Origin of the sequence: Microbacterium karelineae, from assembly GCF_009745985.1 — a bacterium.
Taxonomy (GTDB): domain Bacteria; phylum Actinomycetota; class Actinomycetes; order Actinomycetales; family Microbacteriaceae; genus Microbacterium; species Microbacterium karelineae.
This window is the reverse complement of sequence record NZ_WFIX01000179.1, coordinates 54,521-111,271: the sequence shown is the minus strand read 5'-3', so window position 1 is coordinate 111,271 and position 56,751 is coordinate 54,521. Positions and strand designations below refer to the sequence as shown.

Annotated in this window: 52 protein-coding genes, 1 tRNA gene and 1 riboswitch (2 of these 54 only partly in view); of the genes, 12 read left to right on the top strand and 41 right to left on the bottom strand. The window is 70.6% G+C overall.

Features of this window, described 5'->3' with window-relative positions; translation table 11 throughout:
* A protein-coding gene (locus tag GB932_RS08525; protein WP_156760266.1) for a LuxR C-terminal-related transcriptional regulator crosses the window boundary here: on the bottom strand, positions 1-1,687 show its 5' portion. 920 nt of this gene lie to the left of the window's left edge; 1,687 of the gene's 2,607 nt are visible here — the first part of the coding sequence; it begins with the start codon at positions 1,685-1,687; its stop codon lies beyond the left edge, outside the window.
* Positions 1,688-1,836: 149 nt separating this feature from the next.
* Between GB932_RS08525 and GB932_RS08520 the strand changes: the two genes are divergently transcribed.
* Entirely contained in the window at positions 1,837-3,105 is a 1,269-nt protein-coding gene (locus tag GB932_RS08520) for an MFS transporter (protein WP_156760265.1), read from the top strand.
* A gap of 45 nt (positions 3,106-3,150) precedes the next feature.
* On the opposite strand, the gene GB932_RS08515 is transcribed toward GB932_RS08520, so the two are convergent.
* The 3 genes from GB932_RS08515 to GB932_RS08505 form a co-directional block, all read right to left on the bottom strand.
* A complete protein-coding gene (locus tag GB932_RS08515) occupies positions 3,151-4,032 on the bottom strand; it encodes a bifunctional methylenetetrahydrofolate dehydrogenase/methenyltetrahydrofolate cyclohydrolase (protein WP_156760264.1) in 882 nt (293 codons plus the stop codon).
* 91 nt (positions 4,033-4,123) lie between these two features.
* Positions 4,124-5,422, bottom strand: a complete 1,299-nt coding sequence (glyA, locus tag GB932_RS08510) for a serine hydroxymethyltransferase (RefSeq protein WP_156760263.1) — start codon at positions 5,420-5,422, stop codon at positions 4,124-4,126.
* Between the two features lie 36 nt (positions 5,423-5,458).
* A riboswitch (ZMP/ZTP riboswitch) is annotated at positions 5,459-5,545 on the bottom strand.
* A gap of 95 nt (positions 5,546-5,640) precedes the next feature.
* Positions 5,641-7,710 carry a S1 family peptidase gene (locus GB932_RS08505; protein WP_156760262.1) on the bottom strand — a complete coding sequence of 690 codons (2,070 nt, stop codon included), beginning with the start codon at positions 7,708-7,710 and terminating at the stop codon, positions 5,641-5,643.
* Positions 7,711-7,897: 187 nt separating this feature from the next.
* On the opposite strand from GB932_RS08505, the gene GB932_RS08500 reads away from it, so the two are divergent.
* Positions 7,898-8,287: an META domain-containing protein gene (locus GB932_RS08500; RefSeq protein WP_156760261.1), complete on the top strand. Its 390-nt coding sequence runs from the start codon at positions 7,898-7,900 to the stop codon at positions 8,285-8,287.
* Between the two features lie 310 nt (positions 8,288-8,597).
* Entirely contained in the window at positions 8,598-12,251 is a 3,654-nt protein-coding gene (locus GB932_RS08495) for a sigma-70 family RNA polymerase sigma factor (protein ID WP_197517398.1), read from the top strand.
* Positions 12,252-12,292: 41 nt separating this feature from the next.
* On the opposite strand, the gene GB932_RS08490 is transcribed toward GB932_RS08495, so the two are convergent.
* The 8 genes from GB932_RS08490 to GB932_RS08455 all read right to left on the bottom strand — a co-directional run bounded on the left by GB932_RS08490 (position 12,293) and on the right by GB932_RS08455 (position 19,450).
* Complete coding sequence (locus GB932_RS08490; RefSeq protein ID WP_156760259.1) at positions 12,293-12,940, bottom strand: DUF305 domain-containing protein; 648 nt, start codon at positions 12,938-12,940, stop codon at positions 12,293-12,295.
* Positions 12,937-13,629: a thioredoxin-like domain-containing protein gene (locus GB932_RS08485; RefSeq protein WP_156760258.1), complete on the bottom strand. Its 693-nt coding sequence runs from the start codon at positions 13,627-13,629 to the stop codon at positions 12,937-12,939. The genes GB932_RS08490 and GB932_RS08485 overlap by 4 nt, the downstream gene beginning before the upstream one ends.
* Before the next feature lie 142 nt (positions 13,630-13,771).
* Complete coding sequence (locus tag GB932_RS08480; RefSeq protein WP_156760257.1) at positions 13,772-14,698, bottom strand: carbohydrate ABC transporter permease; 927 nt, start codon at positions 14,696-14,698, stop codon at positions 13,772-13,774.
* Positions 14,698-15,831, bottom strand: coding sequence for a carbohydrate ABC transporter permease (locus GB932_RS08475; protein ID WP_156760256.1), 1,134 nt, complete (start codon positions 15,829-15,831; stop codon positions 14,698-14,700). Before GB932_RS08475 ends, GB932_RS08480 begins: the two co-directional genes overlap by 1 nt.
* Before the next feature lie 3 nt (positions 15,832-15,834).
* Positions 15,835-17,166, bottom strand: coding sequence for an ABC transporter substrate-binding protein (locus GB932_RS08470; RefSeq protein ID WP_156760255.1), 1,332 nt, complete (start codon positions 17,164-17,166; stop codon positions 15,835-15,837).
* A gap of 273 nt (positions 17,167-17,439) precedes the next feature.
* Positions 17,440-17,823 carry a 50S ribosomal protein L7/L12 gene (rplL, locus tag GB932_RS08465; RefSeq protein ID WP_156760254.1) on the bottom strand — a complete coding sequence of 128 codons (384 nt, stop codon included), beginning with the start codon at positions 17,821-17,823 and terminating at the stop codon, positions 17,440-17,442.
* Between the two features lie 55 nt (positions 17,824-17,878).
* A complete protein-coding gene (rplJ, locus tag GB932_RS08460) occupies positions 17,879-18,394 on the bottom strand; it encodes a 50S ribosomal protein L10 (protein ID WP_156760253.1) in 516 nt (171 codons plus the stop codon).
* A gap of 378 nt (positions 18,395-18,772) precedes the next feature.
* Positions 18,773-19,450 carry a YqaJ viral recombinase family protein gene (locus GB932_RS08455; protein WP_156760284.1) on the bottom strand — a complete coding sequence of 226 codons (678 nt, stop codon included), beginning with the start codon at positions 19,448-19,450 and terminating at the stop codon, positions 18,773-18,775.
* Between the two features lie 199 nt (positions 19,451-19,649).
* Here GB932_RS08455 and GB932_RS08450 point away from each other — a divergent pair, with 199 nt between their 5' ends.
* Entirely contained in the window at positions 19,650-21,326 is a 1,677-nt protein-coding gene (locus tag GB932_RS08450) for a DHA2 family efflux MFS transporter permease subunit (RefSeq protein WP_156760283.1), read from the top strand.
* Positions 21,319-21,786, top strand: a complete 468-nt coding sequence (locus GB932_RS08445; protein ID WP_156760252.1) for a MarR family winged helix-turn-helix transcriptional regulator — start codon at positions 21,319-21,321, stop codon at positions 21,784-21,786. Before GB932_RS08450 ends, GB932_RS08445 begins: the two co-directional genes overlap by 8 nt.
* A gap of 136 nt (positions 21,787-21,922) precedes the next feature.
* On the opposite strand, the gene GB932_RS08440 is transcribed toward GB932_RS08445, so the two are convergent.
* From GB932_RS08440 to GB932_RS08415, 6 genes are read right to left on the bottom strand one after another with little or no spacing between them, the layout of a single operon-like run.
* Entirely contained in the window at positions 21,923-24,352 is a 2,430-nt protein-coding gene (locus GB932_RS08440; RefSeq protein ID WP_197517396.1) for a DUF4127 family protein, read from the bottom strand.
* A gap of 37 nt (positions 24,353-24,389) precedes the next feature.
* Positions 24,390-25,316: a carbohydrate ABC transporter permease gene (locus GB932_RS08435; RefSeq protein WP_197517395.1), complete on the bottom strand. Its 927-nt coding sequence runs from the start codon at positions 25,314-25,316 to the stop codon at positions 24,390-24,392.
* Positions 25,306-26,232 (bottom strand): carbohydrate ABC transporter permease, encoded by a 927-nt coding sequence (locus GB932_RS08430; RefSeq protein WP_231916082.1) that lies wholly within the window; start codon positions 26,230-26,232, stop codon positions 25,306-25,308. The genes GB932_RS08435 and GB932_RS08430 overlap by 11 nt, the downstream gene beginning before the upstream one ends.
* Before the next feature lie 2 nt (positions 26,233-26,234).
* Complete coding sequence (locus GB932_RS08425) at positions 26,235-27,524, bottom strand: ABC transporter substrate-binding protein (RefSeq protein WP_156760249.1); 1,290 nt, start codon at positions 27,522-27,524, stop codon at positions 26,235-26,237.
* Positions 27,525-27,566: 42 nt separating this feature from the next.
* Positions 27,567-29,171: an FAD-dependent oxidoreductase gene (locus GB932_RS08420; protein ID WP_156760281.1), complete on the bottom strand. Its 1,605-nt coding sequence runs from the start codon at positions 29,169-29,171 to the stop codon at positions 27,567-27,569.
* A 23-nt stretch (positions 29,172-29,194) separates the two neighbouring features.
* Positions 29,195-30,247, bottom strand: coding sequence for a LacI family DNA-binding transcriptional regulator (locus GB932_RS08415; RefSeq protein WP_156760248.1), 1,053 nt, complete (start codon positions 30,245-30,247; stop codon positions 29,195-29,197).
* Between the two features lie 118 nt (positions 30,248-30,365).
* Here GB932_RS08415 and GB932_RS08410 point away from each other — a divergent pair, with 118 nt between their 5' ends.
* Both GB932_RS08410 and GB932_RS08405 read left to right on the top strand, forming a co-directional pair.
* A complete protein-coding gene (locus GB932_RS08410; RefSeq protein WP_156760247.1) occupies positions 30,366-31,331 on the top strand; it encodes an ROK family protein in 966 nt (321 codons plus the stop codon).
* Positions 31,328-32,002, top strand: coding sequence for an N-acetylmannosamine-6-phosphate 2-epimerase (locus tag GB932_RS08405; protein WP_156760246.1), 675 nt, complete (start codon positions 31,328-31,330; stop codon positions 32,000-32,002). The genes GB932_RS08410 and GB932_RS08405 overlap by 4 nt, the downstream gene beginning before the upstream one ends.
* 9 nt (positions 32,003-32,011) lie before the next feature.
* Here the strand turns inward: GB932_RS08405 and GB932_RS08400 are convergent, their stop codons facing one another.
* Together GB932_RS08400 and GB932_RS08395 are read right to left on the bottom strand one after the other, a co-directional pair.
* The gene (locus tag GB932_RS08400; RefSeq protein ID WP_156760245.1) at positions 32,012-33,721 is read right to left on the bottom strand and encodes an amidase; all 1,710 of its coding nucleotides are present in this window, start codon (positions 33,719-33,721) and stop codon (positions 32,012-32,014) included.
* Complete coding sequence (locus tag GB932_RS08395) at positions 33,718-34,752, bottom strand: agmatine deiminase family protein (protein ID WP_156760244.1); 1,035 nt, start codon at positions 34,750-34,752, stop codon at positions 33,718-33,720. The genes GB932_RS08400 and GB932_RS08395 overlap by 4 nt, the downstream gene beginning before the upstream one ends.
* A gap of 63 nt (positions 34,753-34,815) precedes the next feature.
* Between GB932_RS08395 and GB932_RS08390 the strand changes: the two genes are divergently transcribed.
* Positions 34,816-35,421: a TetR/AcrR family transcriptional regulator gene (locus GB932_RS08390; RefSeq protein WP_156760243.1), complete on the top strand. Its 606-nt coding sequence runs from the start codon at positions 34,816-34,818 to the stop codon at positions 35,419-35,421.
* 6 nt (positions 35,422-35,427) lie between these two features.
* Here GB932_RS08390 and GB932_RS08385 read toward each other — a convergent pair whose 3' ends face one another.
* Both GB932_RS08385 and GB932_RS08380 read right to left on the bottom strand, forming a co-directional pair.
* Entirely contained in the window at positions 35,428-37,017 is a 1,590-nt protein-coding gene (locus GB932_RS08385) for an amidohydrolase (protein WP_156760242.1), read from the bottom strand.
* Positions 37,014-38,258 carry an MFS transporter gene (locus GB932_RS08380; RefSeq protein WP_156760241.1) on the bottom strand — a complete coding sequence of 415 codons (1,245 nt, stop codon included), beginning with the start codon at positions 38,256-38,258 and terminating at the stop codon, positions 37,014-37,016. Before GB932_RS08380 ends, GB932_RS08385 begins: the two co-directional genes overlap by 4 nt.
* 162 nt (positions 38,259-38,420) lie before the next feature.
* Here GB932_RS08380 and GB932_RS08375 point away from each other — a divergent pair, with 162 nt between their 5' ends.
* On the top strand, positions 38,421-39,032 hold the full coding sequence (locus tag GB932_RS08375; RefSeq protein WP_197517393.1) for a TetR/AcrR family transcriptional regulator: 612 nt from the start codon (positions 38,421-38,423) through the stop codon (positions 39,030-39,032).
* Between the two features lie 124 nt (positions 39,033-39,156).
* Here GB932_RS08375 and GB932_RS08370 read toward each other — a convergent pair whose 3' ends face one another.
* The 15 genes from GB932_RS08370 to gabT form a co-directional block, all read right to left on the bottom strand.
* Complete coding sequence (locus tag GB932_RS08370) at positions 39,157-39,702, bottom strand: hypothetical protein (protein WP_156760239.1); 546 nt, start codon at positions 39,700-39,702, stop codon at positions 39,157-39,159.
* Positions 39,699-40,331, bottom strand: a complete 633-nt coding sequence (locus tag GB932_RS08365) for a hypothetical protein (RefSeq protein WP_156760238.1) — start codon at positions 40,329-40,331, stop codon at positions 39,699-39,701. The genes GB932_RS08370 and GB932_RS08365 overlap by 4 nt, the downstream gene beginning before the upstream one ends.
* Positions 40,328-40,906 carry a signal peptidase I gene (locus GB932_RS08360; protein ID WP_231916081.1) on the bottom strand — a complete coding sequence of 193 codons (579 nt, stop codon included), beginning with the start codon at positions 40,904-40,906 and terminating at the stop codon, positions 40,328-40,330. Before GB932_RS08360 ends, GB932_RS08365 begins: the two co-directional genes overlap by 4 nt.
* Before the next feature lie 11 nt (positions 40,907-40,917).
* Complete coding sequence (locus tag GB932_RS08355; protein ID WP_231916080.1) at positions 40,918-41,535, bottom strand: SipW-dependent-type signal peptide-containing protein; 618 nt, start codon at positions 41,533-41,535, stop codon at positions 40,918-40,920.
* 1 nt (position 41,536) lies between these two features.
* Positions 41,537-42,154 (bottom strand): SipW-dependent-type signal peptide-containing protein, encoded by a 618-nt coding sequence (locus GB932_RS19420; protein WP_231916079.1) that lies wholly within the window; start codon positions 42,152-42,154, stop codon positions 41,537-41,539.
* Between the two features lie 165 nt (positions 42,155-42,319).
* A complete protein-coding gene (gene rplA, locus GB932_RS08345) occupies positions 42,320-43,015 on the bottom strand; it encodes a 50S ribosomal protein L1 (protein ID WP_156760234.1) in 696 nt (231 codons plus the stop codon).
* Between the two features lie 14 nt (positions 43,016-43,029).
* The gene (gene rplK, locus GB932_RS08340) at positions 43,030-43,461 is read right to left on the bottom strand and encodes a 50S ribosomal protein L11 (RefSeq protein ID WP_156760233.1); all 432 of its coding nucleotides are present in this window, start codon (positions 43,459-43,461) and stop codon (positions 43,030-43,032) included.
* Between the two features lie 147 nt (positions 43,462-43,608).
* On the bottom strand, positions 43,609-44,592 hold the full coding sequence (gene nusG / locus GB932_RS08335; protein WP_156760232.1) for a transcription termination/antitermination protein NusG: 984 nt from the start codon (positions 44,590-44,592) through the stop codon (positions 43,609-43,611).
* 16 nt (positions 44,593-44,608) lie between these two features.
* The gene (gene secE / locus GB932_RS08330; RefSeq protein ID WP_156760231.1) at positions 44,609-44,869 is read right to left on the bottom strand and encodes a preprotein translocase subunit SecE; all 261 of its coding nucleotides are present in this window, start codon (positions 44,867-44,869) and stop codon (positions 44,609-44,611) included.
* A 36-nt stretch (positions 44,870-44,905) separates the two neighbouring features.
* A tRNA-Trp gene (locus GB932_RS08325) sits at positions 44,906-44,978 on the bottom strand.
* Between the two features lie 144 nt (positions 44,979-45,122).
* Positions 45,123-45,896 carry an amino acid ABC transporter ATP-binding protein gene (locus tag GB932_RS08320; protein WP_156760280.1) on the bottom strand — a complete coding sequence of 258 codons (774 nt, stop codon included), beginning with the start codon at positions 45,894-45,896 and terminating at the stop codon, positions 45,123-45,125.
* A gap of 8 nt (positions 45,897-45,904) precedes the next feature.
* On the bottom strand, positions 45,905-46,843 hold the full coding sequence (locus GB932_RS08315; protein ID WP_156760230.1) for an amino acid ABC transporter permease: 939 nt from the start codon (positions 46,841-46,843) through the stop codon (positions 45,905-45,907).
* A 13-nt stretch (positions 46,844-46,856) separates the two neighbouring features.
* Positions 46,857-47,753: an ABC transporter substrate-binding protein gene (locus GB932_RS08310; protein ID WP_156760229.1), complete on the bottom strand. Its 897-nt coding sequence runs from the start codon at positions 47,751-47,753 to the stop codon at positions 46,857-46,859.
* Between the two features lie 80 nt (positions 47,754-47,833).
* Positions 47,834-49,297, bottom strand: a complete 1,464-nt coding sequence (locus tag GB932_RS08305; RefSeq protein WP_156760228.1) for an NAD-dependent succinate-semialdehyde dehydrogenase — start codon at positions 49,295-49,297, stop codon at positions 47,834-47,836.
* A gap of 13 nt (positions 49,298-49,310) precedes the next feature.
* Positions 49,311-50,663: a 4-aminobutyrate--2-oxoglutarate transaminase gene (gene gabT / locus GB932_RS08300; RefSeq protein WP_156760227.1), complete on the bottom strand. Its 1,353-nt coding sequence runs from the start codon at positions 50,661-50,663 to the stop codon at positions 49,311-49,313.
* Between the two features lie 96 nt (positions 50,664-50,759).
* Here gabT and GB932_RS08295 point away from each other — a divergent pair, with 96 nt between their 5' ends.
* A complete protein-coding gene (locus GB932_RS08295; protein WP_156760226.1) occupies positions 50,760-52,247 on the top strand; it encodes a PucR family transcriptional regulator in 1,488 nt (495 codons plus the stop codon).
* A 189-nt stretch (positions 52,248-52,436) separates the two neighbouring features.
* Positions 52,437-52,784, top strand: coding sequence for a hypothetical protein (locus GB932_RS08290; RefSeq protein ID WP_156760225.1), 348 nt, complete (start codon positions 52,437-52,439; stop codon positions 52,782-52,784).
* Between the two features lie 25 nt (positions 52,785-52,809).
* On the opposite strand, the gene GB932_RS08285 is transcribed toward GB932_RS08290, so the two are convergent.
* On the bottom strand, positions 52,810-53,226 hold the full coding sequence (locus GB932_RS08285; protein ID WP_156760224.1) for a four-helix bundle copper-binding protein: 417 nt from the start codon (positions 53,224-53,226) through the stop codon (positions 52,810-52,812).
* 166 nt (positions 53,227-53,392) lie between these two features.
* Between GB932_RS08285 and GB932_RS08280 the strand changes: the two genes are divergently transcribed.
* On the top strand, positions 53,393-54,592 hold the full coding sequence (locus GB932_RS08280) for a pyridoxal phosphate-dependent aminotransferase (RefSeq protein ID WP_156760223.1): 1,200 nt from the start codon (positions 53,393-53,395) through the stop codon (positions 54,590-54,592).
* Positions 54,593-54,680: 88 nt separating this feature from the next.
* Here GB932_RS08280 and GB932_RS08275 read toward each other — a convergent pair whose 3' ends face one another.
* The 3 genes in view from GB932_RS08275 to GB932_RS08265 are tightly spaced (at most 47 nt apart) and all read right to left on the bottom strand, a layout consistent with a single transcriptional unit that may run on beyond the window.
* Positions 54,681-55,841, bottom strand: coding sequence for a UDP-N-acetylmuramate dehydrogenase (locus tag GB932_RS08275; protein WP_438616707.1), 1,161 nt, complete (start codon positions 55,839-55,841; stop codon positions 54,681-54,683).
* A gap of 47 nt (positions 55,842-55,888) precedes the next feature.
* Complete coding sequence (locus GB932_RS08270; protein WP_156760222.1) at positions 55,889-56,305, bottom strand: MaoC/PaaZ C-terminal domain-containing protein; 417 nt, start codon at positions 56,303-56,305, stop codon at positions 55,889-55,891.
* Positions 56,305-56,751 carry the 3' portion of an FAS1-like dehydratase domain-containing protein gene (locus GB932_RS08265; protein ID WP_156760221.1) on the bottom strand. Its footprint extends 6 nt past the window's final position, so only the last 447 of its 453 coding nucleotides appear in the window; its start codon lies beyond the right edge, outside the window; it ends in the stop codon at positions 56,305-56,307. The genes GB932_RS08270 and GB932_RS08265 overlap by 1 nt, the downstream gene beginning before the upstream one ends.

Genomic DNA, 56,751 nt, shown 5'->3' with positions numbered 1-56,751 from the left:
CCCGAGGCATCTCGCCGCGCACGGCGGTGACGAACGCGCGCATCGCCAGGACACGCGCCCTGTCCCGCACCGGGCCGATATCCCGCGGATCGGCGCCAGCCTCGGCGAGCTCGGCCCGCGCCTCGTCCAGGCGATCCGCGAGGACAAGGGTCGTCACCCGCTGCGACAGCATCATGCTCGCGGCGCGCTCCAGCTCGCCGTCCGGATCGTCGAGCGCGTCCGCCATCGCCGGCAGCCGCTTCGACGCGGCCACCGCGCGCTCGAACCGTCCGAGCAGGCGCAGCGCGACCATGCGCGCGCCCTGGATCCACACGTCGTCGACGGTGGGGCGCGCGCCCGGACGCAGGCGCCGCCCCTGCACCTCGGTCAGCAGCGCCAGGAATCGACCGGCCGCGCGAGCCGTGCGCCCCGCCGCGAAGTCGTCGAGGGCGACGGCGAATCGCAGCATCGGGACGCGCCGGACCACGTCCCGCGGAATGCTCTGGACGGCCGCGCCTCGCTCCGGCGAGCGCGACGTGATCTCCAGCAGCTGGAACCGGAAGTGCCGCGCGGCGCTCTCCCAGTCGGCCGCCCGCACCGCGGCGGCGAAGGCCAGCACGGACTCACCGCGGGATTCGTAGCAGGCCACGAGCACGCGCGCCGTGCGCCGCGCGCCATCGGGATCCGTGCGCTCCAGTTCGTCGACGAGCGCGACGCGCAGCGGCGTGTGCAGGCGCAGCCGGTCCACGCCGTCGCCCGGCTCGCGCCACCCCAGCCCGTTCGCGACGATTCGGTCCAGAAGCGCACCCGCCTCGGATGGGGCATCGAGCCGCCGCAGCACCTCATCGTCGATCGCGTCGGCCATCGCGAGCCGGAGCAGCGAGCCGAACCCCTCGTGCGGGCGCAGTTCGCCGAGCAGGCGGGCGCCGAGTTCCCGCGTGGCGGCCCCGATCTCGCGAGGCTCCGCCTGTGCGGCGACCTCGCCTGCCCGGTGCAGCGGAGGGCGAAGCTCCGCGCGCACGGCGGCCGGCCACCCACCGGTCACGCGACGAAGCGCCGCGGCGCGCTGCGGCGAGATCCGACGACCGGTCTCGCGGGCGAACTGCTCGATCTCGCGAGGCGAGAACGCGAGCAGCACCGGATCCATGACCTCGCACAGACCCGGAAGCGCGGCCTCGACGGCGGTTGATCCCGGGGCCGTGCGCGTCGACAGGACGACGCGCACGGCCGGCGCGTGCCGGACGACGCGCACGAGGTCGTCCGCGAGCGCGCCGTCGAAGGCCAGGTGCGCGTCGTCGATCACGACGGTCAGCCCGTCAGGGACGAGCGCGCACTGCTGCATCAGGTGCGCCGTGAACGCGCCGGCCTCGCCCTCCGAGAGCCGCGCAACAGCGTCCGCGAACTCCGCGTCGACGGCGACCCCCACACGAGGGAGCATCCGGATCATTGCGGTCCAGAAGGCCCGCCGCTCGGCCAGCTCCGAGTCGAGCCCCACCCAGATGATCCGCGCGGCCGGTTCGGCGCGCACCGCCCAGTCGAGCAGAGCGGACGTCCTGCCGCTGCCGGAGAGCCCGCTCACGACTCGGACGGGCGTCGACGAATGACCGTCCAGCCAGCGGCGTACGCCGGCGCGCGGGACCAGATCGGCCGGCAGGCGCGGGGCGCCGATGGCTCCCGACGCCGTTCGTTCTCTCGAGTCAAGGGGCACGGTCCCCTATTCTGGCGCAGTCCATCCCATCGGACGCGGCCCATCGTTCGCTTCCGGTATGCCGCATCCGGCCGGCGGTTCGGAGCCGTCGCCCGCGGAAGCATGAGCTCATCTACCGATATCGTGTCGCCAGATGGAAGGGACGATCCATGCCACAGCAGTCTGAGCGCTCGTCCTCCAGCAGCCTCGTCTTCCGGGTGAACGCCGCCAAGCTCCTCGCCCTCGCCGCGCTCGTCCCGCCCGCGACGATCGGGATCGCGCGACGCGCGTCGGAGCTGTCCGGCCCGGGCGACGACGCGGAGACGATCGCATTCGCAAGCACGGCGGGCTCCGTGGCCGCGGTCATCGGCGCGCTCGCCCTCGGCGCACTGGCGGATATCGGCGCTGCCACCCCGCGGATGCGCTGGCTGGTCGTCCTGGGCGGCACCTGCGCGGGGTTCGCTGGCCTCGCGTTCATGGCGGGAGCCGAATCGCCCGGGTCACTCATCGCCGGCTGGGGCGTCGCCCAGCTGGGATTCTCCGGGGCGATGGCCGTCCTCCGCGCCCTCATCGGCGACGCGCTGCCGGGCCAGCGGAGGCGAGGCGCGACCGTGATGGTGCTGTTCTCCTATCTCGGCGCTTTCCTGCCGATCCTCATCCTCCTCGCCTTCCCCGGGACGCTCTGGATGACGACGCTCGCGCTGGCGGCGCTCGCCGTCGTCATCCCGCTGACGGCGCTCGGTGTGCCTCGTCTCCCGCCGATGGCTGACGCGTCCCCGGCCTCCAGGCACGCCGATGGGGACGACCCGCGCGGCGCACACGACGTGACGCTCCCCTGGCCGCTCGTCCTTTTCGCTCAGCTCGGCATGAACGTGCTGCTGTCGGCGTATCTCGCCTACCATTCGGCGGAGATCGCGAGCCGGACGGGCGAGGCGTGGGGAGACTCGACCGTGCAGCTGAGCTCTCTCACCCTGCTCGCCGGGATCCTCGGGCTGCTCACCGTGGCCTCGATCCTCCTCGTCCGTCCGCGTCTCCTCGGCAACGCTCACGCAATCCTGATCTCAGCCGGTCTCGTGTTCTCAGTCGGGGTCGGACTGCGTCCCTTCGCGGAGGCCGTTCCCGCGCTCCTCGCCGTCGTGCTGCTCAGCGGCGCCGCCGTCGGCGCGATCTCGACCACCCTCTTCGCGACCGCGCTCGAGGGCGCGCCCCGCACCCGGCTGGGCAGGCGCCTCGGACTCTACAGCGCCCTCGGACCGCTCGGGCAGATCGCCGGACGCCTGCTCGCTCTCGCCATCCTGCGGGCGTCCTCGGACGAGACCGCATACCGACATCTGTTCCCCGCGCTCGCGCTCGTGCCGATCCTGCTCGTGGTGGGCACGCTCGCCAGCCTGCTCCGGTCACGCAGAGGCAGCGCGCGCTTCACGGGCGCCATCCGATAGGCGTGACGGCTGGGCGCGGCCGAACGGCGCGCGAACGGAGCTCGTTCATGCGATGGCGCGCTCGGCGGCCTCCACCACGTTCGTCATGAGCAGCGCGACGGTCATCGGGCCGACGCCGCCCGGGTTGGGCGAGAGGAAGCCCGCCACCTCCGCGACGTCAGGGTGCACGTCGCCGAAGACCTTCTGCTTGCCCGTGGCCGGGTCGTCCTCGCGCGTGACGCCGACATCGAGCACCGCGGCACCGGGCTTGACGTCCTCGGGGCCGACGAGGTGCTTCACGCCCGCCGACGCGACGATCACATCGGCCTGTCGGAGGTGCTGCCCCATGTCGACGGTGCCGGTGTGCACCTGTGTGACGGTGGCGTTGATCTCGCGGCGTGTCAGGAGGAGGCCGATCGAGCGGCCGATCGTCACTCCGCGCCCGACGACGACGACGTGCTTGCCGTTGAGGTCGTAGTCGTTGCGGAGAAGAAGCTCGATCACGCCGCGCGGCGTGCACGGCAGGGGCGTCGAGATCGGCGCGTTGACGTTGAGCACGAGGCGGCCGAGGTTCGTCGGGTGCAGCCCGTCGGCGTCCTTCGCGGGGTCGATGCGCTCGAGCACCGCGTCGGTGTCGATGTGCTTCGGGAGCGGCAGCTGCACGATGTAGCCGTGGCAGGTGGGATCCGCGTTGAGCTCGTCGATGAGGTCCTCGACCTGCCGCTGCGTCGCGTCGGCGGGCAGCTCTCGCTGGATCGAGTTCATCCCGATCGCGACGGACTGCTTGTGCTTCATTCCGACATACAGCTGAGACGCCGGATCCGCGCCGACGAGCACCGTGGCGATGCCGGGGGTGACCCCGTTCTCACGGAGCGCGGCGACGCGCTCCGTGAGCTCCTGCTTGATCGCCGCGGATGCGGCTCTGCCGTCGAGAACCTGCGCTGTCATTCGTGTCTCCTCTTCGAGCGGATGCGCCGACGAGTGCGCGACGCATTTCCCTTTCACCATAGTGAAACGCGTCGCGCGCGTCGACAGCGGATCAGATGCCTGCGTATCCCTGGCCGGCGGTCTCGACCTCGGGATAGAGCGGGAAGGCGTCCGCGAGGGCCGCGACGCGGGCGCGCAGCGCCTCGACGTCAGGGTTCGGCAGAAGGGCGAGCGCGATGACGTCGGCCACCTCCGTGAACTCGGCGTCGCCGAAGCCGCGCGTCGCGAGCGCGGGCGTGCCGATGCGCAGGCCGGAGGTCACCATCGGCGGCCGTGGGTCGTCGGGCACCGAGTTGCGATTGACCGTGATGCGGATCTCGTGCAGCAGATCCTCGGCCTCCTGGCCGTTGATCGCGGCGTCGCGCAGGTCGACGAGCACCAGGTGCACGTCCGTGCCGCCGGAGCGGACCGTGATGCCCGCATCGGCGACGTCCTGCTGCATGAGTCGTTCGGCGAGGATCTGCGCGCCGCGCAGCGTGCGCGTCTGCCGATCGGCGAACTCGTCGCTCGCGGCGAGCTTGAACGCGGTCGCCTTGGCGGCGATGACGTGCATGAGCGGGCCGCCCTGCTGACCAGGGAAGACCGCCGAGTTGATCTTCTTCGCGATGTCGCCGTCGTTCGTGAGGATGAAGCCCGAGCGCGGGCCGCCGATCGTCTTGTGCACGGTCGACGAGACGACGTGCGCGTGCGGCACGGGGTTCGGGTGCACGCCAGCCGCGACGAGGCCCGCGAAGTGCGCCATGTCGACCCACAGGTATGCGCCGACCTCGTCGGCGATGCGGCGGAACTCGGCGAAGTCGAGCTGGCGCGGGTACGCGGACCAGCCCGCGATGATGACCTTCGGCTTGTGCTCGCGCGCGAGCCGGCGCACCTCGTCCATGTCGACGAGGGACGTGGCCGGGTCGACGCCATAGGCGACGATGTCGTAGAGGCGGCCCGAGAAGTTGATCTTCATTCCGTGCGTGAGGTGGCCGCCGTGGTCGAGCGACAGCCCGAGGACGGTGTCTCCCTGGCGCGCGATCGCGTGCAGGACGGCCGCGTTGGCCGTCGCGCCCGAGTGGGGCTGCACGTTCGCGTAGCCGGCGCCGAAGAGCGACTTGGCCCGCTCGATCGCGAGGTTCTCTGCGACGTCGACCTCCTCGCATCCGCCGTAGTACCGGCGGCCCGGGTAGCCCTCGGCGTACTTGTTCGTGAGGACGGATCCCTGCGACTGCAGGACCGACACGGGGACGAAGTTCTCGGATGCGATCATCTCGAGGAACCCGCGCTGGCGGTCGAGCTCGCGCTGCAGGACCTCCGCGATCTCGGGGTCGACATCGGTGAGGGGGGCGTTGAACAGCGATTCGGTCATGCGTGCTCCAGAACGACTCTGCGGACTTCAGGGGATCGCTTCGGCCCAGGCGCGCGGCCGAATGCCGTTCTTCCGTGTCGCTTCCCGGTGGTGACCCACCTCGGGCGCCAGTCGCGACGGATCCGATCATAGCGTGGACGACCGGAACGGAAAAAGCCGCCGGGGCGGGGTGAGCCGTGAAGCTCACCCCGCCCCGGCGGGCTGTGGTGCTGCCTGGATCAGGCGCGGACCGCGCGACGGATCGCGAGGAGCGCGACGCCGGCGATCACGGCGAACGCGGCGCCGCCGACGAGGGGAAGCGTCGTGGCGCTCAGGTCGGCACCGGTCGCGGCGAGCTCGTCGTCGCCTCCGTTGCCCTCATCGCCGCCGTTGTCGCCCTCGCCGCCGCCCGGCGCGCTGGCGCCGACGACCTCGAACGCGACCGAGACCGACTCGCTCGTGACGCCGTCGATCGACTGCTTCGCCGAGACGGTGTACTCGCCGACCGGGAGCTGCTCGGCGAACTCGGCGACCCACGTGCCGTCCTCGACGACGAACTCACCGGTCTGCGAACCCATCGCCTGGAGGCTGGCCGACATGTCGGCGACGTTGTCGCCCTCGATCGTGACCGAGACGGTCGCGCCCTCGATGGGCGAAGTGCCCTCGACGGCCGTGAGCGTGCCCTCGTCATACGAGCCGCCGTTCTCCGGCGTCACGATGGCGGGAGCGCCCGGAACGACCGTGAAGGAGACCCAGCGGGCCTCCGACTCGACGCCCTTGTAGGTCTGCACGGCACCGACCGTGTGCTCGCCGAAGCCGAGCGCCGTCTCGACCGACCAGGTGCCGTCCTCGGCCACCGTCGCGGTGCCCTCGGCGTCGCCCTTGAGCGAGACCTCGGCGCCGGGCTGACCGGTTCCGGTGACGGCCGTGACGGCCTCGGTGGAGCTGGACTCGTTGGCCGGGCTCGTGATCTCCGGGGCGTCGACCTGGATCTCGCTCGTCTTGACGGTCGCGTTGACCTTGTCGGAGACGTTGAAGCCCTGCTTGGCCTTCAGCGAGATGTCGAACGAGCCGACCTCCTCGGGCGCCGGGAAGGCGAAGTAGCCGTTGGCGTCGGCGTCGAAGACGCCCTCGATGTCACCCGTGATGGTGACCTTCGAGTTCGCGGGAGCGGAGCCCTCGAACCAGCCGCCGCGCACGGCGGCCGCGGTCGTGACCTCGGGCTCGGCGATGTCGAGCGCGACGCTGTAGCCGGGCGTGACCGCGAGGGCGGCCTGCAGGTCGGCGAACCAGAGGAGGTCGCCCGCCTCGGTGCCGCCGCTGACGAGGCCGACGGCCGTGTTGCCGGACAGGACGGCACCACCCGAGTCGCCGCCGAGGACGAAGGTCTCGTCGCCGGTCTGGACTGCCGCGTAGCCGTACACGAAGTGGCCGGAGACGTTGGCCCAGCCGCGCTCGGTGACCTGGCCGGACTCGAAGCCGGTGGTGCGGCCGCTGCGCTGGACGCTCTCACCGATCACGGCCTCGCCGACGCCCGTCACCGAGACGGTCGACGCCGCGAGGTCGTCCTGGCCCTGCGTCGTCCAGTCGGTGACCTCGGGGAGGAGCGTGAGGTCGGGGTTGATCGCGTCGATGACGGCGACGTCGGTCGACGACGTGTCGCCGTCGGCACCCTGCGTGTCGCCGGGGCCGCCGTACTGGTGGAAGCCGTAGGTTCCCAGCTCGGCGTAGGCCTCGGGCGCGTAGGCAGGCTCCTCGTTGCCGACGTTGTCGTCGGACGACGGAACCGAGAGGTAGACCTCGGGGCCCGCACCGTCGGCGGCGCAGTGGCCCGCCGTGATGACGGCCGGGTCGCCGTTCGGCGACCAGCCGGAGAAGCCCGTGGAGCAGACGGCGCTGCCGCCCGGAACGGGGTAGACGATGCCGGCACCGCCGACGACCTGGTCGGCCGACGTGACGTCGAACTGTGCAGTCGCCGTGACGCCAACCACGCCAACGTTGCCGTACTTCTCCTGCAGCTCCTGCGCCTGGTCGACGGTTTCGGCCGAGGCGACGAACCCGCCGCCACCGCTCTGACCCTCTTCGAGGACCTTGACGGTGATCTCACGCGCCTCATTGTCCGTGGTCGTGATGCTGACGATGCCCTCAATCTGCATCGCTTCGACCATGAAAGGACTGCCCTGCTCGAGCGTCGCCGTCGGCGCGCCCTCTTCAGCGGCGGCCGGAGCCACGATCAGACCGCCCGCCGCGAGTGCCGCGGCGGCGCCGATCGCGCCCAGACGGGCGCCTCGTGTGAATGTGGAGCTCAAGGAGTTCCCCCATCGGTTCGTGGCGACCGGGTCGCCGTTTCACTGTGGTTTCGCCTGCCCCGCTGCAGAGTTCAGCGCATCCCCAGCACAGACATAGCAAGCCCACAATACAAAAGATCCGACTAAAGTGGGAATCTGATCGCAGACCTGACCCGCGGGCACCGCGCCCGAGGATGGGAGGACGACCATGAAGAGCCGCCGCCTCGCGCTGATTCTCCTCGCCGCCGCGCCCGCCGCCGCGCTCGCAGGATGCGCGTCCGACACCACCCCGGGAGGGGGATCCATGGAATCTCAGGAATACGTCGGCGCGACATTCGCCAGCACGGAGCAGGGCGAGCCGCACATCGAGTTCGCCGACGACGGCACCTACTCCGGGTCCGACGGCTGCAACGGCATCCACGGCGAGTACACCGCCGAGGGCGAGACGCTCACGCTCAAGCCGGGCTTCTCGACGCTGAAGGGCTGCGTCGACGTCGACGACTGGCTCCGCGCCGCCGCCGAGGTGCAGGTCGACGGCGACAGCCTCATCGTGTTCGACAAGTCGGGATCCGAGATCGGCACCCTCACCCGCAGCTGACGCACGTCTCTCCCTGCGAACGAATAAGGCGGCTCGCGATCCGAATCCTCGGACCGCGAGCCGCCTTCTTGGGTACGAGCTCCACGTTCACACCCGCGCTCGGACTTACTCCCCCCGGACGCCGAGCGACGTCTCTCTCACCCCATGAGACGACGTGGCGTCCGTTTCATGACGCGACTTCGCGAACTTTTTCTCCGATTCTCAGAAACCCTAGATCAGCCCGGAGATTCGCCGAGAGTTGTCCACAGGGCTTGGCATGTCGCGCGCGCGAGGGGCAGAATCGTTCGGAGGTCCGAATCCGAGGAGAGTCATGCCCGACGCGCACGAAGGCGACGTCAGCGACGTCGCTGGCGCGTCCGACGGCGACCTCATCCTCCGCGCCCGGTCCGGCGATACGGAGGCCTTCGGAGAACTCTGGTCGCGGCACTATCGCTCAGGTGTCACAGCAGCGCGCAGCATCACATCGAGCATCGATCCGGACGATCTGGTGCAGGAGGCCTACGCGAAGATCTTCCAGACGGTGCGGCGCGGCGGTGGCCCGACGAGTTCGTTCCGCGCCTACCTCTTCACGGCGATCCGGAACACGGCCGCGAGCTGGGGCCGCGCGCGTGACGAGATCGCGATCGACGAGATCGATGCCTTCGAGGATCCCGACAGCACCGACGAGGCCGCCGAGGCGGCGCTCGATCACGGCATCACCCACATGGCCTTCCGCAGCCTCCCCACGCGCTGGCAGGAGGTGCTCTGGTACACCGAGATCGAGCAGATGAGGCCGCGAGAGGCCGCTCCGCTTCTCGGGATGCAGGCGTCCGCCGTGTCGCAGCTCGCCGTCCGCGCTCGCGAAGGGCTGCGCGAGGCGTGGATCCAGGCCCATCTCGCGTCGGTGCAGGACGGTTCCGAGCACCAGTGGGTCATCGAGCGCCTCGGGGCGCACACCCGCGGCAACATCGGCGCGCGTGACCGCAAGCGGCTCGACACCCACCTCGCCGGATGCGCGCGCTGCGCGATCGTCGCGTCCGAGGCGCAGGACGTCGGCAGCCGCCTCGCCATGATCCTCCTCCCCCTCGCGATCGGGATCCCCGCCGCCGGCGCATACCTCGCGGCCGTGCAGCGCAGCGAGGAGGCACTCGTCGCACTTGCCGCCATGCCGCCCGCCGTCGTCGAGGGCGGGGCGGCCGTCGGCGGCGCCGTCGTCGCCGGAGGCACCGCCGTCGCCGCGGGCGCCGGAGGCGGCGGAACGAGCGGCGGGTCCTCGGCGGGCGCCGCGTGGACGATCGGCGGGCTCGTCACGGCCGGTATCGCGGCCACCGCAGTCATCGTCGCCGTCGCGATGGCGACTGCGTCGTCGAACCCCGCCGGCCCGACCGCCGCGGGCGACGCCTTCACCGGAGGCGATGCGCCGGAGAGCGCGTCGATCGAGGCGTCGGACGAGCTGGCGGTCGACGACGAGGCCGAGGCGTCCGAGCCCGACGACGACGCCGTCACCCCGCTGAGAATCGCGGGCGCGCACGTCGACGATGCGGCCGCGCGCGTGATCACCGTCGACGTCGGGGGCGAGCCTGGCCGCCCCGTGAGCGTGCGGGCCGCCGGATCCACGTCGTCCGGCGCCGGCGGAGCCGGCGACGAGCCCGCGATGTCGATCATGCGCACGGTGGGCGGATCCGCTCTCGACTCGGCGACGATCGGCGCCGGCGGAGCCGCCGCGCTCACCCTCGCGCTCACACCCGACCAGGTGCGAGCCGACGCAACGCTGACGGTCGTCTACGACAGGTCCGCTGAGCAGCCGGTCACCACGACGCTCTCGGCCCTCGGTGTGCGCGACGAACTGCTCGAGGCGCTCGAACCCGAGCCGACTCCGCAGCCGGAGCCGACACCGGAACCCGAGCCGACACCGGAGCCTGAGCCGGCCCCGGAGCCGACGCCCGAGCCTCTGCCGCTGCCCGACCCACAGCCTTCGCCGCAGCCGAGGCCGACTCCGAGCCCGGAGCCGACTCCGGCCCCCGAACCCGAGCCGTCGGTTCCCGCGGCGCCGGAGGCGGTCACGGCGGAGCTCGCCGACGACGCGATCCTCGTGGAGTGGTCGTCGGTCGACGACGCCGACGAGTATCGGGTGTTCATCGACACCGACGCGCGCTTCGCCGGCGCCGAGCTGATCGACGAGACGACGCAGACGGCGCTCGAGACGGCGCTGCCCGCACCGGGCTCCTACTACTACTTCGTGGTCGCGGTATCGCCTGAGGGCGAGAGCGAGCCGGGCGTCACGCAGGAGGCTGTCGAGGTCCCCGACACGACGAAGCCGACCGTCCCGACGGACGTCGAGGTGACGGCCGAGGGCGAGGTCACGTGGGATCCGTCGACTGACGACGTCGCCGTCGACGAATACATCGTGCTGCGCGACGGCGACGAGATCGACCGCACGAGCGACACCAGCTTCGACGACACCGACGCCCTCCCTCCCGGTTCGTACGACTACACCGTCATCGCCGTCGACGCCGCGGGCAACAAGAGCGACGCGAGCGAACCCGCGGAACGCGTCATCGACGACACCACCGCACCCACCGTCCCGACGAACGTCGACGTCACCACCGACGGCGAGGTCACGTGGGAGGCGTCTACGGACGACGTCGCCGTCGACGAGTACATCGTCCTGCGTGACGACAAGCGCATCGGCAGCACGAGCGACACCAGCTTCCGCGACGGTGCGGACCTCGGTCCGGGAAGCTACGAGTACCGGGTCATCGCCGTCGACGCTGCCGACAACGCGAGCGAGCGGAGCACGCCCGCCACGCGCACGATCGAGGAGCCGGAGGAGCCGGCCGCTCCCTCCGCGCCGGCCGGGGTCGAGGTCAAGAAGAACGGTCAGGTCACCTGGTCAGCGGTCGACGAGGCCGTCGAGTACATCGTGCTCCGCGACGACGAGCCCCTCGGCCGCACGAGCGACGTCAGGTATCACGATCGCGACATTCTCGAGCCCGGCACGTACGGCTACACCGTCGTCGCCGTCGATGCGGACGGCAACAGAAGTGAGCCGAGCACGCCTAAGACGCGCACGGTAGAGGATCAGGACCACAATCGCGAGCCGGAGGGCCCCGGCGACGAGGGCGACTCCGCGGGTTCGGGCGAAGGCCCGACCGACTCCGAGGACGACACAGCGCCCTCCGCGCCGACGGGCGTGGCCGTCGACGCGACCGGCGCGGTCTCCTGGGACGCCGTCGACGCTGATATCGACTCGTACATCGTGTTCCGCGATGACGCCGCGATCGAATGCACGTTCACCAGCGACACGACCTGCGCCGACGACGAAGAGCTGCCTCCCGGCACATACGCCTACGCCGTGATCGCGGTCGACACGGCGGGACACCAGAGCGCTCCTGGCGCCGCTTCCGAGCCTCGTGTCATCGAGGACACCACGGCGCCGACCGCTCCGAAGATCGTCGACGTCACGTTCGACGGCACCGTGACGTGGGACGCGTCCGCAGACGACGTCGCCGTCACGGAGTACATCGTGAAACGCGACGGGGTCGAGATCGGACGCACGACCTCGGAGCCAGCGCTCCCGGGAGATCCGTCATCGGTCGACTCGGGGCACGTGTACACGGTCACTGCGTTGGATGCCGCGGGGAACTCGTCGGTCTCCGAGCCCGAGATCGCGCCACTCCCGGGCGGATCCCCGCAGGTCTCAGGGGCGGTCAAGTCTGCGGCAGACAAGTACACCGTCACGGTCACCGGTGTCCCCGGCGCCGAAGTCGACCTCACTGTCGAGTTCGGTTCCGCCGGAACGACAAAGGCGCTCCCGAAGACCATCGACAGTGAGACGGGCACAGTCACGTACGAGATCACCACCGAGTTAGACAGCGCGGAGATCTCCCTCGAGGTCCGCTACCAGGCCGCGATCGGCGGCGAGGTCGTGCTCACGGGCCCGGCGAGCGCCCCGGTCCTCCTCTCCTCGCTGCTCATCCCGTAGGCGAGCCCGCGAAGGTCGATCTGCGCGACCGGAACGCGACGTCACCCGCACCCGAGGCGAGAGCTGACCGACCGCAGCGCGTCGATCTCGGCCTGCTGCGTCTCCTTCATGGATGCGGCGGTGCGGAGGACGTGCGGCACGCTGCCGAGGTCGGCGATGGCGTCGACCATCTCGACGGCACCGGAGTGGTGGCGGATCATGAGGTCGACGAAGAGGCAGTCGCGCGCCGGCCCGTCGAGCTCCGCGAGGCGCGCGACGTCCTCGTCCGACGCCATCCCCATCGCCTCGCGCAGCTCGTCGTCGTCGGCCTCCGGCGACGCGCCGTGGTCGTGGCCGGATCCCCGCATCCAGGTCATGAGCGGATCCCCCGCCTGCGGCAGGCCCCATTCGACGAGCCAGCCGTACATCTGCCCGCGCTGCGACTGCTGCGCGGTCGCGATGTCGTACGCGATGATCCGCAGCTCCTCGTCATCCGTCGCGCGATACTCGATCATCGCCATCTCGACGGCCTGCGCGTGGTGGACCTGCATGTCGCGGGCGAACCCCGCATCGGCCTCGTTCGGCCCCGCGGCATCGTTCTCGCCGCCGACGGCGACGATCCGTCCCGCTGTGAAAGCCAGCGCCCCGACGATCACGACGACCAGCAGCAGGAGCCAGCGCGGCACGCCGCCGCGACCGCCTGCGGTCACTGCTTCCCGGGGCCGTCGATCGCCCCGGTGCACTGCGCGCCCGGCTCCGGCACGTCGTCGCTGCGCCAGAACTCCTCGTAGAACTCTCGGATCCGGGGATCCCCTGCGTCGTCGGCCTTGAGCTGCGCGTTCCACGCGCTGATGGCGATCGGGGTGTCCATGCCGGGATACGGAGACATCACGGAATAGCTCGATGGCGCATACGACTCGAGGGTCTCGATGTCGGCGTCCGACACCTGATCCGGATCATATGTGAGCCAGACCGCGCCGTGCTCGAGCGAGTGGACGGCGTTCTCGTCGACCTGCGGCTCGGTGTACACGCCGCAGTTCAGCCACGCCGCGTGGTGTGCGCCGCCCGCGGGCGGGCTCTGTGGATAGTCGACGGATCCCTCGACGTGCTCTGTCGCGTTGTCGAATGTCTCGACGCCCTCGATCGTCGCGCCGGAACCGCCGGCCTCATAGTCGTTCAACGGCTCGGGCGCCGTGACGTACAGCGTGACGATCACGGCGATGACGGCCGCGGCGGCGACGGATCCGCCGATCCACGCGATCCGCGTGCGGAGTCGCCGCCGGGCCTCGCGGCGCTTCCGCTCGGCGATCAGTGCCTGCTTCTTCGTCTCGCGCTCCTCAGCGCGCCGGCGCGCGATCTCCGCCTGCTTCGCGGGGTTGCCGCTCTTACGCTGTGCCATCTCACTCCGAACTCGCGGTGCCTCATCGGGCCTCCCTCGAGTCTATGCGAGCACATACGCCTCCCGCCGCGTCCACACGTCTTCGCCGAGTCCGGTGCGAATCGCAGCGGACTCGGCGAAGACCTGTGGAGATGATGCGCGCTCAGCCCTTCGAGGCGCCGGCGAGCAGGCCACGCACGAAGAACCGCTGCAGCAGGAGGAACACGATCAGCGGCACGATGATCGCGATGAAGGCGCCCGCCGTGAGCAGGTGCCAGTCCTCGCCGCGCTGCCCCGTCATCTGCGCGAGCAGCTTCGTCACGGGCGCGACGTTGCCGTCCGCGAAGATCAGCGACACGAGCAGGTCGTTCCACACCCAGAGGAACTGGAAGATCGCGAACGACGCGATCGCCGGCATGCTCAGGGGCATCACGATCCTGAAGAAGATCTGCCCGTGGCCCGCACCGTCGACGCGCGCGGCCTCGATGACGTCGGCGGGGATCTGCGCGATGAAGTTGTGCAGCAGGAAGATCGCGAGCGGCAGGGCGAAGATCGAGTGGGCGATCCACACCTGCGCGTAGCCCGCCGTGCCGAATGCCTGGATCATCGGGAAGCCGAAGATCTCACCGCGCGAGAACAGCTGCAGCAGCGGGATGAACGCCATCTGGATCGGGACGATCTGCAGCGCGAACACGCTCACGAAGAGGATGTTCTTGCCGCGGAAGTCCATCCACGCGAAGCCGTAGGCCGCGAGCGTCGCGATGATCAGCGGGATGACCGCCGCCGGCAGCGTGATCGCAAACGAGTTCACGAACGACTGCGCCATCGTCAGCCCGCCGGTGGCCGTGCCGAGCGCCTCGCCGTAGTTGCCGAACGTCCATCCCCAGTTCTGGAACGCCGTCCACCATCCCGTCGTCTGGATCTCGGTCCGCGGACGGAACGAGGAGACGAACAGGCCGAAGGTGGGGATCGTCCAGATGACCGCGATGACGAGCGCCGCGATCGTGGCCCACGGCGAGGTCAGTCGGCGCTTCGCGTCCTTGAGCGCGCGGGGCCTGTCCCCCGTCACGAGGGTTCGCGTCTCGCTCATCACCGCACCTCCTTCTGCTTGTTCATCTGTCGGGCGTTGTAGATGATCAGCGGCATCACGAGGATGAACAGCACGACGGCGTAGGCCGCCGCGCGCCCCGATTCGAAGCTGCGGAACTGCGTGTACATCTCGTTGGCGATGACGGAGGTGTTGTTGCCGCCCGCCGTCATCGTGCGCACGATGTCGAAGATCTTCATCGACGTGAGCGCGATCGTCGTCAGGACGACGACGATCGACGAGCGGATCCCCGGCACCACGATCTGGATGAATCGCTGCGCCGCGTTCGCGCCGTCGAGCTGCGCCGCCTCGAGGTGCTCCGTCGGGACGCCCTTGATGGCGGCCGAGAGCACCACCATCGCGAAGCCCGTGTAGATCCACACGAACACGACGATGAGGAACAGCGTGTTCCACGGCTCGACCTGCAGGAACGAGATCGGCTCGCCGCCCAGCCACACGATGAGCTGGTTGAGGAAGCCGATCTGGTCACGGTCCGCCGGGCGCGGCGTGTACATGAAGCGCCAGATGATGCTCGCGCCGACGAACGAGATCGCCATCGGAAGGAAGATCAGCGTCTTGTAGATCTTCTCGCCGCGCGTCTTGTCGATGAAGTACGCGTAGACGAGCCCGATCACGGTCGACGCGACGGGCGCGATGAGCACCCACACGATCGTGTTGCCGACCGTGCGCAGGCCCTGCGGCTGCGTGAAGATCCAGATGTAGTTGTCGAGCCCGATGAACGAGTTGCCGCGCGAGTTCATGAACGACTGCACGATCGTCTGCAGCACGGGGAACACGAGCCCGACGATCAGCAGGATCAGCGCGGGCGCGAGGAATCCGAACAGCTGGAACAGGTACCCGGCGCCCGCCTTGGCGCGGAAGTCGAGCCAGAAGAACAGCAGACCGAGGACCCCGGCGGCGATGATCGCCCACGTCCACGACTGCAGGATCCACATGACGCCGAGCGGCATCAGCACGCACGCGGCGAGGCGGATGACGGTGTACACCCGCCCCGACCGCGGTGCGATCTCGATGAAGAAGAGCAGGACCCCCACCACCGCGGCGAACACCGCGATGATGACGGGGATCTGGACCCAGGGCGACAGCCAGCTGAGCCACTCGAGGAAGGCGGCCATGGCCTACTCGCCGGCCGGCCAGCCCGACTCGACCTGCTCGAGCACCCTGTCGACGTCGGTGCCGCCGACCCAGTCGCGCATGCCCTTCCAGAAGGATCCGGATCCCACGGCGCCCGGCATGAGGTCGGATCCGTCGAAGCGGAAGACCGTGTCGGGGTCCTGCAGCAGCGCGATCGACTCCTGGAGGATCGGGCTCGACGCGAGCGACGGGTCGAGGCCCGAGTTCGCGCTGATCACGCCGCCGAGGCCGACCCGCGAGTTGGCCCATTCGGCGCTCGAGAGGAACTCCTGCACCGCGACCGTGTCCTCGTCGTCGTTGAACGCGCCGACGAGCTCGCCGCCGCCCGTGACGGCCAGGTCGCCGCCCTCCTCGTAGGGAGGCATCATGAACGCCCACACATCGCCGTCCTCGGCGACCTCGCCGCCGGCGTCGATGAGGAAGCCCTCGAGGAACGATGCCTGGTGCGAGAGGATGCAGTCGCCCGAGACGAGCGTGTTCGCGACGTCTCCGAAGGCCGTCGAGTCGATCGAGCTGACGCCGCCGAAACCCGCGTTGACGTAGTTCTCGTCGAGCATGATCGAGCCCGCGTCGTCGAACGCCTGCTTGATCGCGTCGTCCGTGAAGGGAACCTCGTTCGCGACCCACTGGTCGTACACATCGGCGCCCTGCGCGCGCAGCACGAGGTCTTCGATCCAGTCGGTGCCGGGCCACCCGGTCGCGGCGTCCGACCCGAAGCCGACGCACCACGGCGGCTGATCGGTCGTCTCCCGGATCTCCTCGGTGAGGTCGAGCAGCCCCTGCCACGAGGTCGGCGCCTCCCAGCCGTTCTCCTCGAACGCCGGGACCGAATACCAGATCCAGCCCTTGATGTTCGCCATGAAGGGCGCGCCGTACATCTGGTCCTCATAGGTGAGGTAGCCGGCCCAGTCCTCGCTCCAGTACTCCTCGACATTCGAGACGACGCCGTCGGAGGCGGGCACGAGGTAGTCGCGGGCCGCGAGGTCGGTGAACAGGCCGGGCTGCGGGAAGATCGCGAGGTCGGGCGGGGTGCCGCCCTGGGCGCGCACCGCGATCTGCGATTCGAACTCCTGGGATCCCTCGTAGACGATGTCGATCCCCGTCTCGTCCTCGAAGTCCGCCCAGGACTGCTCGAGATCTTCAGCCTCGTGGTCGACGATCGTGCCGTAGACCGTGACCTGGTTGTCGGATTCGCCGCCGTCTCCGCCGTCACCGCCCCCGGAGACGCCGGGGCCGCCGGAGCAGCTCGTGAGCGCGAGCGCCGCGGTCGCGAGACCGGCGCCCGTGAGGATCCATCGGTTCCGTCGTGTTGTCATCGTCGTGCCCCCATCGGCTGTCGTTGACCTGACGGGCGTCTCCGCCCACGCCGAATCTATCCGCGGGCGGCACCCCGTGGCAACGCTCCCACGCCGACGTGACGCAACGGTGACCCTAAGCCCGGACAAGTCCACAGGTCTTCCGCGAATCCGGTGCGATTCGCAGCGGACTCGCGGAAGACCTGTGGACTTCAGGCGCTGGACACGACGAAGCCCGCGGAGCCGTGATCGGCTCCGCGGGCTTCGCGGAAAAGAGGCGCTGAGGCCGCGGTCTTACTTGACCGTGACGGAGGCGCCGGCCTCCTCGAGCTTCGCCTTGGCGTCCTCGGCGGCGTCCTTCGCGACACCCTCGAGAACGGCCTTCGGGGCGCCGTCGACGAGGCCCTTCGCGTCGCCGAGACCGAGCGAGGTGAGCTCGCGGACGGCCTTGATGACCTGGATCTTCTTGTCGCCGGCACCCTCGAGGATGACGTCGAACTCGGTCTTCTCCTCGACCTCTTCAGCGGCGGCGGCCGGGGCGCCGGCAACGGCCACGGCGGCCGGGGCGGCGGCGGTGACGTCGAACTTCTCCTCGAAGGCCTTCACGAACTCGCTGAGCTCGATGAGCGTGAGCTCCTCGAACGCGCTGAGCAGCTCTTCGGTGCTGAGCTTCGCCATGTTGATTCTCCTGTGTGTTTTCAGCTAGGTAGGTGGGTTGTGCGAACGTGGGCGATCAGCCCGCGTTCTCCGTCTTCTCGCGCAGCGCCTCGACCGTGCGAACGGTCTTCGAGGGCAGCGCCTGGAACACGGCGGCAGCCTTCGACATCGAGGCCTTCATCATGCCGGCGACCTTCGACAGCAGAACCTCACGGCTCTCCAGGTCAGCGAGCTTGTTGACTTCCTCCGCCGAGAGCGGGGCACCGTCGAAGTACCCGCCCTTGACCACGAGAAGAGGGTGTGCCTTGGCGAAGGTGCGCAGACCCTTCGCGACGGCGACCGGGTCGCCGTGCACGAAGGCGATCGCCGACGGCCCCTGGAGGTCGTCGTCGAGGCCCGTGACCCCCGCGTTGCCCGCGGCGATCTTGGTCAGCGTGTTCTTCACCACGGCGTATTCCGCATCCTGACGAATGCTGTCGCGGAGCTCCTTGAGCTCGGCAACCGTCAGGCCGCGGTACTCGGTCAGCAGAACGGCGGTCGAGCTCTCGAACTTGTCGGTGAGCTCGGCGACCGATGCTTCCTTCAGCGCCATGGCCACTCCTTGATACGTACGAGGCGCCTCACGGTGGTGAGGTGCCGGCCGCGCCGCCTGCCCGCACACATGACAAAAGCTCCTGCGCAAGCGCACGGAGCTCTGGGATCCTGCTGAACAGGGAAGAGATTCAGTACACCTGCGCGGGCCCCTGCGTCTGCAGTGCTTCGATCGGATCACGTTCGCACGCGTTCCGACGACCGGCGGTCTTCGGCTTCCGCAATCGTACGACAGCAGGGAGCGCGCCACCAAATCGGTGAGCCTGAGGATGTGCTGATCGAGGCTGAGGATGTGGTGGGCTGGGCCAGGCGGACGGCGAAGCCGGATCCGCCCAGAGGGACAACGGAATCGAGTCGCCCCTCTGGCGGCTCGATTCCGTCAGTCCGTGAGAGCGAGGGCGCGGTAGGCGTCCTGGGTGGCGGCGCGCAGCATGGCCTGCTCGCGCGGACTCATGTCGCCCTGCGGGATCTTCTGGCCGGTGGTCAGCTGGTAGAGCTCGTCGATCAGGGCGGTCGCCATCGTGACGAGCCCCTCGATCTCGCTCTCGTCGCGGTCGATCCACACGCACTTCGGGTCGTCGTGGAGGGGACGGAAGTCGCGATGCTCCTCCCAGACGAAGAGCGTGCGCTCGGCGCCGAGCACGTGCTGCTGCCACCACACCTGGCGCAGGTACTGCCGCGGGATCGTGCGCCACGGCTTGTTCGTGGTCTTGATCTCGGAGAGCGTGACGCGCCCGTCGTCGTCCTGCGCGATGCCGTCGGGCGTGGCGAGGTGGCGCTTCTCGGAGTCGGAGCGGAACAGGGCGGTCGACGGGAGGATCCCGTGTTCGCGCTCGACCCAGGCGGCGATCTCCGGCTCGCGGCGGCGACCATGGTCGGTGTAGGCGTTGCCCGAGAAGCTCGACGGCTGCAGCTTCTGCTTCGCCGCGCGCAGGACCGAGGCGGGCGTCGACAGGTGCGCGACGTCGGTGGCGGTGATCCCCTGCGAGCGGGCCCTGAGCCACGCGACCCGGTCTCGCGAGTCAGCCACGACGCGGGCCTGCAGATCGGGGGTCAGCACCCTCACGACCCTAGCCGAGCACGTCGGGAGCTTCGGGAACGACGCACGTCGTTCAGATAGTTGCGTAAAGTCAACCAAGGTTTTATAGTTGACGTACATCAACTTTCTGCGCGTCGATGTCGCCGCGCTCCGTCCCCGTTTCTCGTGAGAAAGGACGCGCGTGAGCTCTCCGCACTCCACCACCGTCTCCGCCACCATGTCGCGTCGCCAGGTGCTCGAGGCCCTCTCGGGTCTGCTCCTGGCGATGTTCTGCTCGATGATGTCGATGACCGTCGTCGGCACGTCGCTGCCGATCATCGTCCCCGAGCTGGGCGGATCCCAGACCTCCTACACGTGGGTCGTCACCATGACCCTGCTCACGACCGCGATCTCGACCCCGATCTGGGGCAAGCTGTCTGACCTGCTCAACCGCAAGGTCCTCATGCTCATCGCCCTGACGGTGTTCGTGCTCGCCAGCGCGGGAGCCGGGCTGAGCCAGAACGTCGAGACCCTGATCTTCTTCCGCGCCCTGCAGGGCATCGGCGGCGGCGGGCTGCAGGCGCTCGCGCAGATCCTCATGGCCGACATCATCAGCCCCCGCGAGCGCGGTCGCTACATGGGGCTCATGGCGGGCATCATGGCGATCGGCACGGTCGGCGGCCCGCTCCTCGGCGGCCTCCTCACCGACACGATCGGCTGGCGCTGGAACTTCTATGTCGGCGTGCCCCTCGGCATCATCGCGTTCATCGTGATCGTGCGCACGCTCCGGATCTCGCAGCACCGCGAGGGGAAGGTCCGCATCGACTACCTCGGCATCGGGCTGCTCAGCGTGGCGGCCGGATTCCTGCTCGTGTGGATCTCGAACGTCTCGGACTACGGCTGGGCGAGCTGGGAGACGCTCTACATGGTCGGCATCGGCCTCGTCGCGACGATCGCGTTCATCTTCGTCGAGCGCCGGACGGCCGAGCCGCTCATCCCCATGGGGATGTTCCGCAATCGCACGTTCACCCTCGCCGTGCTCGCCTCCGTCTCGATCGGCGTGTCGATGTTCGGCACCGCGATCTACCTCAGCCAGTACCTGCAGATCGCGCGCGGCTTCGGCCCGACCGAGGCGGGGCTGCTGACGATCCCGATGGCGGCCGGGATGCTCGGCGCATCGACGATCGTCGGGCAGATCGTCTCGCGCACCGGTGTGTGGAAGCCGTACCTCGTCCTCGGCGGCGTGCTGCTCGTCGGCGGCACGGGGCTGCTCTCGACGCTGCACGTCGACACCCCGCTGTGGCTCGTCGGGGTGTTCATGTTCCTGCTCGGCGCCGGAACGGGCATGACGATGCAGAACCTCGTGCTCGTCGTGCAGAACTCGGCGGATCCCGCCCAGATGGGCGTCGCCAGCTCGGGCGTCAACTTCTTCCGCTCCGTCGGCGGCACGGCGGGCGTCGCGATCATGGGATCCGTGCTCGCGGCGAGCATGACGCAGCAGGTGACCGACCGCATGGCCGAGATCGGCGCCGCGGTCGCATCGCTCGGCACCGAGGGCCGGGCCGTGGCCGAGCAGCTCGCCGCCGGAACCCTGCCGACGACGCGCGACATGCCGGGCGCGATCGCCGTGATCATCGAGGACGTCGCCGCCAACGCGATCGCGCACGCCTTCCTCGTGGGTGTGCCGCTGGCGGTGCTGAGCCTCGTGGCCATCTGCTTCCTGCCGAACGCGCGCCTCGTCACGCAGACGACGATCCAGCGGCTCGAGGAGCGCAGGGCGGCGACGGGATCCGCCGACGAGCGGGCGGAGTCGCGCGTGGGCGCCGAACGCGCCGCGCAGACCGCGGTAGCGTCGACGGGTGCGATCCCCACATTCGAGTCCGACGGATCCGGCACGCCGCGACGCGATGACTGACACCCCCGACGACGGCGAGCGCGCCGAGGCGATCCGGTTCGTCCAGTCCAGCCTGGGCGATGTGTTCGCGCAGTTCCGCCGCCTCGTGAAGCGCAACGCCGAGTCGCTCCAGCCCGGCCTGCACCCCGCGACATTCAAGATGTTCACGGTGATCGCGCGGCACGCTCCCGTGACCGCGTCGACCCTCGCCGGCTGGCTCGACATGGACAAGGGCCAGGTCAGCCGAGCGGTGCGCGACCTCGAGGAGGCCGGCCTCGTCGCCCGTCGACCGGACGAGTCCGATCGGCGGTCGTTCGTGATCGAGCCGACCGAGAGCGGCCGCACCCGCCTCGCCGTCGTGCGTGCCCGGCAGGAGCAGACGCTCCACGCGCGCCTCGCGGACTGGCCCGTCGAGGACGTGCACCGCCTCGGCGAGCTCCTCCACGCCCTCACGGAGCAGGATCCGTTCGGTGAGGACTGACCGCGACGCCCAGCGACCGTTCGCGAGTGCCGTCTGGCCGCTTCCCGCGCGCTACGGGGCAGATCGGCACTCGCGAACCCGAAGAATCGCCGGCGCGAAGGGGACGTGACGTGCGACGGGGAGGAACCTCCGGTGCTCACCCCAGGCAGACCTCCGCATCGCGGCATGTCGCCTCGATCTCGTAGAGCCGGGCGCGGCCGTCAGACGTCGCGTCGATGTCGAGGCGGATCGCGTCCGCTTCGACGGCGTCGAAGGTGAGAAGCGACGCCTCTTCGTCGTTACCGAGGACACCGGCGACCTCGACCCATCCGTCAGCGGTGGATGCGGAGACCGTGTAGTCGCGCAGCGGGAAGCCGCCGTACTGGTGCAGCGCCACCGAGTCGATGCGCTCCGTCTTGGCGAAGTCGACCTGGAGCCAGTGCGGATCGCCGACGTCGGTGATCCATCGACTTCCGATGCTCGCCGAGTTGCCGTCGATCGCGCGTCCGGGCTCATAGGAGCCCCACCATCCTGATGCGGTCGCCACCGCTCCCTCGCTCGCCGCCGCGACATTGCGCAGGCGCGCGGTGACGGTTCCCGATGACGAGGCGACCTCGTCGCCGTCCACGACGGCCACCGCCTCGACGACCTCTTCGGCGCCCGCGGCGACCGCCGGCGTCGTCACGGCGATCTCGACGTCCTGCGCGGTGAGCGGTGCGAGCGCGACCGACGAGGGCGCGGACACGCTCCAGCCCTCCGGGACGCGCACCTCGACGTCGATGACGAGGTCGTGCGCGGTGTCGTTGCGCGCGATCGCCGTCCAGGTGAAGGTCTGCTCCGTCTCGGGGATGACGCTGCGCTCGGATGGGACGAGATCGACGCTCGCGGGAGACGCAGGCTCCCCCATCACGACGTCGACATCGGCGTGCACGTCGATCTCCTGGTATCGCGGCCACGCGAGCTGCACGCCGAGATCGCCGAGGTCTCCGATCTCGCCGACGATCGTCCTCCCGCCGACCTCGCCGAGGTCCATCGGGACGCCGACGAACTCGTCGTCGAAGAGGTCACGCGCGAGTGGGATCGTGCGGTCGACGGCGAGCCGGTTCGCGTCCTCCCAGACCTGCGTCATGTGCTGCGGATCATCGCCCGCGTCCTCGGCGAACGCCTTCACGTCCGCGCGGACCTCATTGCGATAGCGGTCGGTGTGGACGAGCTCCATGAAGGTGAGGCGCTGGTGGGCCTCTGCGGCATGGGTCAGCAGCCACCGCTCGGAGGCCGCGTCGTTCACGGAGCCCGCGTCGACTCCCATCAGGCCGTCACGACTCGCGTCGAGAAGCGCCGCGCGCACGACGGCCTGTGTGAGGGAGACGCCCACGTTCCATCCCGACCATCCGCCGAGCCGTCCGAGATCGATGCGGGAGGCGACGAGGTCGCGCAGTTCGCCATCGACGACGCCGGCGCGGGCCTCGTCTCCGATCGCGACGAGGGCGCCCCGCGCGACCTGCTCGTGGATCCGATCCGCGAACGGGACGAGAGATCCCGCGCCTCCCGTGTTGGCCATGAGCGCGACATCGGCGCCGCCCGCGTCATCGCGCTGCGCACCGAGCGTCGTGACGTACTCGTCCACGAGGGTGCCGTAGGGGATGTCCTGATAGTGGGCGATCCAGTCGTCGCCGTGTGTACGCGACCACTCGACGGACACGGTGGGGCTCCTGTCGAGCCGCTCGAGCACGAGCTTTCCCGTCAGCAGGGCGCCGAGCACGTCGGCTCCGGGGTAGATCTTCACCCGATCGGCGACCCCGAGCTCATCGACCAGCCGGACGAGCTCCTCCTTCTCGGCGCGATGCGGGCCGTACTCGCTGGCGTCGTCCTGTCCGAGGATGAGGAAGTCGATGACGCCCTCGGCGACGGCGCGGATCGAATCCCTGTTGATCTCGTGGTTGCGTGCACGCGAACAGCGGTAGTCGTCCTTGATCTCCTGCGGGATCGCGGCCGCGGCCTCCTCGTACTCGTCGCGCAGCTCCTCGTGTCCGAGGTTCACGACGCGGTCCTCGAGCACAGCCCACGTGCGCACGGCGCCGGCGTATGTCCCGGGGTACGTGCCGGTGGGCGTCGTCGCGAGTCGCTGGATCACATCGAAGGCATAGATCGGCTGGTCCGGCTGCGCGGCCGCGACGTCGTCGATGACGGACAGGCGCTCACGCGCGGTCTCGAGCGTCGCGTCGCACGACCGCGACGCGACGAGGCCGCCGTACGCGAGCATGGGGATCGCGACGACGGACGCGTCCGCGTCCGCGGAGGAGTCACGCCACCACTCCCCGACGCCGTCGGCGTCCGCAGGCTCGAGGAACGCGCCGAGGTCGTCGATCGGAGGCTGAAGCTGTGTGTGACCACCCGCCCGTGCGATCTCGGCGGGCGTCGCCTCCGTGAACGGGCGATCGTCGAGGGGGACGATCGCGATGCTGCCGAGCGACGGATCCGTCGTGTCGCTCCCCGATCCGGACGGCGGCACGGCCGATGCAGCGCCTCCCGTCAGGAGGGATCCGATGAGGCCCGCCGTCGCGGCGAGCGCGAGTGTCGTGCGCATGGTCATCCTGCTCTCCCGAGGCATCTTCGCCTCGCGTTCAGCCCTTCAGTCCGGTCTGCGCGAGTCCCTGGATGAACTGGCGCTGTGCGAAGACGAACACGATGAGGACCGGGATCACCGTGAGCGTGGTGGCCGCGAGCTGCACGCTCCACATCGGCCCGCCGTACGCGTCGACGTACTGCGTGAGGGCCTGCGGGAGCGTGAAGTTCTGACGGCTCGAGAGGAAGACGATCGGCTCGAGGTACATGTTCCACGACTTGAGGAACGTGAAGATCGCGACAGCCGCGATCGCGGGGCGCGCAAGCGGGAACGCGATGCGCCAGAAGATGCCCCACCGGGTCAGGCCGTCGACCGTGCCCGCTTCCTCGAGCTCGTGCGGCAGCCCGATGAAGAACTGCCGCATGATGAACGTGGCGAGCACGCTGGGAGCGCCGAGCATCGGGATGACGATGAGCGGCCAGTGCGTGTCGATGACCCCGACTGCGTTCACCATCCGGAACAGCGGCACGATCGTCACCTCACTGGGAACGAGCAGCCCCACGAGCACCACGACGAAGAGCGCGTTCGCCCCAGGAAAGCGGATCCGAGCGAAGGCGTATCCTGCGAGCGCGGAGACGAGAATCGTCCCCACCGTCACGAGCACCGCGATGTACAGCGAGTTCCAGTACTGCTGCGCGAACGGCTGCAGCGCGAACACATCCCGATACGCCTCGAGCGACGGCGACAACGGCCAGAACGTCGGCGGGATCCGCAGGATCTCGCTCGTCGACTTCAGGGACGAGGTCGCCATCCACCAGGTGGGGAACACGAACGGAACGGCGAGCACGGCCATGACGGCGACGAGAATCCACGGGCGCCACGCGCGCCGGCCCTTCGGCCTCTCGCGGGGCGCGCCATCGGGGACCACGAGCGCGCGCGTCTCGCGTGTGGGCGACGCGGCCGCCGTGCCGTCGTCAGGACTCATGGTGCACCCACCGTTTCCGGGTCTGCCATTGGAGGAGCGTCAGGGCGAGCACGATGACGAACAGCAGCACCGCGATCGCGCTGGCGTAGCCGAACTCGTTGAATTGGAATGCCTGCCGGAACAGGTAGTAGACGAGCACGGTCGTCGAATTGCCGGGACCGCCCTGGGTGAGGACGTCGATGAGCGCGAACGTCTCCAGCGAGCCGACGACCGTCAGCATCGAGACGAGGAGCACGGTCGGGCTGATCATCGGCATCGTGATCGCCCAGAAGCGGCGCCACGCGCTCGCACCGTCGATCTTCGCGGCTTCCTGGATCTCCTCAGGCACGCCCTGGAGGGCCGACAGGAAGAGCACCATGTTCAGTCCGACGTTCTTGAACACCTGCACGACGACGACGGCGACCATCGCCGTGACGCTGCCGCGCAGCCAGTTCGGGCCATCGATCCCCATCGCGGCGAGCACGCCGTTGATGCCGCCGTCAGCCTGCAACAGGAATCCCCACACGATCGTCCACGCGACGAGCGAGACGACGACGGGTGAGAAGAAGAGCACGCGGAAGAGCGTCGTCGCCGGCGCCTTCTGATTGAGAAGGACCGCGAGCCCGAGCGACAGCGAGACGTTCAGCACGAGGATCCCGAGCGAGAACCACGCGCTCGCGATGAGCGAGTCGTGCAGCCCCTGGTCGGCGAGCATCCGCTCGTAGTTCGCGCCGCCGGCGAAGAGGAAGCTGCCCGCCAGCACGTTCCACTCGTGGAGGCTGTACCAGCCCACGGCGATCAACGGGATGATGACGAACGCCACGGCTCCGACCACCGCCGGCGCGGCGAACAGATACCCCGTGATCGCGTCCTGGCGCCCGAGGGCGGAGCGACGACGCGGTCGCCCCGTCCGCGCCGTCGCGCTCGTGGCCGGCACGTTCAGCCCTTGAACAGCGGATCGGCAGCGGAGCAGACGTCCGCAAGAACGGCGTCGACATCGGCGTCGGACTGCCAGAGGGCGTCGAGCTCGCCGCGGATCGCCGTCTGCAGCTGCGCGAAGTTCGCGTGCGCGGGCTTCGTGACGGCACCCTCGATGCCCTGCACCACGACGCTCTCGAGCTGCTCCGCGGAGAGCAGCGGATTCGCCTCGGCGAGCACGTCCGCGCTCAGGAGCGACTGGCGGGGCGGAGGAAAGTACGCGGCGAGCTTCTCGGCGCTTGCGGGCGACGTGAAGTGCGCGAGGAAGTCGGCAGCGGCCTCGGGGTTCTGCCCGTTCTGGAAGACTCCGATTCCCGCCTGTCCGATGACGTTCTGCTGCCCGTCAGGGCCGGCGGGGAGAGGAAGGATGTCCCATTCGAAGCTGCCGTCGAGCGCGGCTGCTCGCGAGATCTGAGTGATCGTCATCGTCGTGTCGCCGGCGAAGAAGTCCGCGCTCGTTCCCGGCGACGGCATGGCGCCGTCAGCGAAGACCGCGTCGTGGATCCACGTCATCGCGTCGGTCATCTCGGGTTCTGTGAATTCGCACGTCGCGCCGTCGGCGCTCCACGGACTCGCGCCCCAGCCGCCCCAGACCGTCGAGAGGTTGGTCCAGTCGCTGAACTCGAAGTCGCGCACGACGAGGCCGGCGCCGCCGAGCTCGTCGGCCGTCGCCGCCGCGACGGCGCGCGCCGCGTCGAAGGTCCAGTCGCCGGATGCGACGAGCTCGGCGGGGTCCTCCTGCCCGGCCTCGGCGACGCGGTCGGTGTTCACGAACATCGCGAAGGGCGAGTTGGAGAAGGGGTAGGCGTAGACGCCCGCGTCGTCCGACCAGAGCGCGAGGGCCGTGGAGAGGATGTCGTCGTACTCGTACCCCTCCGCCTCCTGCAGCGTCGGCGCCAGATCGGCGAGCGCGCCGGATCGCACGAACTCGGGCGCACTGCTCTCGAAGATCCAGGCGAGGTCCGGCGTGTTGCCGCCCGCGAGCTGCGTCGTCAGCGTCGTCGTGTAGTCCTCGAAGGGGACGGTCTCGAACGTCACCGACGACACGAGGCCGGGATTCGCCTCGACATATTCCTGGGCGATCTCGTCGAACAGCGCGAGATGTCCCTCGTCGGCCGTCCAGACGGTCATGCGCAGGTCGACGGGGCCGTCCCCTTCGGCAGACGGCGAGCCGGCGCCGGAGCAGGAGGCGAGAGCGAGCGTGACTGCGCCCGTGAGGGAGAGGAGCGTGAGTGCTCGACGGTGAACCATGATGACTCCTTGCGTAGGTGGAAGAGGGTTCGCTGGTGCGGGTCAGTACCCGGAGACGCCTTCGGGCCAACGGAGCTCGACGCCGTCTGCGGCGAGCGCGCCCTGCAGCTCGGCCACGCGGAGCGGGTCGCCGTGGACGACGTGCGGAGCGGTGCCGTCGCGGCGGCACCTGGCGGCGAGCACGCCCGCGACCTCGCCGATGTTCCACTCGACGGGATGCAGGCGGTAGCAGCCGTTGGTGATGTGAGTCGTGCCGATGTTCTTGCATCCGGCGAGCAGGTTCGACATGCGCTGCGGGATGAGCGCGCCGAGAGGGATCTCGAACGGCTCGGCGCCGACGTCGATGTAGTTGTCGCCGCCTGTCGAGGGATGCAGGTCGATGCGGTACATGCCGATCCCGACGCTGTCGTCGTAGCACCGCGCTCCGCCCACGCCGCGCACGGCACGCGCGACGTCCTGCTCGCGCACTGTCTCGAGGGCCCGGATCCGGCGCCCCTCCCGGTGATAGGGCGCCATCGCCAGCCCGTCGTCCGTTCCCATCAGGTCGGGGCGCAGACGCAGCCCGGGCCATCCGCGTCCGCCGTCAGGGCGCGGCGCCTCGGTCTGCATCCAGTAGAGCATCGAGAGGCTCAGTTGGCGGGCGGCCTCGAGGCGCTCGCTCGCGACGTCGGGCTCGACGTCGAACACCGGCGCGTCGAAGTAGTCGATGCTCGGCCAGTTGACGAGGGTGACGTCGCTGTCGAACGATCCGGGCTCGAACATGTCCTTGGCGAGGATCCGGCGGAACGTCCAGAGGTTGCCGTCCCCGGGGTCCGCGCTCTGGTCCGCGATGACCTCGAGCGGGTCGTCGCCGGGGTTCGGCTCGAAATGGCGCTCCGCGATCTCGAGGGTGCGCGGATGCGGCGCCTTCCAGCTGAGGAGGTTCGCTCCCCAGTACTCGGTCGTGTACTCCCGCCAGAAGTCGTACTGCGCGGGTCGGGTGATCGTGTGATCTCCCGGAGCGTGCTCGATCGCGAAGCAGACGCTCACGGCCTGTACGTTCTCGGGCTGCGCGTCGTCGGGTGCGCTCGGCTCGCCTGTCTCGGCGGCGCTCTCGAATCCCGTGACGTACTCGGTGCCGGTCAGCGGAAGCAGGTCGCCGGTCTCCGTGCAGTCGATGACGTAGTCCGCCGAGATCCGCGTGATGTCACCTGTGCGGAGGTCCTCCACATCGACGCCGACGACCGTATCACCTCGCGTCTGCGCGGCGATCGGCCTCGCCGGCTGGATCACGTGGAGTCGCCCCGAAGAGCGATGCGGCGCCAGCATCTCATCGATGGCGGCGACGACGACGCGCGGCTCGGCGCACAGCTTCGAGACCCATCCGGCCCCGGGGTTGAGGTCGTCGCGTTCGCGGGCATCGCGCGTGAGAGGGTACGCGCGCCGGTAGTAGTCGCGGACTCTGTCGCGCAGCTCTCGGTAGGTCGCCGTGCATCCGAAGTCCTCGATCCACGGGTGCTCGTCGAAGGGAACAGCCTGCGACGTCGCCTGCCCTCCGAGCCATGCGAACTCCTCGGTGAGGATCACACGCGCTCCGTGGCGGACGGCGGCGAGCGCTGCGGCGACGCCGCCGAGCCCTCCCCCGACGACAAGGATCTCGGTCTTCATCTCGCGCACGTGGCACCTCTCGTTCATGGTTGCGAACCCGCCGCCGGCGGGCCCGTCGTGGATCCCCGCGCGAACTCGCACGGGATGAGCACCTGGGTGAGGACGTCCTCGGCGTCCGACAGCTGACGCATGACGATGCGAATCGCCTCCGCCCCCATCTCGACGCGGGGGATGACGAAGCCCGTCCACTGGAGGTCCGCGTCGACGACCGTCTCGGGGTCACCCAGACGCGCGATCGACATGTCGTCGGGGATCCGCAGCCCTCGGTCGTCCATCGCGCGACGCAGGGCATCCGCCATGTCCGATGCCGCGACGATCGCCGTCATGCCGGCGGCGCGCACCTCGTCGATCACGTCTCCCGCGTCCGTCTCGGCGCCGTCGAACACCACGGCGCGCGTTCCCGCGCGGGCTGTCGCGCGTCGGTAGCCGAGCAGCCGATCCGCGGCGGAGACATGCCCCGTGTAGGCCGAGACGAACGCGATCCTGCGGTGACCGAGGTCGAGCAGGTGGTCGACGACCTCGGCGGTGGCCGCCGCATAGTCCGCGCCGGCGTACGGCACTGTGTGGCCGTGTGCCTCGCGGCGGCCGATGAACGCGAAGGGGAGTCCCTGGCGGACGAGATCGGCGAGATCCGTCTCGCTGCTGTGTCGCCCGAGGAGAACGCAGCCATCGGCCGTGCGGAGACGCTGGATCCCCGTGCGTCCTCGCCGCGTGAGCGAGGTGAAGAGCAGGAGGTCGATTCCGAGGCTCTCCGCCTCGGCTTCGAGGCCGGCGAGGAAAGGGTAGTAGAAGTCGGCGGCCTCCGTCGGAAAGACGGACTCGAAGGTGTAGACGCCGATGATGGATGTGCGCCCGCCGACCAGCGACTGTGCGGCGAGGTTCACGGAGTAGCCGGTCACGTCGATCGCGCGCAGCACGCGCTGCCGCACCGCCTCGCTGACGCGACGAGACGCGACGCCCTGCCCCGTGAGGACGAGGGACACGGTCGTCTGACTCACGCCGGCGACCCGCGCCACGTCGGCCTGGGTCGGCCACGATCCGCTGCGGGGGCGCACTCCGGGTCTCGAGGTCGTCATACTTCGGTACAGAACGACGTTTTGCGTATGACTGCAACCCCTCTGTGTGATTCGATCCGATCAGACGAGAACGCACCCGTCCTTGTGGTTTTGCGGAAAACTCCGTTTCCTCGCTCACATGACGGATGCGCGCCGGAATCGTCCCCACCTCACGGTCGGCGTCGACCTCGGCGGGACGAAGGTCGCCGCGGCCGCCGTCCTGCCCGATGGGGTCGGCCCCGTCCACTCAGCGTCCACCCCTGCCCAGGACGGACCGGACGCGGTGATCCACACGATCGTCTCGCTCGTCGCGCGCATCGCCGCCGAGCACGAGGGTGCCGATCTCACGACGGTGGGGATCGGAGCCGCGGGTTCGATCGATCCGGTATCGGGGGTGGTCGTGGCGTCGACGGCGTCGTTCGCCGACTGGGTCGGTACGCGGCTGACCGACGAGGTGCGCGCCGCGCTGCGGCCGCTGTTCGGCGATGTCCGGGTCGGCGCAGTGAACGATGTGACGGCCCATGCCCTCGGGGAGGCCAGCGCGCGCGGCTGCGGCGCAACGGCGAGCATGCTCGTCATCGCCGTCGGCACGGGCGTCGGCGGTGCCCTGCTCCTCGCCGGGCGCCCGCTCATCGGAGCGCGGAATGCCGCCGGCGAGATCGGGCACATCCCCGTCAGCGAGGCCGAGGATCTGACGTGCTCCTGCGGACTCCGCGGTCATCTCGAGGCGATCGGCTCCGGTCCCGGCCTTCGCGCACTGCACCTCTCGCGCGGTGGGGATCCTGGTGCGGTCGACGCTCGCGCGATCGTGCGACTCGCCGCAGATGGGGATCGCCTGGCGGCGGAGTCCATCGCGATCTCCGCCCGGGCCATCGGCCGCGCGATCGCCGGGCTCGTCGTCGCGACGGATCCCGCCGCGGTCGTCGTCTCCGGCGGGCTCGCGGCATCGGACGGGCTCTGGTGGGACGTCGTCCACGATACGGTGCGCGCCATTCTGCCCGCGCCCTTCCAGGATCTCGACGTCCTCCGCAGCGAGCTCGGGCCGCGTGCCGCGATGGTGGGCGCCGCGCTCTGGGCGACGCGGTCGCGACAGGAGGAGCGATGATCGACCTCACGCAGCTCGAGGGCGGACTGATCGTGTCGTGCCAGGCGTACCCTGGCGAGCCGATGGATCACGCGGAGACGATGGCGCAGCTCGCCGAGGCCGCGGCGGACGGCCGCGCCGGCGCCGTCCGACTGCAGGGGCTCGACGCCATCCGGCTCGGCCGCGAGCGTCTCGCTGTGCCGATCGTCGGCCTCGTCAAGCGCGGTGCGGATGGCGTGTTCATCACTCCGACCCTCGACGATGCCCTCGCCGTCGCCGAAACGGGTGCGGCGATCGTCGCGCTCGACGGCACCCGCCGCTCGCGGCCCGACGGCCGCACGCTCGCCGCGACCGTCGCGGCGATCCGCTCCGAGAGCGATGTCGCCATCATGGCGGACTGCGGTTCGGTCGACGATGCCCTGTCCGCCGCCGACGGAGGGGTGGACCTCATCGGAACGACGCTCGCTGGCTACACCGCCGAACGCCCGCGCACCGATGGCCCCGACCTCGCCCTCGTGGCCGAGATCGCCGCGAGGATCGCCGTTCCGGTGATCGCAGAGGGCCGGATTCATTCCGCCGCGCAGGCCGTCGCGGCGATGCGGGCCGGCGCGCACGCCGTGTGCGTCGGGACGGCGATCACGCACCCGACATCGATCACGAGCGCGTTCGTGGACGCGCTCGACGACCGATGAACCCGATCCTCAGCCGAGCGGCGGCGTGAGCGGCGGCGTGAGCGGCGGCGGCGTGCGGCGCTCGCGCGTCGCCTCGAAGGCCGCGCCGAGCGCGAGCAGCGCGGTGTCGTCGTACGCGCGGCCCGCGAACGTCAGCCCGAACGGCATGCGGATGTCGTCCGCCGTGCCCATCGGCACGGTCACCGTCGGGACGCCGAGGTGGCGGATCGCGAGGTTGCCGTTCGCGACCCACACGCCGTTGCGCCACCCGTCCTCCGCGGAGGCAGGATCCACGTCCATATCCGCGCGGCCGACGTCGGCCATCGCGGGGAAGACGACGGCATCGAGGCCGAGCCCGTCCATCCATTCCTCGAGGTCGAGGCGCCGCGTCTCCTCGAGGCCGCGCACGCCGCCGGCGAGCTCGGGGATCCGGGTCATGTCCGCGATGGGGTTCTCGCGGATGAACACGGGATACTCGGCGATGTCGTCGTCGAAGCCCGTGTAGCGGTCGGGCAGCGCGCCGTCCGGCTGCGGGAAGATCTCCGCGCCGTCGACGTCCGCGAGCGAGTCGAGCGCCGGGTCCCCGTTCGCGCGCAGGAAGTCGTCCCAGCCCCAGGCCGAGAGGTCGAGGATCTCGCGGGCGAGGTACTCGCGGCTCACGAGGCCGCGCGTGGCGATCGTCGGGGCGCCGGGACGGTCGCCCTCGTAGTTCGACACGAGCGGGAAGTCGACCTCGATGACCGTCGCGCCCGCCGCCTCGAGGTCGGCGCGCGCCGACTCCCAGAGGGCGATGACGGACGCGCGTGTGTCGATGCGCTGCCCTGTCGGCCCGCCGATCCCGGGACCCTCCGCCGTGCCCGCCTCCGGATCCGCGCCGATGTACATGCGCGGGACCCCGAGCGTCTTCCCCGCGAGGGATCCGCGGATCCCCGCGTACGACGTGGGGCGCACGCGCGAGGCGGCCGGGATCTCGACCCACGGCTGCGCGCGCCAGAAGTCGCCGCGCGGATCCGGATCGTCGGCGACGACGACGTCGAGCACGGCGAGCAGATCGGCCATCGTGCGGGTGTGCGGCACGACGACGTCCATCGTCGGCACGAGCGGCCAGTTGCCGCGCACCGAGATGACGCCGCGCGACGGCGTGTAGGCGCAGAGGGCGTTGCACGACGCCGGGGCGCGGCCGCTCGACCAGGTCTCCTCGCCGAGGCCGAAGGCCGCGAAGCTCGCGGCCGTCGCGGTGCCGGATCCGTTGGAGGATCCGGACGCGAACGCGCTCGTGAGGTACTCGGGGTTGTAGGGGCTCTCGGCGCGGCCGTAGAGCCCGCGCTGCATGCCGCCGTTCGCCATCGGCGGCATGTTCGTCAGGCCGAGGCAGATGGCGCCGCCCGCGCGCAGTCGTTCGACGGCGAAGGCGTCGCGCCTGGCCACGAGGTCGGCGAACGCGGGGCTCCCCGATGCTGCGGTGAGGCCAGCGACGAGATAGCTGTCCTTCGCCGTGTAGGGGATCCCGTCGAGCGGGCTGAGCGTCTCCCCCGCCGCGCGGCGCGCGTCGGACGCTTCCGCCTCGGCGAGCGCCTCGGGGTTGCGGACGATGACGGCGTTCAGCGCCGTCATCGTGTCCGGGCCGTCGTACGCGTCGATGCGCGCCTCGTACGCCCGCACCAGCTCGACGGCCGTCGTGTCGCCGCCTGCCAGCGCAGCCTGCAGGTCGGCGATCGTCGCCTCATGCACCTCGATCATCGTGCCACCTCCGGCTGCTGCTGCGTGATGCAGTGGATCCCGCCTCCGCGGGAGAAGATCTCTCGTGCGTCGACGGTCGTCACCGTGCGCCCCGGGTATACGGCCGCGAGCACGTCGCGCGCCCGTGCATCCGCCTCGGGCTCTCCGAAGCCGCAGGCCACCACGCCGTCGTTGACGACGAGGTGGTTGATGTAGCTCCAGTCGGTCCATCCCGCGTCGTCGCGCAGGGTCGCGGGCGCGGGGAGGTCGACGATCTCGAAGGCGCGGCCGCGCGCGTCGGTCTGATCGGCGAGGAAGGCGCGCAGCTCGCGTGAGACCGCGTGGTCGGGGTGAGAGGGATCCCGCTGCTCGTGGAGCAGGACGACGCCGGGCGACGGGATCGTCGCGACGATGTCGACGTGACCGCGGGTGCCGAACTCCTCATAGTCGCGCGTGAGTCCGCGGGGCAGCCAGACGACGCGCGATGCGCCGATCGTGCGGGCGAACTCGACCTCGACCTGCGCCCGGTCGGCGCCGGGGTTGCGGTGCGGGTCGAGCTGGACGGTCTCGGTCGCGAGCACCGTGCCCTCGCCGTCGACGTGGATCCCGCCGCCCTCGTTGACGAGCTCGCTGGCGATGATCTCGGCCCCGGCGGCGAGGCCGGCCGTGCGGCCGTGGTCCGCCGAGCCGCGCCACTGGGCCCACGGCTGATCGCCCCAGCCGTTGAAGACCCAGTCGACCGCGCCGAGCGCGCCGGGCCTCTCATCGTCGACGACGAACGTGGGGCCGGAGTCGCGCATCCAGAACTCCCCCACGGGCGCCTCGAGGATCTCGATGTGCCCGCCGAGCATGCGGCGGGCACGCGCGGTCTCGCTCGGGTCGACGAGCATCGTCACGGGCTCGAACTCCGCGACGGCGTGCGCGACGGCCGTCCACGCCGCGTAGCCGGCGTCGCGCTCGGCGCTCGTCGCCCCGAGGGTCGGGCCCTCGCGGGGGAAGGCCATCCAGGTGCGTGCGTGCCGGTCCGTCTCCGCGGGCATCCGCCAGGTCATGTGGTGCTCTCCTTCTATTGATCGCATGATCAATAGAATCGATGATGACGCTATCGTGGTCTCATGTCAAGTGCCCCCTCGCGCCGCCGGGCCCCGCGCCGCTCCCCCGAGGAGCGCCGAGCCGAGATCGCCTCTGCGGCGCGGGAGATCGCCCTCGCCGACGGGATCGCCGCGATCACGATGCGCTCGGTTGCGGCGCGCGTCGACGTGGCCCCCGCGCTCGTCGCGCACTATGTGCCGACGATGGACGAGCTGACATCGTCGACCTTCCGCGAGATCACCTCCGGCGAGCTCGCCGAGATCACCCAGCTGGCCGCCGGGCTCGCGCCGCGTGCCGCGCTCGCCGAGATCGTCCGGACGACGGTCGGCGGCGGGCGCGACGACGTCACGGCCATCTGGGTCGAGGCGTGGGCGCTCGGCCGCCGCAACGAGACCCTCGCCGCCGCGGTCCGCGCGCAGATGGACGCCTGGGCGGCCCTCCTGCGCGGCGTCATCGAGCGAGGTGCCGCCGACGGATCCTTCCGCGTCGACGACGCCGACGCGGCCGCGTGGCAGCTGCTCGGCATGATCGACGGCCTCAACGCCCAGGGGCTCGTGCGCTGGGGCGACACCTCGGACCGCGCCACCCTGCTGCTGCGCGCCGCCGAGGGAATGCTCGGCGCGCGCTGAGCGCCGCTACGCCTCGAACCGCGTGCGCCCGCCGATGACCGTCCGCACGACGCGGGCCGTCAGCAGTGCCTCGGCTCCCTGCGCAAACGGTTCCGCGTCGAGCACGGCGAAGTCGGCGACGCACCCGACCTCGATGCGCCCGCGATCGGATCCCGCCCCGATCGATGCCGCCGCGTCGCGCGTCGCGTGCGCGAGGGCCCGCTCGAGGGGCAGCGCGCGGTGCGGCTGCACGGCGGGCAGACCGGGCTCGAGGGCCGACGCGCGCGTCGACGCGACGTACATGTTCGCGAGCGCCTCATGCGGCGCCGTCGGCGCATCGGTCGAGAACGCGAGCACGGCGCCCGCCTCCTCGAACTCCGACCACGCGAAGCCGCGCCCCACACGCTCGTCGCCGAGCTGCGCGGCCCAGTTCGCGAAGATCGCGGGATCCGCATGCACGGGCTGCATCGACGCCGTCACGCCGAGGCGCGCCATCCGCGTGGCCGTCTCCGGCGCCGCGTACTCGAGGTGCTCGATGCGGTGCCGGCGCGGGCGATCGCCGTTCACGCGCATCGCGTGCTCGATCGCGTCGAGCGCCAGCGTGCTCGCGGCGTCGCCGATCGCGTGCATCGCGATCTGGAGGCCCGCCCGATCCGCCGCGGCCACGATCGGGAGGAGCCGCTCGGTCGGCCAGATCGGGCCCGCGTTCTCACCGTTCGCGTAGGGCGCTCCCATCGCCGCCGTGCAGGCGTCGATCGTGCCGTCGAGGATCAGCTTGATCCCGATGACGTCGACGCCGGGTGTCGCCGTCGCCGCCAGTTCGGCCGCTCGGGCGACCTGCGCGAGATTCTCCGCGTCATCGTCGGCGTTGCCCACAAACCAGTGCGCCGCGACGCGCAGCGGCATCGCGCCCTGCTCCGCCGCCCGCGCGAAGGCCGCGAGCCCGTATTCGTCGAACGCCATGTCGACGGCACCCGTCACGCCCGACGCGAGATACGCCGCGACGACACGCTCCACGGCGGCGTCGCGCTGCGCATCGGTCGCCGTCGCGTCGCGGTGCGCCCACGCGAACTGCTGCGCGGCGGTCTCGTAGAGCATCCCATCGGGCTCGCCATCCGGCGTGCGACCGATGCGTCCGCCCACAGGATCCGGCGTCTCACGCGTGATGCCGAGCTCCGCGAGCGCGGCGGAGTTGATCCAGCAGGAGTGATAGTCGTTGGCGTCGAGGTACACCGGCACATCGGCGACCGCCTCGTCGAGCATCGCCGCCGTCGGCGCGCCGCCCGGGACGGAATCGAAGAGCCATCCGCGGCCGCGCACCGCGCCGCCCGACACCTCGCGAGCGGCGCGGATCCGCCGTTGGATCTCGCCGAGCGAGCGCGCGTCGGTGAGAGAGACCTGGCCGAGCGCGTCGCCGAGCATGAGGAGGTGCGCGTGCGCGTCGATGAATCCGGGGACGACGAGGCCGTCACCCAGTTCGACGACCTCGTCGGCGGCGAGCGCCCCGGCCGCGGGCCCGGCGCAGACGATCCGATCGCCATCCACGACGAACGACTCGACGAATGCCGGGTCGGATGCCGTGAAGACCCGGCCGCCGCGATAGAGGGTGCGCGTCATGCCGCGACCTCCCGCACCGGCTCCGCCGCCTCGCGGCCTGCGCGCGACGACAGCCGTGCGATCAGAGCCGTCGGGACCGCGAGAACGAAGCTCGCGACGCCGAGGATGATGGCGAACGCCTCGAACCCGAACGCGCCTGTGAGCGCGGCGCCGATGACGGGTGTCAACGCGGATCCGATGAGGTAGACCGCGAGCAGCGGTCCGGACCAGCGGCCATCCGCGTCGAGCGCGGCGGCCGTCGAGACGAAGTACATGAACGCGAGGGCATAGATCGTGTTCCAGCCGACGAAGACGACGATGAACAGGGTCGGGTCGGTGACGTAGCCGTGCAGGATCTTGAGCACCCCGCCCGCGACGAGCAGCACGACGAGCGGTGCCGCCCGGCCGAGGCGGTCGCCGACGATCATGAGCCCGATCGATCCCAGCAGCCCGCCGGCCGTCGCTGCGCTGAGCGCGATGCCCAGCCCCGCGGGAGTGAGGCTCGCCTGCGCGGCGCCCATCACGCCGCCCATCGCCCAGAGCGAGTCCTCGCTGACGGCCCACAGCACGAACACGACGAGCAGCGAGAATCCGGCGATCGTCACGGCGCGGGAGGGTACGGGCCCCGTCCTGACGGTCCCTGTCGGCGGCACCTCGATCGGCATCGCCTCGGCGACGGCGGATCCGGCGTGCGACGCCGCGATGGGCGCGGCGGGGAGCCACGCGGTGAGGACGAGGCCGATGAGCGAGAACAGGGCGAGGGATCCGAACACCTGCAGCGGAGCCAGGCCGACCACGGGGACGACGGCGAGGACGACCGTGATGACCCCGCGGTTCGCGAGGCCGTTGACTCCCGCGACGCGATCCGGATTCCGGAACGCCGCGAGCGCGGCACCCGACGCGGCGACCGCACAGCCCACGCCGGCGCCGCCGATCAGCAGGCCCGGCAGGATGAGCGCGGGCGCCAACGCGGCGCCGCCGAACGCGACGAGACCGGCGACGAGCCCGACGCGGGCGACGGTGCGCCGTCGCGGCCCCGCGCAGAGCGGCGCGATCGCGAGCCCCGTGACGGCGGTCAGCAGCAGTGTCGCGGTCACGAGCCAGCTCGCCGCGAGCACGTCGAGCCCGAGCCCCTCCTGCGCGGCGGTGATCATGTACGGCGACAGATTGACGCCGAGATAGCCGGCGATGCCGATCGCGAAGGTCGCGGTCGCGGTCGGGACGCGAAGGGGCACGCGGGCCCCGGTGTCTGCGTGAGTCATGGGTGGTTCTCCGTGGGGGTGCACGACGATGTGCGCCGGATCGTAAAACGAATGCCATTCGTCAACGAATGGTGTTCGCTATTATGCACGAGAACCACCCCGCACGGAACCCCGCACGGAACCCCGCGGGGATCCGCATCCGCGAGATCGAGACGAGACGCCATGGCCCGCCCATCCACTCCCCTGCTCTCGCCTGCCCTCATCGGCGACGCGGGCCTCGAGCTCGCGCGCGCGGGCCGGGCGTTCGGCGTCAACGCGATCGCGCGCGAACTCGGGGTGCGGCCGTCGTCCCTGTACAACCACGTGGACGGGCTGGACGAGATCGTCGAGCTGATGCGCGGCCGGCTGATCACGTCGTATCGCGTGGATCCGTCGCCGCGGCCATGGGACGCGTATGTGCGTGCCGCGCTGCATGCCCACCGGCGCATGTACGCCGACCACCCGACCCTCGTGCCGCTGCTGATCGGGAAGACGATCACGCACCCGCTCGTGATCGAGGCCTATGACGAGCTCGCGACGGTGCTCGTGGAGGCGGGCTTCCCCGAGGACGAGGTGCTCACGGTCATCGCGGTCATGGACGCGTTCGCGATCGGCTTCGGCCTCGACCTCGCCTCCCCCGACGATGTGTGGCGCCCGTCGGAGGACACCCGCACGCTCGGCCGCCTCCTCGACGAGGCCGAGCGCGGCGACGCCCGCGCCGACCGCACCTTCGAGCTGGGGTCGACGCTGCTGCTCGACTCGCTGCGCGCGCGGCTCGCGAGGGGGGCGGACTGAATCACACGGGAGGAGCGCGAGTCTCAGCGCCGCGATCCGGTACGGGCCCGAAGGGGCGGACGCGCTCCCGTGCAGGAGATCGGGCGCGCATCATGGATGCTGATGGGCCGTACGGAGCGCGTGCTCAGGCATCGGGGTTGGGGCACTGGATCCCGGCGAGCGGCGGGATCCGGACGGCGATGGTCTTCGTCTGAGGCGACTGCCATTCGGAGGTGCCGGGCGTCCAGACGGTGCGGGCCGTCACGGTGAAGCTCGAGCCGAGAAGCAGGTCGGAGAGGGATCCGAGGATCTGCTGGAGGACGCCACCTGTGAACGTCGTCGTGTAGACGCCGCTCGCGTTCGGCCCCGTGGTCGATGCGTTCGCGACCGTGCCGTCGATGCGCCACCGGGTGTTCGCCGCGGTGAAGCCGCTGTAGGGGGCCGTCCCCTGCGGCCACCGCCACATCACGGTGAGAAACGGCTGCGCGAGGTTGAGGATGCTCGGCCGCTGGCAGCTCGTGGAGGTGATGGTGGCCGGCTGCAGGACGACCGTGCCGAGCGCCTGCGCCGACACCGTGCGCTCGACATCCGTGAAGGCGGCGTCTGTCTGATGCGCGGACGACCCGCCCAGCGCCGCCGACAGCACCATGACGCCCAGCGCGGCGATCCCGATCCCCCGGCGCCTCCTCATGCGCGTTCTCTCCTGTCGCGCCGGGCCGCGGTGAGCGCCGCCCCGACGCCGACGGCACCGAGCGCGCCCCAGCATACGGCCCAGAGCGGAGCGCCGCCGGTCGTGGCAAGTCCGTCCCCGCCGTCGTCGTCGGGCGGCCCCGCTCCGACCTCTTCGCCGAAGCCCTCGGCGAGCACGCGCAGCTCGGATCGCGCCCCCTCGCGCGGGTCGTCGGGTGCCGTGACCGTCAGCAGAAGACGCGCGGTGTCGTCGGCGTCGATCCGCAGCAGCGGTTCGCGCGATCCGTCACGAGGCACAGGTGATTCCGCCCGCAGCCGTTCCGCGCCGGTGGGGCAGGCACCGCCCTCCCAGGGGACGCCGCAGCGGAAGACCTCCGCCGCCACGGCGAGGGCGCCGGATCCCATGAGGAAGATCTCGATCCGGCCGGGCTCTCCCGGGGTGGCGCTCACGTCGACGAGCCAGTCGATGCGCTGGCCGGGTGCCAGGTCGGCCGCCACCCGCTCGTCGAGGACGGACACGAGGCGCAGCCGGTCGCCCTCGACGACCTCGGGCGCCGTCGAGGCCGTGGCGGCGCTGGGGGTGAGGAGAGCGGCGAGGATCAGCCCGCCGATCGCGCACATGCGCCTCATGTCGCCTGCCCCACGGGTTCCGTCCGCTCCGGTTCGGAGCGGTCGCTGCGTTCGCGAGGCCAGAACGCCCAGCCGACGAGGAGCCCCGCGGCGAGCGTGAGACCGCCGAGCACGACGGGGTTGCCGAACCACACGATGACGGGCGCGAGACCGGGAACCGAGAACAGCACCTCCCGCACGGTCGTCACCTCGTAGGGGAACGGATCGTCGGCGTCGTTCGCGTCGCCGCGCATCGTGATCACCCGCTCCTCCGGCGTGTCTCCCACCTCCACGCTCGTGACGCGGTGGGTGATCGGAAGCTGCGCATCGCTCCGGTCGACCGTGACGACGTCGCCCACCTCGACATCGCTCGCGGGCACCTCGTGCACGACCGCGACCGATCCGGACGGGATCGTCGGCGCCATCGATCCCGTGCGGAACATCATGAGGCTCACGTCGAAAACCAGCGCGAGCACGACCAGCCCTACGCACACGGCACCGCCCGCCGCCGCGATCCACAGCACCACCTCGCCGGCCGCCCGCAGCGGGCGGGGACGACGACGCTCCGCGTGACGCGCGACGACACATTCCACCACTCCTGCTCCTCTCAGACCGCCTGCGCCGCGACGACCCATCGCGGCGTCCCGGTCAGCCCCTGCGCCTCGTTGCCCGTCGACGATGGCAAGGATATGGCGAAGCAGTATGTGACGACGGAACCGGCTGACGCGGACAGCTGCTGCGTCGTCGATGAACCTGTCGTCAGATCGGATCCCGTGGGCACGACCTCGGTTCCCGCTGCGTAAGTCGTCGCGTCGCACGTCGTCCCCGCGACCGTGCGGACCCCGTAACGGAGGAACGCGCCGAGCCCTGTGCCGTTGCCGCCGTCGGCGGTCAGCTGCGCCGTGCCCGCAGCGGACTCCGCGAGCGTGCGCACGGAGAACCGCCCGTACACCGTCTGGCCCGGTACGAGCGCGTTCGCGGCGACGGTGAAGTCGAGCGCCGCGGCGCCGGCCGCGTCGAGATGCTCCGAGAAGTCGACGCCGTTCGTCGACCCCTCGATCCCGAACGTCCCCGCCGCGAACGTCGCGGTCGCATGCTCCTGATCGGTCCAGGCCGCAAGGGTCGATGCCGCCCCGACGCCGAGGACGATCCCGCTCGCGAAGATCGCGCGCGCACGCCGGAGGACGAGCGACCGGGAGCGCGACGCGTGCTCCCTGCGCGACACGTCAGGCCGCGTCGTTCGAGGTCGCCTGGAACTCCCACGTCGCGGTCGACGTCGCCCCCTGCGCGAGGTCCTCACTCGCAGTGACCGCGAAGCAGAGCTGCACGCTGGCCCCCGGGACTCCGTCGCCGTGCAGCAGGTCGACCGTCGCGGCGGCCGTGTTCGCGTCGAGCGTGGCCCCGTCACCGAGCACCGTGCCGGCCGCGACCGTGGTCGCGTCGCACGTCGCAGCGGGGTCGATCGCCGCGACGACGTAGCCGTACTGGTCGGCGGCCCCCGTCGCAGCGACGCTCGCCTGCGCGAGGGTGCCGTCGACGCTCGTATCATCGTCGAGCCGAACGAAGAACGAGTCGTAGGCGACCTCGCCCGGCACCATGTTCGACGTGTCCGCGACGAACTGGACGTGATCGAGCTGCTGCGCCCCCGCAGCGTCGGAGTGCTCGGCATACGTCGCGTCGTCGAGGGATCCCTCCAGGTTGAAGGATCCGGCCGCGAAGCCGGCCGTGGCGAACTCGGAGTCATTCCAGTTGGCGAGCGTATACGCCGCGCCGATACCGACGACAAGGCCGCCGGCGAGGATCGCGAGCACCTTGCGGCGCCGCACAGTGGTGCTGTCAGTCATAGTTCTTCCCCTCGCCACGAGCGGCGGCGCCATGCCGCAGGAGACCCGCGGCCTCTCGCGTGCCAGTATTCCCCATGCCCCGCACGCCCACAACAGCCGAGATGCCCCCGCGCAGATGACGAACGCCCCGTCGCCGAGGCGACGGGGCGTTCGAGGAGCGTGAACTCAGACCGCGGCGATCGAGTTGACGTCGAGCGGGATGCCGGGGCCGAACGTGGTCGACACCGAGCCCTTCTGGATGTAGCGACCCTTGGCGCTGGACGGCTTCAGGCGGACGACCTCGTCGAGGGCGGCCTGGATGTTCTCGTCGAGCTGCGCGGCGTCGAACGAGGCCTTGCCCACGATGAAGTGGAGGTTCGAGTGCTTGTCGACGCGGAAGTCGATCTTGCCGCCCTTGATGTCCTCGACAGCCTTCGCCGGGTTCGGCGTGACCGTGCCGGTCTTCGGGTTCGGCATGAGGCCACGGGGACCGAGCACCTTGCCGAGACGACCGACCTGGCCCATGAGCTCCGGAACGGCGACGGCCGCGTCGAAGTCGGTCCAGCCGTCGGCGACCTTCTGGATGAGCTCGGCGCCGCCGACCTCGTCCGCGCCCGAGGCGATGGCGGCCTCAGCCGCGTCGCCGTTCGCGAAGACGATCACCTTGGCGGTCTTGCCGGTGCCGTGCGGGAGCATGACGGTGCCGCGCACCATCTGGTCGGCCTTGCGCGGGTCGACGGCGAGCTTCAGCGCGACCTCGACGGTCGAGTCGAACTTCTTCGACCCGGTCTCCTTGGCGAGCGCGACGGCCTCGGCGGCCGTGTAGAAACGGCCCTCCTCGATCTTGGAAGCTGCGGCGGTGTAGACCTTGGACTTTGCCATCTTCGTTATCCCCCTCAGCCCTCGACCGTGATGCCCATGGAACGGGCGGTGCCGGCGATGATCTTCGACGCGGCGTCGAGGTCGTTCGCGTTCAGGTCAGGCTGCTTGGTCTTGGCGATCTCCTCGACCTGAGCCTTCGTGATCTTGCCGACCTTGACGGTGTGGGGCGTGCCCGACCCGCTCTTGACGCCCGCTGCCTTCTTGATGAGCTCGGCCGCCGGCGGCGTCTTCAGGACGAACGTGAAGCTGCGGTCCTCGTAGACGGTGATCTCGACGGGGACGACGTTGCCGCGCTGCTGCTCGGTCGCGGCGTTGTACGCCTTGCAGAACTCCATGATGTTGACGCCGTGCTGACCCAGGGCGGGTCCGATCGGCGGCGCCGGGTTGGCCTGGCCGGCCTGGATCTGGAGCTTGATGAGCCCCGAGACCTTCTTCTTCGGTGCCATTGAGGTTTCCTTTCGTCGAACACACGCCGTGTGCGTGCGCTCTCCCACACCCGAAGAGGTGTGGTGTCCGTGGGCGCGCCGAAGCGCGCAAACTCACACATTATGCATGAGTCTCCTGGATGAGTCCAGGGGATCCGGTGATCCGGATCAGACCATCTTCGAGACCTGGTCGAACGACAGCTCGACGGGCGTCTCGCGCTCGAACAGCGACACCAGGACCGTGAGCTTGCCGCTCGCGGGGTTGATCTCGTTGATCGTGCCGGGGAGACCCGCGAACGAGCCGTCCTTGATGGTGATCGTCTCGCCGATCTCGAAGTCGACCTCGGCGGGCATCGAACGCGACGCCGTGACCTCCCGTGCCTTCGCATCGCCCGCGGCGGCCTTCTCGGCCTCCTTGATCTCGGCGAGCGGCTTGAGCATGTTGAACGCCTCTTCGAAACGGAGGGGCGCCGGGTTGTGCGCGTTGCCGACGAAGCCCGTGACGCCGGGCGTGTGGCGCACGACCGACCAGGTGTCCTCGTTGAGCTCCATGCGGACCAGGACGTAGCCCGGCACGCGCACGCGCGTGACCATCTTGCGCTGGCCGTTCTTGATCTCGACGACGTCCTCCATCGGGACCTCGACCTGGTAGATGTCGTCCTCGACCTCGAGCGTCTGCTTGCGCTGCTCGATGTTGGTCTTCACCTTGCGCTCGAAGCCGGCGTAGGAGTGGATGACGTACCACTTGCCCTCGAGCGAGCGCAGCTCGGCGCGGAACTCGGCGTACGGGTCCTCGTCCTCGGCGGCGGGCGCATCGGCGGCGTCCTCAGCCTCGTCCTCGGCGGCGGGGGCCGCCGCTTCCGCGTCGTCCGCAGCGTCCTCCGAAAGGACCTCGGCCGCGGCCTCCGCCTCGGCGGTCTCATCGATGTTCAGTGCGTCGTTCACGATCGCGTCTGCCTCCGGATCTGCGATGGAGATGTCTTCGCTGTCGGCGAGGCCGCTGCCGTCGTCGACGTGCATCGCCCTGTGCTCGGCGGCGTCGCTCGCCTTCTCGTTGCCCGCGAGGACATTGCCCGTCTGGGCCTCATCGTCCTCGCTCGACTGCTCGGCCGCGGGGGCCCAGTCGGCGTCGTCGAGATGCTTCTCGGACACGTTTGCCTCTTTCGATCTAGTTGGGAACGCCGAAGACGACGTCCACCACCCACGAGAAGACCGTGTCGAGTCCGAAGATGAGCGCCATCATCACGACGACGAAGCCCAGCACGACGCTCGTGAACTTCAGGAGCTCCTTGCGGGTCGGTGTGACGACCTTGCGAAGCTCTGCGATGACCTCACGGAAGAAGATCGCGATCCGCGCGAAGAGGTTGGGCCTCCGGCCGGCGTTCGCGCCTCCCGCGGCGGCAAGACCGCCGGCTGCGTCCTGAGACATTCATCACCTTTCGTGAGTCAGCGTGCCGCTGACGCGCAGGGCGGACAGGAATCGAACCTGCAACCTGCGGTTTTGGAGACCGCTGCTCTGCCAATTGAGCTACCGCCCTAGAGGCCGAAGCGACCTCGGGTCACCCCGCTTCACCCACCGCTGATACCCGAGGCACAGCGAAGGATGCAGCGTGGAACTGCTCTATCGATCATACGGCATGGACCACGGCGGCGCGAACCGGCGCGGGCCCCGCGCGCGTCGCTCACCCCGCGACACGCGCCAGGAATGCGCGCGTCCGCTCGTGCTGCGGGGCGTCGATGACCTGCGACGGCGGGCCCTCCTCGACGACGATCCCATCGGCCATGAAGACCACGCGGTCGCAGACCTCGCGGGCGAAGGCCATCTCGTGCGTGACGACGATCATCGTCATGCCGTCGGCGGCGAGCTGGCGCATGACGGCGAGCACCTCCCCGACCAGCTCGGGATCCAGCGCGCTCGTGGGCTCGTCGAAGAGCATGACCTTCGGCTTCATCGCGAGCGCGCGGGCGATCGCCACGCGCTGCTGCTGGCCGCCGGACAGCTGCGACGGATAGACGTCGGCGCGCTCGGCGAGCCCGACCCTGTCGAGGAGGGCGAGCGCCTCGGCGCGCACCTCCGCCTTCGGGCGGCGCAGCACCCGCACGGGCGCCTCCATCACGTTCTCGAGCGCCGTCATGTGCCCGAAGAGGTTGAAGCGCTGGAAGACCATGCCGAGATCGCGCCGCCTTCGGGCGACCTCCTTCGGGCGCAGCTCGTACAGGCGCCCCTTGTGCTCGCGGTACCCGACGAGCACGCCGTCGACGCGGATCTCACCCGCGTCGAGCTCCTCGAGGTGGTTGATGCAGCGCAGCAGCGTCGACTTGCCGGATCCCGATGGGCCGAGGATCCCGACGACCTCCCCCGCGTGCACCGCGAGGTCGACGTCGCGCAGCACCTCGACATGGCCGAACGACTTGCCGACATGCGAGATCGTGACGAGCGGATCCGCCGCGTGCATCTTCGCGCTCACGCTCCCTGCCCCTTCGTGGTGTCGATCGCGCCCGTCTCGGGCGCGGGCTCGGTGCGAGGCGTGGCGCGGAAGCCGAACAGCCTCGAGAGCGCCCCCGGACGCTTCGGCGCGTCCTGCGAGAAGCGGCGCTCGAGCCGCGCCTGCAGCACGCTCGCGACCGACGTGAGGACGAGGTACCAGACGCTCGCGACGAGCAGCATCTCCATGAGGCTGAAGTCGGAGGCGCCGATCTGCCGCGCCCGGTACAGGAGGTCTCCCGCACCGATGACCGACACGAGCGAGGTCTCCTTGAGCAGCGTCACGAGCTCGTTGCCCGTGGGGGGCAGAATCGCGCGCATCGCCTGCGGGAGCGTGATCCGGCGCAGGGTCTGCCCCGGCGTCATGCCGAGCGCGCCCGCCGCCTCGTGCTGTCCGCGATCCACCGACAGGAGCCCACCGCGCACGATCTCCGACATGTACGCGGCCTCGTTGAGCGTCAGCGCGATGAGCGCCGCGAGGAACGGCGAGATCGTGTTGAGGGGGATCGAGAAGTCGCCGATCCCGATCGTGGGGATGAACAGCGCGAGGTTGAACCAGATGAGCACCTGCACCAGAAGCGGCGTACCGCGGAAGACCCACACGAACAGCCACGCGACCGTGGCGAGGACGGGATTGCCCGAGATCCGCATCACGGCGACGACGATCCCGAGCACGACCCCGAGGATCATGGCGACGATCGTCAGCACGACCGTCACCATCATGCCCTCGCGGATCGCCTCGGCGCCGACGCGCGAGAAGATGAGGTCCCAGCGGATCACGCTGTTCTGCACCACCTGCCACACGAGGAGGGCGGCGAGGAGGGCGAGGGCCGCGACGCCCGCCCACTGCCCGTAGTGGCGCACGGGGACGACCCGGCGGGGCGTCCGGGTCGCCTGCGGCGCGCTGGTGTCGGTCATGATGCCTCTCGCGTCACTCCGCGCCGTTGACGGTGATCTCGTCGAGCGCACCGAGCGAGACGTCCCAGCTGTCGAGGATGTCGGCGTACGTCCCGTCGTCGACGAGCGACTGCAGCGCCGCCTGGAACGCGTCGCGCAGCTCGTCGTCGCCCTTCGCGAAGACGAAGCCGAGCGGCTCGCCGCTGATCGGCCCCTCGTTCGCGACCTCGAATGCCGCGCCGCCCTGGATCTGCGACGCGTTGTACACGCCGACGGCCTCCTGAGTCAGGGTGGCCGCCGCGCGCTCGCTCTGCACCTGCGTGAGCGCCTCGGTGTCGGTCTGCTGCGTGAGGATGTCGATCGGGTCGTCCTCGCAGGACGCTTCGTTCTCCGCTTCGAGGAGCGCCTGCTGCGATGTGTCGACGAGCACCGACACCGTGAGCCCGCAGAGGTCGCTCATCTCGGAGATCCCCTCGGGGTTCCCTGCCGCGACGATGATCGCCTGGTCGGCCGAGAAGTAGTCGACGAAGTCATAGTTCGCCTGGCGCTCGACGCTGTCGGTGATGCCGGCGACCACGAGGTCGTAACGCTGGGAGTCGAGCGACGGCAGCAGCGTGTCGAACGCGACGTTGTTCAGCTCGTACTCGAGCCCGAGCGTCCCCGCCGCGGCCTCGAGCAGGTCGATGTCGAGACCTGTGATGGTCTCGCCGTCGGCGGCGTCGACGAACTCGTACGGCGGGTACTGCGCCTCGGTTCCGACCGAGACGACGCCCGCCTCGCGGATGTCATCAGGCAGGAGGGCGGCGAGATCCTCGTCGACCTCGGCGGCGGGGGCCGGATCGGCCTCCTCGTCGGGTGACGACGAGCAGGAGACGGCGAGCGCCGCGACCGCGAGGACGGCCGGCGCGAGGAGAAGGCGTGAGTTGCGCATCCGTACATTCTGCCGAGAACACCTGGACACACGCCACTGCGGCGACGCGGCGGCCCCAGTGGCCGCCGCGCCGCGCGTCGTCACGCGTTCGGGAGCAGCGTGTACTTCGTCGAGAGGTACTCGTGGATGCCCTCGAGGCCGCCCTCGCGGCCCATGCCCGACTGCTTGACGCCGCCGAACGGGGCGGCCGCGTTCGACACGACGCCCGCATTGAGGCCCATCATGCCCGTGTCGAGGCGGTCGATCATGCGGTGACCGCGCGCGAGGTCCTCGGTGAAGACGTACGACACGAGGCCGTACTCGGTGTCGTTGGCGATCTCGACCGCCTCGTCCTCCGTGGCGAACGTGACGACCGCGAAGACCGGACCGAAGATCTCCTCCGACATGATCGCCGCATCGCGGGTGAGCCCCGAGATGACGGTGGGCTCGAAGAAGCTGCCCGCCCCGTCGATCCGCCTGCCGCCGTGCACGAGGGTCGCGCCCCTGCCGACGGCGTCCTCCACGAGCTCCGAGGCCTTCGCCACGGCGTCGTCGTCGATGAGCGGGCCGATCTGCACGCCCTCCTCCGTGCCGCGCCCGATCCGCATCGCCGCGACGCGCTCGGCGATCCGCCGCGTGAACTCCTCGGCGACGTCCTCGTGCACGATGATCCGGTTCGCGGCCGTGCACGCCTGGCCGATGTTGCGGAACTTCGCCGCCATCGCGCCGTCGACCGCCTTGTCGAGATCGGCGTCGTCGAAGACGACGAACGGGGCGTTGCCGCCGAGCTCCATCGACACGCGCAGCACGTTCTCGGCGGCCTGCGCGATGAGGCGCTTTCCGACGCCCGTGGATCCCGTGAACGACAGCTTGCGCAGCCGGCTGTCGCCGATGATCGGCGCCGACACGCGGCTCGAGCTCGACGAGGTCACGACGTTGACGACGCCCTTCGGCAGGCCGGCCTCCTCGAGGAGCTGCACGAACAGCATCGTCGTCAGCGGCGTCAGCTGCGGCGGCTTGATGACGCTCGTGCAGCCCGCGGCGAGCGCCGGGGCGATCTTGCGGGTCGCCATCGCGAGGGGGAAGTTCCACGGCGTGATGAAGAAGCACGGCCCGACGGGGCGCTGCGAGACGATCATCTGGCCGGTGCCCTCGGGGTTCGAGCCGTAGCGGCCCGAGATGCGCACTGCCTCCTCGCTGAACCAGCGCAGGAACTCGCCGCCGTAGGCGACCTCGCCGAGCGCCTCCGCGAAGGGCTTGCCCATCTCGAGGGTCATCACCAGCGCGAGGTCCTCCTTGCGCTCCTGGACGAGCTCCCACGCGCGGCGCAGGATGTCGCTGCGCTTCCGCGGCGGGGTCGCGGCCCACTCGTCCTGCGCGGCGACGGCGGCGTCGAGCGCGGCCGTCGCATCGTCGGCCGTGGCGTCCGCCACGTGGGCGATGACCTCGTTCGTGGCGGGATCGCGCACGTCGAGGGTCGCGCCCCCCGTCGCGTCGACCCACTCGCCGCCGATGAACAGCTTCGCCGGGATGGTCTCGAGCAGCGCCTTCTCATTCTCATTCATGAGCGGGTTCCCTTCAGATCTTCTGCAGTTCGTCGGCGACGACGTCGAGCGCGTCGTGCAGCAGCTCGTCGCCGATCACGAGCGGCGGGAGGAAGCGGATCACGTTGCCGTACGTGCCGCAGGTGAGGACGATGACGCCGGCGCGGGCGCAGGCGGCGGCGAGCTCCTTCACGATCGCGGGCGCGGGATCCCCCGTCGCGGGATCCACGAACTCGGCGGCGATCATCGCGCCGCGCCCGCGGATGTCGCCGATGCGCGGATCCGTCTGACGGATCGCGGCGAGGCGCTCGACGAGGATCTCGCCGAGCCGGTTCGCCCGGCCGCCGAGGTCCTCCGTCTCGTACGCATCGATCGCGGCGAGCGCCGCCGCGCACGCGACGGGGTTGCCGCCGTAGGTGCCGCCGAGGCCCGACGCGTGCACGGAGTCCATGATCTCGGCGCGCCCGGTCACGCCCGCGAGGGGCATGCCGCCCGCGATCCCCTTCGCCGTGGTGACGAGGTCGGGGACGATGCCGAACTGCTCGCTCACGAACATCGTGCCGGTGCGGCAGAAGCCCGTCTGGACCTCGTCGGCGATGAACACGACGTCGTTCGCGCGGCACCACGCCACGACCTGCTCGAGGAAGCCGTCGGCCGGGACGATGAAGCCGCCCTCGCCCTGGATCGGCTCGATGATCACGGCCGCGAGGTTGTCGGCGCCGATCTGGATCTCGATCTGCTCGATCGCGCGGCGCGCGGCCTCGGGGCCGGAGAGACCGTCGCGGAACGGGTACGAGGCGGGGACACGGTGCACCTCGGGGGCGAACGGCCCGAAGCCGTGCTTGTACGGCCGGTTCTTCGCGGTGAGCGCCATCGTGAGGTTCGTGCGCCCGTGGTAGGCGTTGTCGAACGCGACGACGGCCTGCTTGCCCGTGTAGGTGCGGGCGATCTTCACGGCGTTCTCGACGGCCTCGGCGCCCGAGTTGAACAGCGCCGTGCGCTTGTCGTGATCGCCGGGGGTCAGCCGGTTGAGGGCCTCGGCGACCTGCACATACGACTCGTACGGCGAGATCATGAAGCAGGTGTGGGTGAGGCGGGCGGCCTGCGCGGCGACGGCCTCGGCGACGGCGGGGTGGGCGTTCCCGACGCTCGTGACGGCGATGCCGGATCCGAGGTCGATGAACGAGTTGCCGTCGGCGTCGACGACGACTCCGCCGCCGGCCGCGACCGCGGCGATCGGCATGGCGGACGAGACGCCGGCGGCGACGGCGGCGCGCTGGCGCTCGAGGATGGCGCGGGAGGCGGGGCCGGGCAGCTCGGTGACGATCCGCCGCTCCTGCGGCAGCGTCGGACCTCCGAGCAGGGGATCAGTGCTGAGCGTGGTCATGTGGCGAGGCTACGATCGGCCGCCGCGCGCGCTACTATCCCCAATGGCGGATCCGTTTCGGGATTTTCGCCGGAGTGTAGCGAGGGGGGCATCCGCATGGCCGCGACGACGTCCGCGCCTACGCTCGGGAACCTGCTCGAGCGCCGGGATCTCGGCCTGCGCGCCGTCACACGGATCCCGCGGGCCCGTCGCGATGTCGAGCTCCGCTGGGTGCACAGCTCCGATCTGCCGGACCCCGCCCCCTTCCTCGACGACGGCGTCGCGCTCCTGACGACCGGCGCGCAGCTCGCCGACACCGATGCCGACGAATACGTCGCGCGGCTCGTGGCGCGCGGTGTCGCGGCGCTCGGCTTCGGCAGCGGCGTCGTGCGCGCGGCGATCCCCGACGACCTCGCGCAGGCGTGCGAGCGCACGGGACTGCCGCTGTTCGAGGTGCCCTACCGCACGCCGTTCCTCGCGGTCGTGCGCGCCGCCGCCGATGCGATCGCCGCGCACGGCTTCGCCCGGCGCGCCTGGGCCCTGGCCGCCCAGCGCGCGGTCTCGCTCGCGGCCCTGCGCGCGGATCCGCTCCCCGCGGCGATCGCGGAGCTCGCGCGGCAGCTGGGCGCGTGGGTCGGGCTCTTCGACCCCGCCGGTGCGCTGTCGATCGCGCGCCCGGCGCCCCTGGCGGAGAGCAGCGGCGAGGAGCTGAGCGCCGTGGCCCGCCGCATGCTCGACGCGGGCGTCCGCGCCGCGGACACGGTCACCGTGGGTGAACGAACGTTCACGGTGCAGACCCTGGGCCGCGGCGGGCACCTGCGCGGCGCCCTCGCGATCGAGGGCGCCGACATCGACCAGGAGGCGCGCGGCGTCGTCACGACCGTCGTGGCGATGGCGGGATTCGCCCTCGAGCGCGCCGCCGAGCTCACGCGCGAACGCGGCGCCCTGCGCGCCGGTGTGCTGCGCGCGCTCCTGCACGGCGACGAGCCGCTCGCCCGCGAGATCGCGCGCGCCGCGTGGGGCCGGCTTCCCCGCGAACCCGTGCGGGCGTGGTCCGTCCTCGGCTCGGACGACGACGTGCTCGGCTACCTCGAGGCCCGCGCCGAACACGCCCCGGGGGCGATCTTCTTCGCCCCCGCGGACGACGAGATCATCGCGCTCACGAGCGAGGGAGCGGAGCCGCTGGACCCGGTCTGGGAGCGGTTCGGCGCACCGATCGGATCCTCCCGCCCCACCGGCTACGCGCGCCTCGCGGCGGCGATCGACGAGGCCCGCACGGCCCGGCCGCGGGAGGGCATGGCCGAGTTCGCCCCCGGATCCGCCGACCTGTTCCGCGCGCCGGGCGACGAGCAGATCGCGGCCGCGCGGGCGCTGCTGGATCCCCTGCGCCGCCACGACGCGCGCGGCGGGACATCCCTCGAGCGCAACCTGCGGGTCTGGCTCGACTGCGACGCGGCGCACGACCGCGCGGCGACGGCGCTCGGGATCCACCGCCACACGATGCGCGCGCGAGTCACGCAGGCCGCCGCGCTCCTCGACCGCGATCTGACGACGTTCGAGGGCCGCGCGACGGTGTGGGCGGCGCTGCGCGCGACGGACGCGTGAACAACCGTTCACCCCGCGAGAGCACACGGTATGCGCGAGAGCACACGACATCTCCTGTCCTCTCGCAGAACATCTGTGCGCTCGCGGGGCGGGGCGGGCCGGTCGTGTGTCACCCGGTTACGCGAGGGGGTGACCTCTCGGGGTGCCGCGCCTACTCTTGCCGGAACACCCGATCACCGAGGAATCCCCATGAACACGTCGCCCCGCATCGCACACACCGCCGCCGCGCTCCACCCGGCCGGCGACATGTGCGCGCACGCGACGCCGGGGCACGACCTGCATCCCGTGCAGCGCCGCCTCGCGGCGGCGACGCCCACGCGCTGGGTCGACGCTCTCGCGGGATCCACGGGCGACGACGGCTGGCTCGAGCTCTTCTCGCTCGACGGCGAACGCGTCGCCCGCGTCTGGCACCACGAGCACCTCGGCGAGATCGTGCGGGCGGGCGATCCCGTCGCCCTGCACACCCGCTACCACGTGCTGTCGGCCGCCGGAGAATGGCGCAACGTCGCCGACGAGGAGCGCGCGCCCCTCGCCTGAGGTCCGGATCCGTCGGGGCGCCGCGTCAGGCGGATCCCATCGGCGCGAACCGCGCCGCCATCGCCTCGCACTCCGAAGCGCAGTCGCGGCACGCCTGCGCGCACATCCGCATCGCCTCGCTCATGTCGACGTGCTTCATGCACTCGTCGGCGCACGCGAGGGCCATCGTCTGCATGGCGTGCAGCATCGACGTCATCGCCGACTCGTCCATCGCCATCGGGCGCATCATCATGCGCATCGTGGCGTGGCTCATGTCGGCGCAGTTCATGCACAGTCCGCGGCAGCGGGCCATGCCCTCGCCGGAATCCATCTCGGCGCACATGGTGGCCGCCTGCTCGCACGCCATGCACGCCTCGAGACACGCCTGCATCGCATCGGCGTCGACCATCGTGTCGCCCATCCCGGGCATCGTCATCATGCCCGACATCATCTTCGTATCCATCGCGGCCTCCTCGTTGAGTGGGCTGATACCGCCTGATGTGACGAATGCTACGACCGCGCGCCGCCCCTGTCGACGGGGGGCCGCCGTCGGATCCCCACAGGGCGCAGCCGATCCGCTTGTGCGACCCGCACCACACGGATCCGCGCGCGCTGGTTACGCTTGTCGCGTGACTGAACGCGCTCCGCTGTCGAACAAGATCTCCGCCATCGCCGAGTCCGCCACCCTGAAGGTGGATGCGAAGGCAAAGGCACTCAAGGCCGAGGGGCGGCCCGTCATCTCGTATGCCGCCGGCGAGCCCGACTTCGCGACGCCGCCCGCAGTCGTCGACGCGGCGCGCGAGGCGCTCGGGGATCCGGCGAACTTCCGCTACTCCCCCGCCGCCGGCCTGCCGGCCCTCAAGAAGGCGATCGCGGCGAAGACTGCGCGCGACTCGGGCCTCGAGGTGGAGCCGAACCAGATCGTCGTCACCAACGGCGGCAAGCAGGCGGTCTACCAGGCCTTCCAGGCCGTCCTGAACCCCGGCGACGAGGTGCTGCTGCCCGCGCCGTACTGGACGACCTACCCCGAAGCGATCCAGCTCGCCGACGGCACCCCCGTGTCGGTGTTCGCGGGGGCCGATCAGGACTACAAGGTCACCGTCGAGCAGCTCGAGGCCGCGCGCACCGAGAAGACGAAGGTCGTCGTGTTCGTCTCGCCGTCGAACCCGACGGGATCCGTCTACACGCTCGACGAGACCGCCGCGATCGCGCGCTGGGCGCTCGAGCACGGCATCTGGATCCTCACGGACGAGATCTACCAGAACCTCACCTATGACGGCGTGCGCGCCGTGTCGGTCGTCGAGGCGGTCCCCGAGGTCGCGGGGCAGACGATCCTGCTCAACGGCGTCGCGAAGACCTACGCGATGACGGGGTGGCGCGTGGGCTGGATGGTCGGCCCCGCCGACGCCATGAAGCTCGCCGCCAACCTGCAGTCGCATCTGACGAGCAACGTGAACAACATCGCGCAGCGCGCCGCGATCGCCGCCCTCGAGGGACCGCAGGACGACGCCGAGGCGTTCCGCCAGGCGTTCGACCGCCGTCGCCGCGTGATGGTCGAGGAGCTGTCCAAGATCGACGGCGTCTCGGTTCCGACGCCGCGGGGCGCGTTCTACGTGTATCCCGACGTGCGCGGGCTGCTCGGCCGCGAATGGCACGGCCGCCGGATCGAGACGAGCCTCGAGCTGGCCGACATGATCCTCGACGAGGCGGAGGTCGCGGTCGTGCCGGGCGAGGCCTTCGGCCCGAGCGGCTACCTGCGCCTCAGCTACGCGCTCGGCGACGAGCAGCTGGCGGAGGGCATCGCACGCCTCCAGCGCCTCTTCGCATAGCGGGTCCCACTTCCCTTCATTTCTGGCACATCTCCGCTGCGAATGCGGGGAAGGGATGTGCCAGAAATGAAGGGTTGGGGGGTGGGCCCTACAGCTCGACGCCGATGAAGACCGGCTCGGGGTTCAGTTCGATGCCGTACTCCGCCGAGACGCGCGTGCGGACGAAGCGCGCGAGCTCCGCCACCTGCTCCGCCGTCGCCCCGCCGCGGTTCGTCAGCGCGAGCGTGTGCTTCGTCGAGAGCGTCGCGCGGGATCCCGGCAGGCCGAAGCCCTTGCCGAGCCCGGAGTGCTCGATCAGCCAGGCCGCGCTCACCTTGACGAGGCTCGGGGTGGATCGCGGCGCCGCGAGGGATCCGTCCCACGTGTCGAGCGGGATCACCCGCTCCTGCGCGATCTCCGGTTCCATCGGCCACCGCGGGCACTCGGCGGGCAGTCCCCGCGCCGTCTGCTCGTCGATGATCGGGTTGTTGAAGAACGACCCCGCGCTGCGCGTGTCGGCGTCGTCCGGGTCGAGCACCATCCCCTTCGACGCGCGGATCGCCCGTACGGTGTCGCGGATCCACGCGAGCGACGCGTTCCCGGATCCGTCCTCCGCACCCGAGCGCGCGCCGTCGAGCCCCAGCGCCGATCGCAGACGCGGGTCGGTCACGGGGCGCGGGTCCGTCCCGACGACCGCGAGGTCGAGCGTGATCCCCACGACGACGGCCGAACGCTCGGGCTCGGCGCCGTAGTGCCGCTTGAGCACGGAGGTGCGCGAGCCGAGGCCCAGCTCGGACGCGGGGACCTCGACGATCTCGGCGGATCCCTCGTCGAGAAGGTCGACCGAGACGAGCGTCTGCACGATCTCCTGGCCGTAGGCGCCGACGTTCTGGATCGGCGCGGCGCCCGCCGTGCCGGGAATCCCGCTCATCGCCTCGATGCCGGCGAGCCCCTCGGTGACCGTCCAGGCGACGAGGTCGTCCCAGTTCTGGCCGGCCTCGATGCGCACGCGCTGGAAGCCGTCCGGCGCGCCGCCTGTCCGCTCGAAGCCGGAGGTGAGGATCCGCACGACCGTGCCGTCGAACACCTCGTCGCCGACGAGCAGATTGGATCCGCCGCCCAGCACGAACCACTCGTCGCCCGACGCCCACGCCTCGCCGAGCGCCGCGACGAGCTCGCCGCGGGTGCGCGCATCGATCATCCGCGCGGGCGCGGCGCCCACGCCGAGCGTCGTGAGCTCGGCGAGGCGCGTCGCGGCCGCGTCGGGCACGGCGCCCGACGCCTCGTCCGACGGCATGTGCCCGCCCACGGGATCCGTCACGCGGCCACCACGACGGCCTGAGCCTTGCCGAGCACCTTCTCGTCGCCGTGCGCGACGGTCAGGTCGATGCGCACCGAGCCGTCGTCCTTCACGAGGCCGACGGTCGCCGTGATCGCCACATCGGCGCCAGCCTCGGCGTCGACGACGACGGGCTTCGTGAACCGCACGACGTAGGAGGCGAGGCGCGCGGTGTCACCGATCCACTCGCCGAGGACCGACGCGCCGATCCCCATCGTGAGCATGCCGTGCGCGAGCACGCCGGGCAGGCCGACGCGCTCCGCGACGTCATCGCGGTAGTGGATCGGGTTGAAGTCGCCCGACGCCCCCGCGTACCGCACGAGCGACTCGCGCGTGAGGTGCACCGTGCGCTCGGCGACGACCCGGCCCTTCTCGAGCCCTGCGAGCGAGACCATCAGGCGTCCTCCCCGGATCCGATGAGCAGCGTCGAGCTGGCCGTGACCACGTGCGCGCCCTGCGCGTCGGTGATCTCGGTCTCGCTTGCGACCATATGCGCGGGCCCCATCTGGCGCACGCGCGTCACGCGCAGTCGCCCCGTGAGCTCGTCGCCCGCGACGATGGGGCGGGTGTAGGCGAACTGCTGATCGGTATGCAGCGCGCGCTCGAGCACGACGCCCGTCGACGGATCCTGCAGCAGCTGCTGCAGCGTGAGGTCGGCGATCACCATCGCGAAGGTCGGCGGCGCGACGACATCGGCGTGCCCCTGTGCCCGGGCCGCCTCGACGTCGGTGTGCTGCGGCGCGGTCGCGAACACGGCGCGCGCGAACTCGCGCACCTTCTCGCGGCCGACCAGGTATGCGGGTGTCGGCGGGAACTCTCGCGACGCGAGATCCGGATCGAC

Bases quoted from the DNA above. Each gene is read 5' to 3' on its own strand.
- gabT (WP_156760227.1), bottom strand. From the start codon at position 50,663: ATGACCACGCTCAGCACTGATCCCCTGCTCGGAGGTCCGACGCTGCCG.
- GB932_RS08410 (WP_156760247.1), top strand. From the start codon at position 30,366: ATGACGGATGCGCGCCGGAATCGTCCCCACCTCACGGTCGGCGTCGAC.
- GB932_RS08270 (WP_156760222.1), bottom strand. From the start codon at position 56,305: ATGGTCTCGCTCGCAGGGCTCGAGAAGGGCCGGGTCGTCGCCGAGCGC.
- GB932_RS08395 (WP_156760244.1), bottom strand. From the start codon at position 34,752: ATGACCTGGCGGATGCCCGCGGAGACGGACCGGCACGCACGCACCTGG.
- rplK (WP_156760233.1), bottom strand. From the start codon at position 43,461: ATGGCACCGAAGAAGAAGGTCTCGGGGCTCATCAAGCTCCAGATCCAG.
- GB932_RS08380 (WP_156760241.1), bottom strand. From the start codon at position 38,258: ATGACTCACGCAGACACCGGGGCCCGCGTGCCCCTTCGCGTCCCGACC.
- GB932_RS08435 (WP_197517395.1), bottom strand. From the start codon at position 25,316: ATGAGTCCTGACGACGGCACGGCGGCCGCGTCGCCCACACGCGAGACG.
- GB932_RS08375 (WP_197517393.1), top strand. From the start codon at position 38,421: ATGGCCCGCCCATCCACTCCCCTGCTCTCGCCTGCCCTCATCGGCGAC.
- rplJ (WP_156760253.1), bottom strand. From the start codon at position 18,394: ATGGCGCTGAAGGAAGCATCGGTCGCCGAGCTCACCGACAAGTTCGAG.
- GB932_RS08405 (WP_156760246.1), top strand. From the start codon at position 31,328: ATGATCGACCTCACGCAGCTCGAGGGCGGACTGATCGTGTCGTGCCAG.
- GB932_RS08520 (WP_156760265.1), top strand. From the start codon at position 1,837: ATGCCACAGCAGTCTGAGCGCTCGTCCTCCAGCAGCCTCGTCTTCCGG.
- GB932_RS08285 (WP_156760224.1), bottom strand. From the start codon at position 53,226: ATGGATACGAAGATGATGTCGGGCATGATGACGATGCCCGGGATGGGC.
- GB932_RS08390 (WP_156760243.1), top strand. From the start codon at position 34,816: ATGTCAAGTGCCCCCTCGCGCCGCCGGGCCCCGCGCCGCTCCCCCGAG.
- GB932_RS08385 (WP_156760242.1), bottom strand. From the start codon at position 37,017: ATGACGCGCACCCTCTATCGCGGCGGCCGGGTCTTCACGGCATCCGAC.
- GB932_RS08365 (WP_156760238.1), bottom strand. From the start codon at position 40,331: ATGAGGCGCATGTGCGCGATCGGCGGGCTGATCCTCGCCGCTCTCCTC.
- GB932_RS08480 (WP_156760257.1), bottom strand. From the start codon at position 14,698: ATGAGCGAGACGCGAACCCTCGTGACGGGGGACAGGCCCCGCGCGCTC.
- GB932_RS08370 (WP_156760239.1), bottom strand. From the start codon at position 39,702: ATGAGGAGGCGCCGGGGGATCGGGATCGCCGCGCTGGGCGTCATGGTG.
- GB932_RS08500 (WP_156760261.1), top strand. From the start codon at position 7,898: ATGAAGAGCCGCCGCCTCGCGCTGATTCTCCTCGCCGCCGCGCCCGCC.
- GB932_RS08470 (WP_156760255.1), bottom strand. From the start codon at position 17,166: ATGACAACACGACGGAACCGATGGATCCTCACGGGCGCCGGTCTCGCG.
- GB932_RS08305 (WP_156760228.1), bottom strand. From the start codon at position 49,297: ATGAATGAGAATGAGAAGGCGCTGCTCGAGACCATCCCGGCGAAGCTG.
- GB932_RS08475 (WP_156760256.1), bottom strand. From the start codon at position 15,831: ATGGCCGCCTTCCTCGAGTGGCTCAGCTGGCTGTCGCCCTGGGTCCAG.
- GB932_RS08415 (WP_156760248.1), bottom strand. From the start codon at position 30,247: ATGACGACCTCGAGACCCGGAGTGCGCCCCCGCAGCGGATCGTGGCCG.
- GB932_RS08425 (WP_156760249.1), bottom strand. From the start codon at position 27,524: ATGGTTCACCGTCGAGCACTCACGCTCCTCTCCCTCACGGGCGCAGTC.
- GB932_RS08440 (WP_197517396.1), bottom strand. From the start codon at position 24,352: ATGCGCACGACACTCGCGCTCGCCGCGACGGCGGGCCTCATCGGATCC.
- GB932_RS08320 (WP_156760280.1), bottom strand. From the start codon at position 45,896: ATGCACGCGGCGGATCCGCTCGTCACGATCTCGCATGTCGGCAAGTCG.
- GB932_RS08495 (WP_197517398.1), top strand. From the start codon at position 8,598: ATGCCCGACGCGCACGAAGGCGACGTCAGCGACGTCGCTGGCGCGTCC.
- secE (WP_156760231.1), bottom strand. From the start codon at position 44,869: ATGTCTCAGGACGCAGCCGGCGGTCTTGCCGCCGCGGGAGGCGCGAAC.
- GB932_RS19420 (WP_231916079.1), bottom strand. From the start codon at position 42,154: ATGACTGACAGCACCACTGTGCGGCGCCGCAAGGTGCTCGCGATCCTC.
- GB932_RS08450 (WP_156760283.1), top strand. From the start codon at position 19,650: ATGTCGCGTCGCCAGGTGCTCGAGGCCCTCTCGGGTCTGCTCCTGGCG.
- GB932_RS08400 (WP_156760245.1), bottom strand. From the start codon at position 33,721: ATGATCGAGGTGCATGAGGCGACGATCGCCGACCTGCAGGCTGCGCTG.
- GB932_RS08420 (WP_156760281.1), bottom strand. From the start codon at position 29,171: ATGAAGACCGAGATCCTTGTCGTCGGGGGAGGGCTCGGCGGCGTCGCC.
- GB932_RS08310 (WP_156760229.1), bottom strand. From the start codon at position 47,753: ATGCGCAACTCACGCCTTCTCCTCGCGCCGGCCGTCCTCGCGGTCGCG.
- GB932_RS08445 (WP_156760252.1), top strand. From the start codon at position 21,319: ATGACTGACACCCCCGACGACGGCGAGCGCGCCGAGGCGATCCGGTTC.
- GB932_RS08485 (WP_156760258.1), bottom strand. From the start codon at position 13,629: ATGGCACAGCGTAAGAGCGGCAACCCCGCGAAGCAGGCGGAGATCGCG.
- glyA (WP_156760263.1), bottom strand. From the start codon at position 5,422: ATGACCGAATCGCTGTTCAACGCCCCCCTCACCGATGTCGACCCCGAG.
- GB932_RS08515 (WP_156760264.1), bottom strand. From the start codon at position 4,032: ATGACAGCGCAGGTTCTCGACGGCAGAGCCGCATCCGCGGCGATCAAG.
- GB932_RS08315 (WP_156760230.1), bottom strand. From the start codon at position 46,843: ATGACCGACACCAGCGCGCCGCAGGCGACCCGGACGCCCCGCCGGGTC.
- GB932_RS08295 (WP_156760226.1), top strand. From the start codon at position 50,760: ATGGCCGCGACGACGTCCGCGCCTACGCTCGGGAACCTGCTCGAGCGC.
- rplL (WP_156760254.1), bottom strand. From the start codon at position 17,823: ATGGCGAAGCTCAGCACCGAAGAGCTGCTCAGCGCGTTCGAGGAGCTC.
- GB932_RS08290 (WP_156760225.1), top strand. From the start codon at position 52,437: ATGAACACGTCGCCCCGCATCGCACACACCGCCGCCGCGCTCCACCCG.
- rplA (WP_156760234.1), bottom strand. From the start codon at position 43,015: ATGGCAAAGTCCAAGGTCTACACCGCCGCAGCTTCCAAGATCGAGGAG.